Source organism: Pseudomonas sp. (assembly GCF_051660785.1).
Classification (GTDB): Bacteria; Pseudomonadota; Gammaproteobacteria; order Pseudomonadales; family Pseudomonadaceae; genus Aquipseudomonas.
Window position 1 is genome coordinate 1 of sequence record NZ_JBOFQE010000019.1, and the last position, 41,913, is coordinate 41,913.

Annotated in this window: 21 protein-coding genes and 2 rRNA genes; 10 read left to right on the top strand and 13 right to left on the bottom strand. The window is 59.9% G+C overall.

The window, feature by feature from the left end:
* Window positions 1-92 precede the first annotated feature (92 nt).
* From ACRC4F_RS04720 to ACRC4F_RS04755, 8 genes are all read right to left on the bottom strand, one after another.
* Window positions 93-1,013, bottom strand: coding sequence for a LysR family transcriptional regulator (locus ACRC4F_RS04720; RefSeq protein WP_438658300.1), 921 nt, complete (start codon window positions 1,011-1,013; stop codon window positions 93-95).
* A gap of 202 nt (window positions 1,014-1,215) precedes the next feature.
* The gene (locus ACRC4F_RS04725) at window positions 1,216-2,082 is read right to left on the bottom strand and encodes an ABC transporter permease (protein ID WP_438658301.1); all 867 of its coding nucleotides are present in this window, start codon (window positions 2,080-2,082) and stop codon (window positions 1,216-1,218) included.
* A 20-nt stretch (window positions 2,083-2,102) separates the two neighbouring features.
* Window positions 2,103-2,963 carry an ABC transporter ATP-binding protein gene (locus ACRC4F_RS04730; RefSeq protein ID WP_438658302.1) on the bottom strand — a complete coding sequence of 287 codons (861 nt, stop codon included), beginning with the start codon at window positions 2,961-2,963 and terminating at the stop codon, window positions 2,103-2,105.
* A gap of 5 nt (window positions 2,964-2,968) precedes the next feature.
* On the bottom strand, window positions 2,969-3,994 hold the full coding sequence (locus ACRC4F_RS04735) for an ABC transporter substrate-binding protein (RefSeq protein WP_438658303.1): 1,026 nt from the start codon (window positions 3,992-3,994) through the stop codon (window positions 2,969-2,971).
* A gap of 17 nt (window positions 3,995-4,011) precedes the next feature.
* Window positions 4,012-4,899, bottom strand: coding sequence for a TauD/TfdA dioxygenase family protein (locus ACRC4F_RS04740; RefSeq protein ID WP_438658304.1), 888 nt, complete (start codon window positions 4,897-4,899; stop codon window positions 4,012-4,014).
* Between the two features lie 306 nt (window positions 4,900-5,205).
* Complete coding sequence (locus ACRC4F_RS04745; RefSeq protein WP_438658305.1) at window positions 5,206-6,573, bottom strand: HlyD family type I secretion periplasmic adaptor subunit; 1,368 nt, start codon at window positions 6,571-6,573, stop codon at window positions 5,206-5,208.
* A complete protein-coding gene (locus ACRC4F_RS04750) occupies window positions 6,563-8,719 on the bottom strand; it encodes a type I secretion system permease/ATPase (RefSeq protein WP_438658306.1) in 2,157 nt (718 codons plus the stop codon). Before ACRC4F_RS04750 ends, ACRC4F_RS04745 begins: the two co-directional genes overlap by 11 nt.
* Before the next feature lie 37 nt (window positions 8,720-8,756).
* Window positions 8,757-10,109, bottom strand: a complete 1,353-nt coding sequence (locus tag ACRC4F_RS04755) for a TolC family outer membrane protein (RefSeq protein ID WP_438658307.1) — start codon at window positions 10,107-10,109, stop codon at window positions 8,757-8,759.
* Between the two features lie 358 nt (window positions 10,110-10,467).
* On the opposite strand from ACRC4F_RS04755, the gene ACRC4F_RS04760 reads away from it, so the two are divergent.
* On the top strand, window positions 10,468-24,309 hold the full coding sequence (locus ACRC4F_RS04760) for a retention module-containing protein (RefSeq protein WP_438658308.1): 13,842 nt from the start codon (window positions 10,468-10,470) through the stop codon (window positions 24,307-24,309).
* A gap of 148 nt (window positions 24,310-24,457) precedes the next feature.
* Entirely contained in the window at window positions 24,458-24,796 is a 339-nt protein-coding gene (locus tag ACRC4F_RS04765; RefSeq protein WP_438658309.1) for a tryptophan synthase subunit beta, read from the top strand.
* A 137-nt stretch (window positions 24,797-24,933) separates the two neighbouring features.
* Here the strand turns inward: ACRC4F_RS04765 and lapD are convergent, their stop codons facing one another.
* Both lapD and lapG read right to left on the bottom strand, forming a co-directional pair.
* Window positions 24,934-26,880: a cyclic di-GMP receptor LapD gene (gene lapD / locus ACRC4F_RS04770; protein ID WP_438658310.1), complete on the bottom strand. Its 1,947-nt coding sequence runs from the start codon at window positions 26,878-26,880 to the stop codon at window positions 24,934-24,936.
* Window positions 26,881-26,894: 14 nt separating this feature from the next.
* A complete protein-coding gene (gene lapG, locus ACRC4F_RS04775; protein ID WP_438658311.1) occupies window positions 26,895-27,587 on the bottom strand; it encodes a cysteine protease LapG in 693 nt (230 codons plus the stop codon).
* Window positions 27,588-27,808: 221 nt separating this feature from the next.
* Here lapG and ACRC4F_RS04780 point away from each other — a divergent pair, with 221 nt between their 5' ends.
* From ACRC4F_RS04780 to ACRC4F_RS04800, 5 genes are all read left to right on the top strand, one after another.
* The gene (locus ACRC4F_RS04780) at window positions 27,809-28,519 is read left to right on the top strand and encodes a GntR family transcriptional regulator (RefSeq protein ID WP_438658312.1); all 711 of its coding nucleotides are present in this window, start codon (window positions 27,809-27,811) and stop codon (window positions 28,517-28,519) included.
* Between the two features lie 706 nt (window positions 28,520-29,225).
* Window positions 29,226-30,002 (top strand): DUF3050 domain-containing protein, encoded by a 777-nt coding sequence (locus tag ACRC4F_RS04785; protein WP_438658313.1) that lies wholly within the window; start codon window positions 29,226-29,228, stop codon window positions 30,000-30,002.
* Window positions 29,999-30,928: a diiron oxygenase gene (locus tag ACRC4F_RS04790; RefSeq protein WP_438658314.1), complete on the top strand. Its 930-nt coding sequence runs from the start codon at window positions 29,999-30,001 to the stop codon at window positions 30,926-30,928. Before ACRC4F_RS04785 ends, ACRC4F_RS04790 begins: the two co-directional genes overlap by 4 nt.
* Before the next feature lie 13 nt (window positions 30,929-30,941).
* Window positions 30,942-34,352, top strand: a complete 3,411-nt coding sequence (locus tag ACRC4F_RS04795) for an amino acid adenylation domain-containing protein (RefSeq protein WP_438658315.1) — start codon at window positions 30,942-30,944, stop codon at window positions 34,350-34,352.
* A 22-nt stretch (window positions 34,353-34,374) separates the two neighbouring features.
* Window positions 34,375-34,842, top strand: a complete 468-nt coding sequence (locus ACRC4F_RS04800; RefSeq protein WP_438658316.1) for an SRPBCC family protein — start codon at window positions 34,375-34,377, stop codon at window positions 34,840-34,842.
* Window positions 34,843-34,968: 126 nt separating this feature from the next.
* Here ACRC4F_RS04800 and ACRC4F_RS04805 read toward each other — a convergent pair whose 3' ends face one another.
* A complete protein-coding gene (locus ACRC4F_RS04805; protein ID WP_438658317.1) occupies window positions 34,969-36,849 on the bottom strand; it encodes a methyl-accepting chemotaxis protein in 1,881 nt (626 codons plus the stop codon).
* A gap of 302 nt (window positions 36,850-37,151) precedes the next feature.
* Here ACRC4F_RS04805 and ACRC4F_RS04810 point away from each other — a divergent pair, with 302 nt between their 5' ends.
* The 3 genes from ACRC4F_RS04810 to ACRC4F_RS04820 all read left to right on the top strand — a co-directional run bounded on the left by ACRC4F_RS04810 (window position 37,152) and on the right by ACRC4F_RS04820 (window position 41,255).
* The gene (locus ACRC4F_RS04810; protein ID WP_438658318.1) at window positions 37,152-37,652 is read left to right on the top strand and encodes a sigma-70 family RNA polymerase sigma factor; all 501 of its coding nucleotides are present in this window, start codon (window positions 37,152-37,154) and stop codon (window positions 37,650-37,652) included.
* Window positions 37,652-38,665: a FecR domain-containing protein gene (locus ACRC4F_RS04815; RefSeq protein WP_438658319.1), complete on the top strand. Its 1,014-nt coding sequence runs from the start codon at window positions 37,652-37,654 to the stop codon at window positions 38,663-38,665. The genes ACRC4F_RS04810 and ACRC4F_RS04815 overlap by 1 nt, the downstream gene beginning before the upstream one ends.
* 88 nt (window positions 38,666-38,753) lie before the next feature.
* Complete coding sequence (locus ACRC4F_RS04820; RefSeq protein ID WP_438658320.1) at window positions 38,754-41,255, top strand: TonB-dependent siderophore receptor; 2,502 nt, start codon at window positions 38,754-38,756, stop codon at window positions 41,253-41,255.
* Window positions 41,256-41,542: 287 nt separating this feature from the next.
* Here the strand turns inward: ACRC4F_RS04820 and rrf (ACRC4F_RS04825) are convergent.
* Window positions 41,543-41,658, bottom strand: a 5S ribosomal RNA gene (gene rrf, locus ACRC4F_RS04825).
* A 105-nt stretch (window positions 41,659-41,763) separates the two neighbouring features.
* Window positions 41,764-41,879: ribosomal RNA gene (gene rrf / locus ACRC4F_RS04830) — 5S ribosomal RNA — on the bottom strand.
* Window positions 41,880-41,913: the final 34 nt, after the last annotated feature.

The window sequence follows — 41,913 nt, forward strand, 5'->3', positions numbered from 1 at the left end:
TGCTCGCGATTGCGGTGTGTCAGTCGGCATTGTTGTCACTGATCCACCGCAATCGCGAGCAGGCTCGCTCCCACAGGGGACAGCGTTCAATTTCAGGCGGGTTGCGCGGCCAGCCACGTTTCGTCGCAGCAGGCCTTGAGCGTTTCACGCAGCCAGCGATGCGCCGGATCCTTGTCGAAACGCGGGTGCCAGGCCTGGGTCAGCATCAAGGTGGGCAACGGAATCGGCAGGGTAAACGAGCGCAGCTTCAACCCCAGGCGTCGAACGCTCAACAGCGCTTCCTTGGGCACCGGCAAGATCAGGTTGGAATCTGGCAGCGCAAACATCGCCGCGTGGAAGCTCGGCGCAATGACCGCTACCCGCCGCTCCAGTCCGAGGGCATTGAGTGCGGTGTCGATGGGCCCGCGAGCAATGCCGCGCCGGGACATGCTGATATGGGAGAAACCGGCAAACCGCTCGGCCGTGATCTCTTCGTCGAACAGCGGATGGTCTTCGCGAACCAGGCCAACGAAATGAGTGGAGAACAGATTCTGGATCTTCACTTCCGGGGTCATTGGCCGGGTGTTGCTGACGCTCAGGTCGATCCGCCCCTCGCGCAGCGCTTCATCATCGCCATCGCCTTCGGGCACGAAGCGCAGCTCGCAATGCGGCGCCTGACGGTCCAACGTGTCAAACAGCTTGCCGCCGTAGACGCCGACGAAGAAGTCGTTGGCGCGGATGCTGAACCGACGGCGCAACGAACCCAGCTCCACCGCATCGGCCGAGCGAAACAGCAGCGCGGCCTGTTCCACTACATCGCGCACTTGCTCGCGCAGCTCCAGCGCCTTGGGCGTCGGCACCAGGCCACGGCCGGCGCGCACCAGAATCGGGTCACCGATGGCCTCGCGGATTCGTGTGAGTGTTCGGCTCATGGCCGCCGGGCTGAGGTTCATCCGCCGTGCGGCGCCCACCACACTGCCCTCGTCGAGCAAGGCGTCGAGGGCGACCAACAGGTTCATGTCCGGGAGTTGCATGCTGAGCACTCGTGTCTGGGCTGGGTTGATTCAGACGCAATGCTAGCAAACATCCCCGATTATTGTGTTGGCAGGTCTGGCCTCATCGAGAGCAGGCTCGCTCCCACAGGGGATCTTCAGTGGTTGAAAATTTTGTGTACGACAGAGAACCTATGTGGGAGCGAGCCTGCTCGCGATGAGGCCAGCTGACACACCACAAATCTTACCGCTGCATGCCCCACCGCTTAACGGTCACGCGCTCGAGGGTGTCAAACACCAGATTCTCCACCAGCAACCCAATCAAAATCACCACCGCCAACCCGGCAAACACCTTGTCGGTGTACAGCTCATTACGATTCTGAAAAATGTACCAGCCCAACCCGCCTTTACCGCTGGTGGCGCCAAACACCAGTTCAGCCGCGATCAACGTTCGCCATGCAAACGCCCAGCCGATTTTCAACCCGGCAAGGATCGATGGCAGCGCCGCTGGAATCAGGATGAACAGCACGAAACGCATGCCCTTGAGGCCGTAGTTGCGACCGGCCATGCGCAGGGTTTCCGAGACACCGAGAAACCCGGCATAGGTATTCAGCGCCAAGGCCCAGAGCACCGAATGCACAAGCACGAAAATCAGGCTGTTCTGCCCCAGGCCAAACCACAGCAGCGCCAACGGCAGCAGCGCGATCGCCGGCAGCGGATTGAACATCGAGGTCAGCGTGCTCAGCAGATCGCGTCCGAACTGCGTCGACACCGCCAACGTGGTCAGGCCAAACGCCAGGACGATGCCAATCAAATAACCCTTGAGCAGCACCACCAGCGAAATCCAGACTTTTCCCAGCAACTCGCCACTGAGTAAACCGTCATACAGCGCGCTGCCGGTTTGCAGAAAGCTTGGCAACAGCAGGTCGTTGTTCTGCACACGGGCAACCACTTCCCACAGCACTGCGAGCAAAATCAGGATCAGGCTTTTACGCAGCCAGGCCTGCTGCCACAGGCGTTGGCCGAGCGGTAACTCGCGCTCCACCGGCACGCTGGTCAATGGCTGCAAAACGGTTTCGAATTCTTCTCGCGCAGATGATAAATGGCTCATCGGGCACTCCTCTCAATGGCTCAATAAGCGATGCGAATGTCGGAAAAATCCAGCTCACGCTCGGTTTCCGGCGACTGGCCTTCATCGAACAACAACCGATGAATCCGTCGCGCCGATTCCTGAAACGCCACGCCGCCGAGGCTGTGCAAATCGTATTGATGGCTGTGGACTTCGGCCCGCACCCGCCCCGGATGCGGCGACAGCAACAGAATGCGGTTGCCCACCACCAGCGCTTCTTCGATGGAGTGCGTGACGAACAGCAGCGTGAAACGCACCTCCTCCCACAGCAGCAGCAATTCTTCCTGCATCTTGCGGCGAGTCAGCGCATCAAGGGCGGCGAAAGGTTCGTCCATCAGGAGAATTTTCGGCTGCATCGCCAACGCCCGGGCGATCGCCACACGCGCCTTCATGCCGCCGGACAATGTATGCGGATAGGCATCGGCAAACGCCGCCAGACCGACCTTGTCCAGATAGTGCAGCGCCCGTTCTTCGGCTTCTTTGCGCTTGAGGGTTTTCGAGGCGAGCAGCGGAAACATCACGTTCTGTTTGACGGTTTTCCACGGTGGCAGCTGATCGAATTCCTGGAACACCACAATCCGGTCCGGCCCCGGCGCATGAACGGTATGCCCTTGCAGCCGGATCTCGCCCTCGCACGGCTGAATGAACCCGGCGACCGCTTTGAGCAGCGTCGATTTACCGCAACCCGACGGACCCAGTAGCACAAAGCGGTCCGCCGGATCGATCTCAAAACTGACTTGGTGGGTCGCTCGAACCACACGTTGCGGCGTGCGGTATTCGAGGCTGACATTGTCGACCGACAGCAGCGTCTGGGCTGCTGCGATCGGGTTGCTGGCCGTGTGGCCTTGCAAAGGGGCGTTCATCTCGATCAGCTCCCTTGCAGCGGTTTGGCGTCCTGGAAGAAGTAATCCTTCCACGAATCCGGTTTGTTTTTTATCGCGCCGACGCGGTACAGGAATTCGGCCAATGGGTAGGTATTTTTCGGCGTGACGCTGAATTCGAACTGCGGGTTGTCGATGATTTTCAGCAACGCGGCACGGTCGATTTTCGCTTTGGTAACCCGGATGTAAGTGTCCGCTGCGGCGCCTTTATCGTTCTGGGCAAACTGCGCGGCTTCGGTCAGCGCTTCAACGAAGGCTTTGTAGGTTTTCGGGTTCTCGTTGCGGAATTTCTCGGTGGCGAACAACACTGTCGGTGAGTTGGGGCCGAGCAGGTCATAGGTGTTCAGCACGACATGGACGTTGGGGTTGCCCAGCGCCTGATCCTGGAATGGCGGGTTGGAAAAGTGTCCGCTCAACTCGGTGCCGCCGGCGATAAGTGCAGCCGTGGCGTCTGGATGCGGTACGGCAATGGTGTACTTGTCGAGGCGATTGAATTCCTTGTCACCCCACTGCTTGGCGGCCGCGTATTGCAGGAAGCGCGACTGCACCGAAACGCCGACTGCCGGTACCGCGATGCGATCCTTTTCGGTGAAGTCGGCAATGGTTTTGATCTTGGGGTTGTTGCTCACCAGGTAGTACGGGAAGTTGCCGAGGGAGGCGACGGCCTTGACGTTTTGCTTGCCGTGAGTGCGATCCCAGATGGTCAGCAGCGGACCGACGCCCGCACCGGCAATATCAATCGAGCCTGAGAGCAGCGCATCGTTGACCGCTGCACCACCGGACAGCTGGGTCCAGTCGACTTTGATGTCGATGCCTTCCTGCTTGCCGTACTTCTCGATCAGGTTCTGATCGCGCACCACGTTGAGCAACAGATAAACAATGCCGAACTGCTCGGCGATGCGGATTTCACCTTCGGCACGGGCCACGGTCGGCGCCACCAGACTGCCGGCGATCAGGCTGAATCCCAAACCGATGGCAGCGGCCAGCGGCGCGAATGGAAGACGTTTGGACATGGAAGTTCTCCGATAAATCAGAAAGGCGCGTCGCCCTGGATGGTGGTGCGATACAGCTTGCGGCGCAGATGGCTTGGGCATCCGGCGGCGAGGTGGATCAGCGAGCGGTTGTCCCAGAACACCAGGTCGTGGGCCTGCCATTGATGGCGGTAGATGTTTTGCGGCAGCACGCTGTGGGCGTAGAGCTCGTCGAGAAGTTGTTTGCTCTCGTCGTCCGGCAAACCAACGATGCGCGTGGTGAAACCTTCGCTGACGAACAATGCCTTACGGCCGTTTTCCGGATGCGTGCGGACGATCGGGTGGACCACTTCGGCCACTTGAGCCAATTGCTCCGGCGTCAAGGTCGGACGCCAGTTGCCTTCGAATTTGGTCTCGCTGTAACGCGCGGTATAGGAGTGCGCGGCCGAGCGGCCTTCGACGGCTTTGCGCAGTGCTTCGGGCAGGTTGTCCCAGGCTTTGTGCATGTCGGCGAACAACGTGTCACCGCCTTCGGACGGCAGCTCCTGGGCGTGCAGCATCGAGCCCAGGCTCGGCAGTTCTTTATAGGACAGGTCGGAGTGCCAGAACTTGCCGGCGTCACCGAGGCCAATGGATTGGCCGTTTTCGATGATGTTGGAAACGATGAGGATTTCCGGGTGGCCGGCCAGCAGGAACTGCTTGAGCACATGGATCTGCAACACGCCGAAGCGGCGGCTGAAAGCGATTTGCTGCTCGGGAGTAATGCGCTGGTCGCGGAAAACCACGACATGATGATCGAGATGCGCACGGTGGATGCGGGCGAAATCCTGATCATTGATCGGGCGGGACAGGTCCAGGCCGATGATTTCAGCACCGACCGCGCCGCTGAACGGGCGAATGTCGAAGGCTTGTGGCGCGATTGCAGGTGACGCAGAGACGGCTGACATAAAAAATCACTCCCACGCACGGCACGCTCATGGGCGCGCACGTCGATCAAGAAACTCACGGAGGTCCCGTGTTGGTTCGTGTCGTGCGGCGCGCCGATTGGTCGGCAGGTACGCAGGTGGATGACTTTATAGGTATAAGAATTGAAATTTAAATACCGTTAGCGAATAACGATATGGCTTTTGATTTTTATCGCTTTTGAGGCCGCCATCGCGAGCAGGCTCGCTCCCACAGGGGTTTTGTGATCGACACAAGTCCAATGTGGGAGTGAGCCTGCTCGCGATAGGGCCATCAGCCCTAGCCGAGATCTATCGCTCGTGCAGCGCTTCGGCGCGTGCCCGAATAATCGGCTTGAGCAGATAACTGAGAACGGTCTTCTTGCCGGTAATGATATCCACCGAAGCCACCATCCCCGGAATGATCAGCAACGGCTTCTCATCCGTCCCCAGATGACTGCGATCCGTACGCAGCTTGATGATGTAGTACGTGGTCTTCTTGTCTTCATCGGTGATGGTGTCCGCACCGATCTGTTCAAGCCTGGCCTTCAGCCCACCATAAATCGTGTAGTCGTACGCGGTGAATTTCACCGTCGCTTCCTGTCCGGGATGCAGGAATGCGATGTCTTGCGGGCGAATCTTCGCTTCCACCAGCAAGGTGTCGTCCAGCGGCACGATTTCCACCAGGTCGCTGCCCGGCTGGATCACGCCGCCAATGGTGTTCACCAACAACTTGTTGACGATACCGCGTACCGGCGAGGTGACCAGCGTCCGGCTGACCCGGTCTTCCAGCGCCTTGCCGGTGGCCTGGGCCTTGTTCAGGTCGGTGCGTGCTTCGTTGAGTTGGGTCAGGGCTTCGCTGCGGAACTTGCCGCGCGTCTCGTCGATCTTGCGCTGCACTTCCTTGATCGCCGATTCGGCGCGAGGGATCGCCAGCGTGGTGGCGTCCAGTTGCCCGCGGGTTTCAACCTCGGCACGCTTGAGTCGTAAAACTTCGACCGGCGACACCGCGCCCTGGGCCACCAGCGGCTCGGACATGGCAATTTCCTGACGCTGCAACGACAGTCCATTGCGGTACTGAGACTGTTTGGAAGTGAATTCGCGCAGCTCTTGCTGACGCTGGATCAACTGCTCCTGCAACCCACCGATCTCATCGTGCAGCTGCTGACGTCGGCTGATGTACAGCGACTCTTCGCTGGCCGCCTGGCCGGGAACAGCTTTCAGCACATCGGTAGGGAAGTTCAGCGGACGGTCATCGACCTCGGCGCTCAAGCGCTCCACACGCAGCAGCATCGACAACCGATCGGCTTCGGTCTCGCCAACGTTGGAGGCAAACCGCGTGTCGTCGAGGCGAATCAGCGGCGCACCGGCGTCGACGATCTGTCCTTCGGTGACGAACAGCTCGGAGACGATACCGCCCTCAAGATTCTGGATTTTCTGGATCTTCGACGATGGAATCGCCTTGCCGTCGCCCTTGGTGACCTCGTCGATCACCGCGTAATTGGCCCAGAGCATCAGGAACACGAAGAAACCGATGATCGCCCAGATCGTCAGCCGCACCACGCGCGGGGCGTCTTCGATAAGGGCTTTATTGACCTCGGGAAGTGGCTGGCCATGCAGCGACTCGGAGCCTTTGAAGTAACGGCGGATCGAACCCTTGAAACCCGACTTAAGCAACACTGATCTGCCCCTTTTTCAACGCTTCCATCACGGCGGCTTTCGGGCCATCGGCGAGAATTTGTCCACGGTCGATGACGATCAGGCGATCGACCAGCGACAACAACGATGCCCGGTGCGTCACCAGCACCACGGTCTTGTTTTCGACCACCGCGGCGAGGCGTTGCTTGAGACGTTCTTCGCCAGTGTTGTCCATGGCGCTGGTCGGTTCGTCGAGCAGCAGGATCGGCGGATTGAGCAGCAACGCACGGGCCAGGGCGACGTTCTGGCGCTGACCACCGGAGAGGTTCTGCCCGCGCTCACCGACTTGCAGTTCATAACCTTGCGGGTGCAGGCGGGCGAACTCGTGCACGCCGGCCAGTTCGGCGGCTTGCAGGACCATTTCGTCTTCTACATAACGCGCGCCCGAGACCAGGTTGTCGCGCAGGGTGCCGGCCAGCAGCTGGATGTCCTGCGCGACGTAGCCGATGTTGTGGCGCAATTCGCTGACGTCGATCTGACGGATGTCGACGCCGTCCACCAACAGCGCGCCGTCGTCCGGTTGATAGAGACCCACCAGCAGTTTGGCCAGAGAGCTTTTGCCCGAGCCGCTGCGACCGATGATGCCGATCTTCTCGCCCGGTTTTATCACCAGGTTGATGTTGTTCAGCGCCGCGTTCTGCTGGTTCGGGTAGGTGAAGTTCATCTGCCGGCATTCGATGGCGCCTTGCAGCACCTTGCGGCTCAATGGGCGTTCTTCGAAGTTGCGCTCTTGCGGCAGCTCCATCATCTGGTCCACCGACACCATGGTCACCCGCGCTTGCTGGTAACGGGTCAGCAGGCCGGACAACGAAGCCAGCGGGCTGAGCGCGCGGCCACTGAGCATGTAGCAGGCAATCAGACCGCCCATGCTCAGGTTGCCGGCGATGATCTGGTACACACCGAAGACAATCATGATCACCCCGGCCAGTTGCTGGATCAGCAAGGTGATGTTCATCGCCAGCCCGGAGAGCATTTTCACCCGCAGTTCAAGGCGGCTGAGGGTGCCGATGGTCTGCTCCCACTGATACTGGCGTTCGCTTTCGGCGTTGTTGACCTTCACCGCATCGAGGCCGGCGAGGGTTTCGATCAGGCTCGACTGACGCTCGGCGCCCAAAGCCATGGTTCGTTCCATGGTTGCCACCAGCGGTTTCTGCAGCGCATAGCCGATCAGCAGGGCAATCGGGAACGCCAGCACCGGAATCCACACCAGGTGCCCGCCCAGAATGGCGATGACCATGAAGATCAGCAGCGTAAACGGCAGGTCGATCAGGCTGGTGAGGGTCAGAGAAGCCAGGAAATCGCGCAGGCTCTGAAACTCATGGATGTTCTGCGCGAAGCTGCCGACCCGGGCCGGGCGGTACTTCATGGCCATGCCGACGATGCGTTCGAACAGCGTCGCCGAGATGATCAGGTCGGTTTTCTTCCCGGCCAGGTCCAGGCACAAGCTGCGTAGGCTCTTGAGGATCAGGTCGAACAGGTAAGCTCCGGTGATGCCGATCGCCAACACCCACAGCGTCGATTCCGCCTGGTTCGGCACCACGCGGTCGTAGACGTTCATCACGAACAGCGGCGCGGCCATGGCGATGATGTTGATCAGGAAACTGGCGGCGATGGCGTCGGCGTACAGCCAGCGCGAACGCTTGAGGGTGTCGCGGAACCACGAGCGCGCACGCGGGATCAGCGTCCCGTGATTGACGTCGAATTTGTGCTGGGGTTGAGCGAAGAACACTTTGCCGATGTAGTCGTCGGCCAGCAGCTCTCGACTGACAAGGCTTTCGCCACCGTCGCTTTCGCTGATCAACAGGCGGGCCTGGTCTTCACCGTGCCAGCCGAGCAGGACGGCGCTGCGACCGTCCTTGAGCAGCAACAGCGCCGGCATCGCAATGGCCGGAATCTGTTCCAGCTTGCGCACCAGCACCCGTCCTTGCAGGCCGGCGCGAGCGGCGGCGCGGGGCAGCAGTTCAACACTCAGGCGCTGCTTGGGCAACGGCAGGCCGGTGGTCAGCATCGCGGCGCTGGCCGGTTTCTGATGCAGGGTGCACAGGGCTAGCAGACCATCCAGTAACGGATCGTCGTGCAGCGCGCGTGGATCATGAATGAGTTGAACTCGACTGACTTCTGATTCCACGCTCGGCACTCTTGGCTAACAGTAAAAAAGGGAAGACTCAATTCATCCCGGGTAGCTGGACCCTGGGCTTCACGTCGTTCTGCACAACGGATGCCAACGGTGCGACCACTCCCTGGCTTTTGAGCAACTCGCCCATGGTCGCCTTGATTCGGTATTGAGTAAATAACTGAATGTTCTTGATCTCCGCCAGGCGACGGGAAGCGCTGAACAGTTCATTTTCACTGTCGAGCAGGTCGAGCAAGGTGCGCTCGCCCAGGCTGAACTGCTTCTGGTACGCGGTGCGTACGCTGGTGCTGTGATCGACATATTGCTGGGCGATCGGCACCTGGGCGTTGGCGTTGTTCAGTGCATTCCAGGCCAGGCCCAGTTCTTCGTTCAACACGCGCAGCGCGTTGTTGCGGATATCCAGAGCCTGATTCGACAGGTAGGACTTGGATTCCAGATCAGCTTTGTTACTGCCGCCGGCATACAGATTGAAGCGCATGCGCAGCATGGCCTGCCATTCGTTGCTGTGACCGTTCTGACCGTCGAGATCGTTGTCGGCGGAGCGACCGAGTTCAGCATCGAAGCGCGGATAGAAGGAGGATTTGGCCGCGTCATACTGTTTCTCGGCCGCAGCGATGTCGGACTCGGCGGAACGCAGGATCGGGCTGTTTTCCAGCATCTGCGCGCGGGCTTCATTCAAGTTGGCCGGCAACAACGCGAGGAAATCCGCAGGACGCTCCAGTTGATCGGGCATCTGGCCCACGGCGCTGAGGAAGTTGGTCTCGGCGTCCGCCAGGTTGGTCTGTTCGGTAATCAGGTTGTTGCGGGCCTGGGCCATACGCGCTTCGGCCTGATCGAGGTCGGCACCACTGCCGACGCCGCGCTGGGTGCGCAATTTGATCTGGTCAAAGATCCTTTCGTGGCTTCTCAGGTTGTCTGTGGCCAGGCGCACGAATTCGCGGCGGGTCAGTACATCCAGATAAACCTGAGCCACGGTCAGTGCAGTGCGTTCGGACGTGCCCAACAAAGAATAGGCACGGGAATTAACGGTGGCTTGTTGACGCCCCACTTCACTGGACGTCGCAAAACCGTCAAAGACCATTTGCGACAGACGCAAACTTGACTCGCTGCGGTTGAGGGTTTCCCAGTGATTGTTGTTACCGGCAGCACGCGTGGTGACGTTATCAGTGCCTTCGCGACCATAACCGCCCAGCAGATCGACCCGTGGAAGGTATCCACCTTTTGCCGCCTTTAACTGATAATCCGCGGCCAATCGACTATTGACGCCTGCCTGGATCTCCGGATGGACATCCAACGCCTGTTGCATGGCCTCCGGAAGTGTCTGGGCCTGAATGAAACTGGCGGCAAGGGCGAAGGGTAAAGCCTTGAACAGGTGCAAAAGCATGGTTGGAGTTTCCCGGAATTACTTGTCTTGAATCACTGCAGAACGAGCCGCGGCATCGAATGATGACAGCGGAATGACCGTGTGTCGGAAAGTTTGAATTTGTAGATGGGTCAGCCTCTGCGGGCGCAGGAAGCACTTAAATATCAATGTGACATTACTGGGACGAGTGTTTAGGATGACAACACTAAGGTCAATAGTTTGGCATATAGTTTATAGCGAAAAAGTATAGCCAATTTGTTGACGACTAACCGCGTCAAAGTTGTGCCTCTTATATCTTGAAAGTACGTCCAGACTGATTTGGCTAACACGCCATCAGGTTCATGGAAGTCAACTGAACGTGACACCCGGAGAGTCTTCAATGAGCAGTGTTGTTGCCATCGTCAAAAGCATTGTTGGTCAGGTTTTCGCGGTGTCCCCAGAGGGCATTCGCCGCGTGCTCGTTGAAGGCGACCGGTTATTTGTCGGCGATCAGATAGACACTGGCGCGGCGGGCGCCGTTACGCTGGAACTGGCTGACGGCCGGACTCTGGACCTGGGCCGCGACACTCAATGGAGCGCCGCTGACCCGGACTCCAGTGCTGCGCTGTCAGAAGCCACTGCACAAGCCGCGCCATCGGTTGAAGAATTGCAGCAAGCCATCGCTGCCGGCGCCGACCCGACCACTGAACTCGAAGCCACCGCCGCTGGCCCGACTGCTGCGGGCACGGGCGGTGCGGCAGGTGGCGGTCACAGCTTCGTGATGCTGGATGCCACCGCTGGCCGGGTCGACCCGATCATTGGTTTCCCGACTGCGGGCCTCAACTCTGCGGCTCAGGCTGCACAACTCACCACCGGTGGCCAGACGGCTGACACCAGCGCCAATGTGCAGCGCGAATCGAACCTGAGCCTCAGCGCCACGCCGACCATTACCGAGGCCGGTGGCGTACTGGTTTACACCGCGACCCTGACCCAGGCACCGCTGACCGACCTGACCATCACTCTGTCCAATGGCTCGGTGATTGTCATTCAGGCTGGCCAGCTGACCGGCACCGTCAACGTGCCGCTCGCGCCGAACGACACTGTTTATAACGACGCGACCCAGATCAACGTGAGCGTCACCGGCACCACGGGTGGCAACGGCATCATCGTCACTTCGCCGACGACCCCGGCCGTAACCCAGATCACCGACACCGTCGACACCACCACCGTCACCTTGACGGCCGGCGCCAACGTCACCGAAGGCGGGCAGATCACTTACACCGCCACCCTGACCAACCCGGCGCAGACACCGGTCACCATCACCCTGTCCAACGGGTCGACCATCACCATCGACGCGGGCAAAACCACTGGCTCCGTGAACGTCGACACACCGGCCAACGACGTCTATCAGAATGGCAGCACCGTTAGCATCACGATCACTGGCGCCACCGGTGGCAACTTCGAGAACCTGGTCCCGAGCACCACGCCAGCCGTCACTACCATCACCGACTCGGTCGACAACACCGGCTTGAGCCTGTCCGCGTCCACTACCGTGGCCGAGGGCGGTCAGATTCTGTACACCGCGACCCTGACCAATCCGGCTGGCACACCTGTGACCGTCACCCTTTCGAACGGCGCGGTGATCAGCATTGCGGCTGGCGCGACTACTGGCAGCGTGAGCGTCCCGGCTCCAGCTGATGACGTCTATAAAGACGCCGGCAAGGTCGAAGCGACTATCAAGGATGCTACTGGCGGCAACTTCGAGAACCTGGTGCCGAGCACTGTTCCGGCAATCACCGACATTACCGATACCGTGGACACGTCGACTGTCAGCCTGACCGCGACTTCGTCTGTGGCTGAAGGTGGGACCGTTGTTTACACCGCGTCCGTCACCGCTCCGGTGACCGGTTCGCCAGTGGTTGTGAGCCTTTCGAATGGCCAGACCATCACCATTCCGGTCGGCGCCAGTTCGGGTAGCGTGAATTTTGTTGCACCGAACGACGCCCTCGCGGGCGGTGGTTCCTTGAGCGTCAAGATTGATGATGCCAAGGGCGGTAATTACGAGAAGCTGGACGTCGACGCCAAGTCGGCTGACACCTCAGTGACTGATTCTGCTGACACCACCACTCTTAGCCTGACAGCAACCGATTCCGTGGCCGAAGGCGGTTCGATCGTCTACACCGCAACGCTGACCAACGCTGCCGGCACTCCGGTCACCGTCACCTTGAGCAACGGCGCGGTGATCACCATCGCGGCCGGCGCCACCAGCGGTTCCGTGACCGTCAAGGCTCCAGCCGATGACGTCTACAAAGACGCCGGCAAAGTTGAAACGACCATCAAGGACGCGACTGGCGGCAACTTCGAAAACCTGGTCAAAGACCCGGCAGCCGCCGTGACTGACGTGACCGACACCGTGGACACGTCGACCGTCAGCCTGACCGCGACTTCGTCAGTGGCCGAAGGCGGAACCGTGGTTTACACCGCGTCCGTGACCGCACCAGTCACCGGTTCGCCTGTTGTGGTGAACTTGTCCAACGGACAGACCATCACCATCCCGGTCGGCTCGAGCAGCGCCAGCGTCAACTACGTTGCACCGAACGATGCCCAGGCCGGCGGCGGTTCGCTGAGCGTCAAAATCGACGACGCCAAGGGCGGTAATTACGAGAAGCTGGACGTTGACGGCAAGTCGGCGGACACCTCAGTGATTGACTCTGCTGACACCACCACTCTTAGCCTGACAGCAACCGATTCTGTGGCTGAAGGCGGTTCAATCGTCTACACCGCCAACCTGACCAACGCCGCCGGCACGCCGGTCACCGTGAACCTGTCGAACGGCGCCGTGATCACCATCGCGGCTGGCGCCACCACCGGTTCCGTAACCGTCAAAGCGCCAGCCGATGACGTCTACAAAGACGCCGGCAAAGTCGAAACGACCATCAAGGACGCGACTGGCGGCAACTTCGAGAACCTGGTCAAAGATCCGGCGGCGGCCGTGACTGATGTGACCGACACGGTCGACACCTCAACGGTCAGCCTGACGGCAACGTCCACCGTGGCCGAAGGCGGCACTGTGGTGTACACCGCGTCCGTCACCGCACCTGTGACCGGCTCGCCTGTTGTGGTGAGCTTGTCCAACGGCCAGACCATCACCATCCCGGTCGGCTCGAGCAGCGCCAGCGTGAACTACGTTGCACCGAACGACGCCCAGGCCGGCGGTGGTTCCCTGAGCGTCAAGATCGACGACGCCAAGGGCGGTAACTACGAGAAGCTGGACGTTGACAGCAAGTCGGCTGACACCTCGGTTACCGACTCGGCGGATACCACGACTATTAGCCTGAATGCTACAAACTCCGTAGCTGAAGGCGGCTCGATCGTCTACACCGCCAACCTGACCAACGCCGCCGGCACGCCAGTAACCGTGACCCTGAGCAACGGCGCCGTGATCACCATTGCCGCTGGCGCCACCAGCGGTTCCGTCACCGTCAAGGCTCCAGCCGACGACGTTTACAAAGACGCCGGCAAAGTCGAAGCGACCATCAAGGACGCGACTGGCGGCAATTTCGAGAACCTGGTCAAAAACCCGGCAGCCGCCGTGACCAGCGTCACCGACACCCTCGACACCTCGACCGTCACGCTGACGGCCACCAGCACCGTGGCTGAAGGTGGCACCGTGGTTTACACCGCCTCGGTCGGCGCACCTGTGACCGGTTCGCCTGTGATCGTGACGCTGGCCAACGGTCAGACGATCACCATTGCGGTCGGTGCCAGCAGCGGTACCGTCAACGCCGTGGTCTCCAACGATGTGCTGAGCGGCCACGCGCCTGTGAGTAATTCGATCACCAACGTCAGCGGCGGCAACTACGAAAACCTGGTTGCCGATAAGACTCCGGTCAGCACCAGCGTGACCGACACCGTCGACACCACCACCCTGTCGCTGACCGCCACTGGAAACGTCAACGAGGGCGGCTCGATCGTTTACACCGCGACCCTGACCCACCCGGCTGGCACGCCAGTGGTCGTGACCCTGAGCAACGGCGCGACCATCACCATCGATGCTGGCAAAACCACCGGCACCGTCAAAGTCGACGCGCCGAAGGACGACGCCTACAAAGACGCTGGCAAATTAGAAGTCACCATCAAAGACACTACTGGCGGTAACTTCGAGAACCTGGTGAAAAACCCGGCGCCGGCCGTGACCAACGTGGCCGATACCAAAGACACCACCCACCTGACCCTCACCGCTGAAAAATCGGTACTCGAAGGCTCGCACATCACCTACACCGCGACCTTGACCAACGCCGCGCAAACGCCGGTGACCGTCAAGTTGAGCAACGGCGAGACCATTACCATTGCCGCCGGACAGACCAGCGGTTCGGTGACCATCGCCGCACCAGGCGACGACGTCTACAAGGACGGCGGCAAGCTCACCGTGAAAATAAACGACGCCAGCGGTGGCAATTTCGAGAATCTCGACGTCAGCAAGACGTCGGTGACCACGACCGTCAAGGACACCATCGACACCACGTCCCTGTCCCTGTCGGCCAGCAACACGGTGAGCGAAGGTGGCCAGATCACCTATACCGCCACCCTGAGCAACCCGACCGACACGGCGATGACCGTGAAGTTGAGCAACGGCGCAGTGATCAACATCGCCGCCGGCACTACCACCGGTTCGGTCAACTTCGCTGCACCGGCCAACACGCCGTACATTGACGGCGGCAAAGTCCAGGCGACGATCGCCAGCCAAAGCGGCGGCAACTTCGAAAAAGTCGTCACTGACCATTCGCCGGCGGTCACCACCGTCACCGATTCGGCCGACACCACCGGCCTGAGCCTGAGCGCCACCGGTTCGGTCGCAGAGGGTGGTTCGATCGTCTACACGGCGACCCTGACCCATGCCGCCGGTACCGCCATGACCGTGACGCTGAGTAACGGCGCGGTGATCAACATTGCCAAGGGCGCCACCACCGGTTCCGTGAACTTCGCGGCACCCAAGGATGACGTCTACAAAGACGCCGGCAAAGTCGACGCCAGCATCACCAAGACAACCGGCGGCAACTTCGAAAACCTGGTGGCCGACAAGACGCCAGCGGTTACCGATGTCACCGACACCATCAACAACAGCACCGTGTCCCTGACCGCCACGGCGAGCACAGTTGAAGGCGGCACGGTGGTTTACACCGCTTCAGTCAATGCGCCAGTGACCGGTTCACCGGTGGTGGTGGCGTTGTCCAACGGCCAGTTCATCACCATCCCGGTTGGCGCCAGTTCTGCCAGCGTGAATTTCGTTGCACCGAACGATGCACTGGCGGGCGGCGGTTCGTTGAGCGTGAAAATCGACGGTACCACCGGCGGCAATTACGAAAATCTGGTGACAAATCAAACCCCGGCGGTCACTTCGGTGACCGACGTCAAAGACACCACCACTCTGAGTCTGAGCGCAACGGATTCCGTGGCTGAAGGCGGCTCGATTGTCTACACCGCGACCCTGACTAATGCTGCCGGCACGCCGGTCACCGTGAATCTGTCGAACGGCGCCGTGATCACCATCGCGGCTGGCGCGACAGTCGGCTCCGTGACCGTCAAGGCACCTGCTGATGACGTTTACAAAGATGCCGGCAAAGTCGAAGCGACCATCAAGGACGCCAGCGGCGGCAACTTCGAAAACCTGGTCAAAGACCCGGCAGCAGCGGTAACCAGTGTTACCGACACCGTCGACACCTCGACGGTCAGCCTGACCGCGACTGCCTCTGTCACCGAAGGCGGCACCGTGGTGTACACCGCTTCTGTGACCGCTCCAGTGACCGGTTCGCCGGTGGTTGTGAGCTTGTCCAACGGCCAGACCATCACCATTCCGGTTGGCGCCAGCAGCGCCAGCGTGAACTTCACTGCGCCAAACGATGCCTTGGCGGGCGGTGGTTCGCTGAGCGTGAAAATCGATGACGCGCAGGGCGGCAACTACGAGAAGCTGGGTGTCGACGGCAAGTCGGCTGACACCTCGGTGACTGATTCTGCGGACACCACCACTCTGAGCCTGACAGCAACCGATTCGGTCGCTGAAGGCGGTTCCATCGTCTACACCGCGACGCTGACCAACGCTGCCGGTACGCCGGTCACCGTGAACCTGTCGAACGGCGCCGTGATTACCATCGCCGCTGGCGCGACTGTCGGCTCCGTAACCGTCAAGGCTCCGGCCGATGACGTGTACAAAGACGCCGGCAAAGTTGAAGCGACCATCAAGGACGCCACTGGCGGCAACTTCGAAAACCTGGTGACCAACCCGGCAGCAGCCATCACCGACGTGACAGATACGATCAATACATCGACGGTCAGCCTGACGGCAACGTCTGCCACTGCCGAAGGCGGCAACGTGGTGTATACCGCTTCCGTCAACGCGCCGGTCACTGGCAAGGACGTGGTCGTCACGTTGGCCAATGGTGAAAAGATCACCATCGCGGTCGGCGAAAGCACCGCCTCGATCACCGTTAAAGCGCCGAACGATGCAGTGGTCGGCCACGAACCACTGACCAATGCCATCAAGGAAGTCACGGGCGGCAACTACGAGAATCTGGTCGCCGACAAAACCCCGACCTCGACCGCCATCAGCGACACCCTGGACACCACCAAAGTGACCATGACCGCCAGCAACTATGTGGTCGAGGGCGGCACCATCACTTACACCGTCAACCTCAGCAATGCCGCCGGCACTGACATGACGGTCAAACTGAGCAACGGCGAGAGCGTGGTGATCAAGGCCGGCGACAAGTCAGGTTTCATCACCGTCCCGGCGCCGGCCGATGACGTCTACAAGGACGGCAGCAAAATCACCGTCGGCATCACCAGCACCGACGGCGGCAATTTCGAAAAGCTCGATGTCAGCAAAACCACGCACACCACCACCGTCAACGACACCGTCGACACCACCACGCTGAAACTCAGTGCCGATGTGAGCAGCGTCGGCGAAGGTGGCCAGATCACCTACACCGCCACGCTGAGCCATCCGGCCGACACGGCCATGACCGTGACCCTGAACAACGGCCTGGTGATCAACATCAAGGCCGGCGAGTCCAGCGGTTCGGCGCCGTACACTGTGCCGAATGACGTCTACACCGGCGCCTCGCCCGTCAGGGCAGCGATCGCAGACAGCACGGGCGGCAACTTCGAGAAACTGGACACCGACCGCTCGGCCGTCGTCACCAAAGTGACTGACAGCGCAGATACCACGACGCTGAGCTTGAGCGCGACTGATTCGGTGGCTGAAGGCGGTTCGATCGTCTACACCGCCAACCTGACCAACGCCGCCGGCACACCGGTGACCGTGAACCTGTCGAACGGCGCGGTGATCACCATCGCGGCCGGTGCCACCAGCGGCTCCGTGACGGTCAAAGCGCCTGCCGATGACGTTTACAAAGATGCCGGCAAAGTCGAAGCGACCATCAAGGACGCCAGCGGCGGCAACTTCGAAAACCTGGCCAAAGACCCGGCTGCGGCGGTGACTGACGTGACCGACACCGAGGACTCGTCGACCGTCAGCCTGACGGCAACGTCCACCGTGGCCGAAGGCGGCACTGTGGTGTACACCGCGTCCGTCACCGCTCCGGTGACCGGTGCGCCGGTCGTCGTGAGCTTGTCCAACGGCCAGACCATCGCCATTCCGGTCGGTTCGAGCAGCGCCAGCGTGAACTACGTTGCGCCAAACGATGCTCTCGCTGGCGGTGGTTCGCTAAGCGTGAAGATTGATGACGCCAAGGGCGGTAACTACGAGAAGCTGGATGTCGACGGCAAGTCGGCGGATACCTCGGTTACCGATACGGTTGACACTACGACTCTTAGCCTGACAGCAACCAATTCGGTCGCTGAAGGCGGTTCGATCGTCTACACCGCCAGCCTGACCAACGCTGCCGGCACACCGGTCACCGTGAACCTGTCGAACGGCGCGGTGATCACCATCGCGGCCGGCGCCACCAGCGGTTCCGTCACCGTCAAGGCTCCAGCCGACGACGTCTACAAAGACGCCGGCAAAGTCGAAACGACCATCAAGGACGCGACTGGCGGCAACTTTGAAAACCTGGTGAAAGATCCGTCAGCCGCCGTGACTGACGTGACCGACACCGTGGACACGTCGACCGTCAGCCTGACCGCGACTGCCTCTGTCACCGAAGGCGGCACCGTGGTGTACACCGCTTCTGTGACCGCTCCAGTGACCGGTTCGCCGGTGGTTGTGAGCTTGTCCAACGGCCAAACCATCACCATCCCGGTCGGTTCGAGCAGCGCCAGCGTGAACTACGTTGCACCGAACGACGCCCTCGCCGGCGGCGGTTCGCTGAGCGTCAAAATCGACGACGCCAAGGGTGGCAATTACGAGAAGCTGGACGTTGACGGCAAGTCGGCGGACACCTCAGTGACTGACTCTGCTGACACCACCACTCTTAGCCTGACAGCAACCGATTCTGTGGCTGAAGGCGGTTCGATCGTCTACACCGCAACGCTGACCAACGCTGCCGGCACACCGGTCACCGTGAACCTGTCGAACGGCGCGGTGATCAACATCGCGGCCGGTACCACCAGCGGCTCCGTGACCGTCAAGGCTCCAGCCGACGACGTTTACAAAGACGCCGGCAAAGTCGAAGCGACCATTAAGGACGCGACTGGCGGCAATTTCGAAAACCTGGTGAAAGACCCGGCTGCGGCGGTGACTGACGTGACCGACACCGTGGACACGTCGACCGTCAGCCTGACCGCGACTTCGTCTGTGGCTGAAGGCGGCACCGTGGTGTACACCGCGTCCGTCACCGCACCTGTGACCGGTTCGCCAGTGGTTGTGAGCTTGTCCAACGGCCAAACCATCTCCATCCCGGTCGGCTCGAGCAGCGCCAGCGTGAACTACGTTGCACCGAACGATGCCCAGGCTGGCGGCGGCTCCTTGAGCGTCAAAATTGATGACGCCAAGGGCGGCAATTACGAGAAGCTGGATGTCGATAGCAAGTCGGCGGACACCTCGGTCACTGACTCGGCAGACACCACCACTCTTAGCCTGACAGCAACCGATTCTGTGGCTGAAGGCGGTTCAATCGTCTACACCGCCAACCTGACCAACGCCGCCGGCACGCCGGTCACCGTGAACCTGTCGAACGGCGCGGTGATCACCATCGCGGCCGGCGCCACCAGCGGTTCCGTCACCGTCAAGGCTCCAGCCGACGACGTCTACAAAGACGCCGGCAAAGTCGAAACGACCATCAAGGACACGAGTGGCGGCAATTTCGAAAACCTGGTGAAAGACCCGGCTGCCGCCGTGACTGACGTGACCGACACCGTGGACACGTCGACCGTCAGCCTGACCGCGACTTCGTCTGTGGCTGAAGGTGGGACCGTGGTGTACACCGCGTCCGTCACGGCCCCAGTGACCGGTTCGCCGGTCGTCGTGAGCTTGTCCAACGGACAGACCATCACCATTCCGGTCGGCGCCAGTTCTGCCAGCGTGAACTACGTTGCACCGAACGATGCCCAGGCCGGCGGCGGTTCCCTGAGCGTCAAGATCGACGACGCCAAGGGCGGTAATTACGAGAAGCTGGACGTCGACGGCAAGTCGGCCGACACCTCAGTGACTGATTCTGCGGACACCACAACCCTCAGCCTGACAGCAACCGATTCGGTCGCTGAAGGTGGCTCCATTGTTTACACCGCCAACCTGACCAACGCTGCCGGCACGCCAGTAACCGTGACCCTGAGCAACGGCGCCGTGATCACCATTGCCGCTGGCGCCACCAGCGGTTCCGTGACCGTCAAGGCTCCAGCCGACGACGTTTACAAAGACGCCGGCAAAGTCGAAGCGACCATCAAGGACGCTACCGGCGGCAATTTCGAAAACCTGGTTAAAAACCCGACCGCAGCCGTCACCAACGTCACCGACACCCTCGACACCTCGACGGTCAAACTCACCGCTACCGGCACGGCGGCTGAAGGTGGCACCGTCACTTACACCGCCACTGTCGGTGCGCCAGTTACCGGTTCGCCCGTGACCGTGTCGTTGGCCAACGGCCAGACGATCACCATCGACATCGGCAAAACCACCGGTTTCGTCACCACCCTCGCGCCAAACGATGCGCTGACCGGTCATACACCACTGACCAACTCGATCACCAACGTCAGCGGCGGCAACTACGAAAATCTGGTTGCCGATAAAACCCCGGTCAGCACCACCGTGACCGACACCACCGATACGACCACCCTGTCGCTGACTGCGAGCAATTCGGTGGCCGAAGGTGGCCAGATCATCTACACCGCCAGCCTGACCAACGCCGCCGGCACACCGGTGACCGTGACCCTGAGCAACGGCGCAGTGATCACCATCGACGCCGGCAAAACCACAGGCACCGTGAGCGTTGATGCGCCAAAAGACGACGTTTACAAAGACGCGGGCACGGTCCAGGCGACCATCAGCAACGCCACCGGTGGCAACTTCGAGAACCTGGTCAAAAGCCCGACGGCAGCCGTCACCAGCGTCACCGACACCCTCGACAGGACCGAAGTCAGCATCACTGGCAGCACCTCGGTGACCGAAGGCCAGACCGCCAGTTACACCGTCAGCCTGACAAATCCGGCGCAGTCCGAAGTCACCCTGAAGATCACCTACAGCGGCACCGCCGCCGACGGTTCGGACTTCACCGGCGTGTACACCGTGAAAATTCCGGCGGGTGGCAGCACGGCGAATTTCAACGTCGCGACCCTGGACGACAGGATCACCGAAGGCACCGAAAACTTCGTGGTCAAGATCGACTCGGCCACCGGCGGCAACTTCGAGAACCTGGCGATCAGCGCGTCCAACGGCAGCGTCAGCACCTCGATCGTCGACAACGATGCACCGCCCGTGCTCGACCTGGACGCCAACAACTCCAGCGGCGCCAGCGGTGCCAATTACAACGTGACCTTCACCGAAGGCACCACGGGCCAGGGCGTTTCGATCGGCGACACCGACCTGAAAATCACCGACCCGGACAGCACTCTGCTGACCGGCGCGACCATCGTGCTGACCAACCGTCAGCCGGGCGACGCGCTGAACCTGGGCAACAGCGTCAACGGCATCAGCATCAATGCCAACAGCAAGGACGGCACTGTCACGCTGACGCTGTCCGGCAACGCGACGCTGGCCGACTACATGCAGCAGATCAAGAACATCAGCTTCACCAACAGCAGTGAAGACCCGAGCACCGTGCCGCGGATCATCACCGTGACGGTGACCGATGGCAGCAACTACTCCAACACCGCGACCACCACCGTCAACGTCGTGGCAGTGAACGATGCTCCGACCGCCGCGCCGGTTAACGTTACCGGCGCCGAAGACACCCCGCTGATCCTCGGCTGGTCGACCTTCGGTGTCAGCGACGTCGACAGCGCTGCCGCCAGCCTCGGTGTGAAAATCACCGGCCTGCCGGGCGAAGGCAAATTGCAGTACCTGAACGGTTCGACCTGGACCGACGTGACAACCAACCAGACCCTGTCCAAGACTGACATCGACGCGGGCAAAGTGCGCTTCCTGCCGGATGCCAACGAATCCGGCGTCAATGGCTACGGCGGCAGCGGCGTGGGCAACAATCTGGCGGACTACGCACAGATCAAGTTCCAGCCAACCGACGGTGCGCTGCTGGGCAACACCGGCACGATCAAAATCGACATCACGCCGGTTGCCGATGCACCGTCCCTGAGCGTCGCGGACAACAGTGTCAAATCCACCGGGCTGATCAAGGAAATCTGGACCGGCCTGACGGGCCTCGGCACCGATGGCAGCGGCGCCGCTTCGGGCACGCTGAAAAGCGTCATCGATGGCGCGGGAAAACCGAACACCAGCGGCACCGTAACCAATGTGCAGTCCGACGGCAGTGTCGCGGCCGGCACAGCATCAAAAACGTCCGGCCTGATCTACCTCGAAGCGGGCAAGACCTACACCTTCAGCGGCACCGGCGATGACAGCCTGCTGGTGACCATCGGCGGTAAAAACGTGGCCAGCGCGCTTTGGGGTGCGGGTGGCAGTCTGAGCGGTTCGTTCACCCCGACCGCCAGCGGTTACTACACGCTGGACATCTACCACCACAACCAGAGCGGTCCGGGCAGCTATGACGTCAACCTGTCGGTCAACGGCGGCGCAGCGGTCGACCTGAGCAGCGCCGGCGTGCCGCTGTACACCGGCATTGCAGACCTGGCCGCCTCCGGCGTGACCGTCTCCGATTTGCACGGCACCAACGGCGAAGGCTATTACGACGGCTACAAGCTCAACGAAGCGGCCGAAGGCACCAGCGTTCACCTGTCTGCGATCAAGACTGCGCTCACGGACACCGACGGTTCCGAAAGCCTGGTCGTGAAGATCAGCGGCATCCCGGCGGGCTCCGTGCTCACCGATGGCGCCGGCCACACTTTCACCGCCAGCACCTCGTCGGGTGAGGCCAACGTCACCGGCTGGAACCTCGGCACCCTGACCGTGACCCCGCCGCCGTACTACAACGGCCAGTTCAACCTGACCGTGACCTCGACCTCCACCGAGGTTCTCGGCGGCTCGGCGGCAAGCACCGCGACGATCCCGGTCACCGTTTACCCGGCGGTCTACAACGCCATCACCGCCACGGCGGCCAATGACACCATCACTGGCACTGACGGCAACGACATCATGGTCGCCGACATCGGCGGGCTGACCGTGGTGCCGGGCACCAACTACAACATCGCGTTCATGGTCGACAGTTCGGGCAGCATGAGCGCGTCGTCGATCAACGCCGCCAAGGACTCGCTGACCGCGGTGTTCAACACCCTCAAGCAAAGCATGGGTGGCAATTCGGGAACGGTGAAGATTTTCCTGGTGGACTTCGATACCCAGGTCAACAAATCGGTATCGGTCAACCTGAATGATCCGAATGCCCTGACCTTGCTTAAATCGGTGCTGGACTCGATGTCGTCCGGCGGCGGGACCAACTACGAGGACGTGTTCAAGACCACGGCCAACTGGTTCCAGAGTGCCGACGCCATCGCCAACACCGGGGCGAAGAATCTCACGTACTTCATCACCGATGGCAAGCCGACCTATTACCAGAGCGGTGAGCAGACCAACCCGACCCTGTTCGGCAACGTGAAGCTCGATGACGTTATCACCACCACCAATTACAAGTTGGGCCAGACCTACTCCGGTTACCTGGACAGCACTCACTACCTGACCATCGATAACTCCGGCACCGTCACGCTGCAGACATACAAGAGCTCGTGGGGCGGTTACTGGAGCAGTTCCGAACTGGGCACTCTTCGTGCCGAGGGCAACGGGACGTACGAGCTGTCCTATCGCGACGGTAACGGCAGCAGCACCGGCTCCAACGCCATCGACAACTCCACCGACAGCTTCGCGCTGCTCGGCAATGTTTCGACGGTAGAAGCCATCGGCCTGAACAAAGACGTCACCCTCTCCGACCTGAAACCGTACGACTCGGACAAGACGCCACAAACCAACATCGACCCCAAAGACCTGGCCAACTCGATCATCGGCCACACCGAAGCGACAATGCCGGGTTCCGACACGGTCAATGGCGGCGACGGCAACGACATTCTGTTCGGCGATCTGGTGAGCTTCAACGGCATCGCCGGCGAGGGCTATCAGGCGATGCAGGCTTTCGTCGCCAAAGAGACCGGCGTGGACGTCAGCAAAGTCACCACCAGCAACGTGCACCAGTTCATCACCGAGCACTACAGCGCATTCGATGTGTCGGGCGCCCATGACGGCAACGACACGCTGTTGGGCGGTGCGGGCAACGACATTCTCTTCGGCTCGGGGGGCAATGACTTGCTCGACGGCGGCAAAGGCAATGACATCCTGCTCGGCGGCTCGGGTAACGACTCGCTGATGGGCGGCCAGGGCAACGACATCCTGATAGGCGGTTCGGGCGCCGACACCTTCGTCTGGAAGGCTGGCGACACCGGCAGCGACGTGATCAAGGACTTCAAGGCCAGCGAAGGTGATCGCATCGACCTGCGCGATCTGCTGCAAGGTGAAACCGGCAGCACCATCGACAACTTCCTGAAGATCAGCACCGTGGATGGCGTGTCATCGTTGCAAGTCAGTTCCGGCGGCAAGTTCAACTCGGGTGATGCGGCCGCCGCAACGCCGGATGTGACGATCAAACTGGAAGGCAACAACTGGTCCAGCGCCAACATTCACACGTTGATTGCCGGCAGTGACCCGACCATCAAAGTCGACCACAACAACAGCTGATCCAACGAAAAACGGCCGCCCTCATGGGGCGGCCGTCACGTTTGTGTCTATCACGCCGGTGACGATTTCGTCGCCGCACCGCATACTCTCGTCCAGTTGGCCTATGCTGCTGACAGCATGACGCTGGTTCATTTCTGAGGGATGCTCAATGTTCTACGTGCAACGCGATGCGCAAGGTCAGTTAGTGCGCGTGGAAGCCGCGGCCTACGCCGAGGCCACGGAAACGCTGCCGGCCGACAACCATGAAATCCAGGATTGGTACGCCAACCAGGCTGTGGAAAACAGCCTCAAGCAGCTCAAGCAGAGCGACCTGGAGATGATCCGGGTGCTCGACGACTTGATTCAGGTGCTGACCAGCAAAGGCGTGATCCGCGTCACCGACCTGCCGGCCGCCGCCCAGGCCAAACTGATGGACCGGACCCAGGCCCGTGAGGCGTTGGGCGGGTTGAGTCATTTGATTGATGATGATGAGCCTGGGTTGATCTGAAGTCCCGTCATTGTTGTTGTCTGTACTGACGCTATCGCGAGCAGGCTCGCTCCCACAGGGTTTGGGGTCGGCCCGGACTTAGTGTTCGACACAGATCCACTGTGGGAGCGAGCCTGCTCGCGATGGCGGCATCAGCCTCACTGCCATGGCTTCGGTTCACCAAACAACTGCCCCTGAACCCCATACAACCCCATCTCCCGAATCACCAGCAACTCCCCTTGAGTCTCGACCCTCTCGGCAATCAACGGCAGATCGATGCTATGCGCGGCCCGCTGGATCGCCTCAATAAACAGGCGCTTGTCGCTTTCCTGATCAATCGCGCGGATGTAACTGCCGTCAATCTTCAGATACGCCAACCCCAGCCGCGCCAGGTTGCCGATCATGCTGAAGCGTCCGCCAAACCGTTGCAGACTCAGGGAGAACCCAAGCTCACGCAAACGCCGCGTCAGTTCTTCCAGCATCGCTTGCTCGGGCAGCTGCTCTTCGCCGATTTCCAGGGTCAGCCGTGGTCCGAGATCGGAATGAATACGCAAAATCTCGAAGACTTTATTCAGCGCCTGCGCATCGGCCAACGTCGCCGAAGACAGGTTCAGCGCCAGCGATTGTTCATGCTCGGCCATCTGTTCAAGGACCAGCTCCAACATCAGTCGATCCAGGCGTGCGGTCCAGCCAAAGCGCTCGAGCCACGGCAGAAAGCGCCCGGCGGGAATGGTCTGGCCCTCGGCGTCGATCAACCGCGACAGCACCTTGTAATGCAGCACCAGTTGCGTGTCCTGGCTGGCCACCACCGGTTGGAAATACAGCTGGAACCGCTGCTGATTCAACGCTTCATCCAGCAAGTTATGCCAGGCGTGATGGTCATCGCCGACGCTGGCCGATGCGCTGTGATCGAGGCACGCCCAGCTCTGTTCGCCCTGCCCTTCAGCTTGAGCCAGTGCCTGGTCGCCAAGCCCTAAAACAGCCTGCGGTGAGTCGCCATGAACAAACGGTGCCAGCCCGATCGACGCGACCGAGGCCACATCAGTGGCGCCGGTCGCATGCAGGCTCGCCAAGGCACTGTCGAGGTTCTGCGCCAGTTGCAGCGCTTCTTCGCGCACCAGCCCCGGCGCCAGCACGGCAAACTCACCGCCACGGATCCGCGTGACGAGGTTCTGCGTTTCCGGGTACTTGGCGCACTCGCGGGACAGCTGCTCGCCCACGGCTTGCAACAATTGGTCGGTGCGTTGGCCGCCCAGACGCTGGTTCAAACCGGCCAGGTCCTTGACCCGCAACAACAGCAAATAGCCCGAACTGGCTTGCTCGGGATTACTCACCCGGGCGTTCAATTGCATCTCGAAATAGCGACGGTTGGCCAGGCCCGTCAAGTTGTCCTGATAGGACTCGATCCGCAGTTTTTCACTGCGCTCGGCCTGCTCATGGAACAGCGCCTTGAGCTTCTCGACCATCTGATTCATGGCCTGCACCACACGGCGCAGTTCCGGTGTGCGCGGCAGTTCCGGCAGGCTGAGGAATTCGCGGCGAGCGATGGCGTGGGATTGCTTGACCATGTAGTCCAGCGGTTTCAGTTGTCGACGCAGCAACAATGCGCCCAGCACCGCGCTCACGGCGCCGCAGATCAGCAACCAGCCGAGGCTGCCCAACGCGCTCTGCCACAGCTTGGCCAATGCGAACATCGGATGGCTGACTACCTCGACCCGCGCCGCCTGTTCCCAGCCACGGCTGACCAGCGCATCGCCGCCGGCCGGCTCCAGGCCGATCATTTTGACGAACCAGTCCGGCACGTTGTTCACCGCCGGAATGCCGCTGCGCTCAACGATGGTCTGGTCAGTCTTGAGATCGACCACGCGGATGCTCGCGTAATAACCGCTGTCGAAGATTGAACTGACCAGCAGCTCGACCATCGCCGGGTCGTCGATGTTCGGCGTCAGGGACAGCGCCAATGCCGTCGCGGCGTCCTGGGCGTGGGAGCGCAACTGGTTGACGTACTGGGTGCGCGAGCTTTCCAGGCTGACCATGAAGCTGCCGGTGAAGGCGACCACCAGGAACAGACAGATAGCGATCAACAGCTGTTTGAACAAAGACATCTGAGCGCGTGCTCCTAGTTAGTCGTCTCGACCGGGAAACCTTCGGCCTGCATTTTCTTCAACACGTCCTGCCAGCGAGACAGACGCTTGGTATCACCGACCTTCTTGTTGCCCTTGGCGCCCGGCAACCACAACCCTTCGGCATTAAAAGAGTAGACCGGCAGCAAATCGGTTCGTTGGCTGGCCGGTTTTATTGCATCGATCAGGCTGTCGAGCACCAGCGGCATCGCCTCGGGGCTCGAATAGTAAGTCAACACCATGTGCGCCCGATTCAGCCGCAAAGCCTTGACGTAGGTGATGCGCAGCTTGTCACTGGAGACGCCGAGATGGCGCAGGCTGAAGTACTTGGCGATGGCGTAGTCTTCGCAGTCGCCGGCACCCTTCCACAGGGCTTCGATGGGTGTTTCCCAATAATCGACCTCGTGCCACAGGTCAATGTCCTCGACGTAACGCATCTGTTTGTTGAAAAACTGATTGACCACGTTGAGCTGTTCCAGCTCGTTGACCTGTTTTTGCGTGGCCAGCAAACGCTGCCAGGCGTCGATGCGCGCCTGACCTTCGCCCAACGGTCCGTACAAGGCCTGCGCCTTGCGGCTGATCAGCGAGAAATCCCAATCGGCATGCAACCCGCCCAGCATGACGCCGGCCAGCAGCAACGCGCAGCACAGCCAGCGCAAAGTCCGAGGAATCGCGAAACGTACCGCCAATGCGAGGCATCCAGGTCAGGCAGGGGGAATTCGGTTGATGGTGCAGGTTAGCCCGCTAAAAGACAATGGCACGATGCAATCACTGGCGACGCGCTAGACTTTGAATGGTGGATGACATGAAAAAGTCGCGGGCAGCGATCTTCTGTCCGTTTGACAAGCTGCATGGCAGTCACTAGTGTCCATTTGGATCCAAATATTTCAGCCAGACAGGGTGCGTAGTAGTGACACAGAAGCCCAACCCCCTCAGCAGTATCAAGGTCAACGGGCCGATTCCCGCTCACCTGGCACGTTCGGTGATCGAAGAAACCCTGCGTTCGGCCATTCTCGACGGACGCATTCCCTGCGGCACCGCGTTGCGCCAGCAGGATTTGGCCGATCTGTTCGGTGTCAGCCGCATGCCGGTGCGTGAAGCCCTGCGCCAACTTGAAGCACAGGCCTTGCTCAACGTTATCGCCCACAAAGGCGCAGTGGTTGCGCCGCTGGTTCAGGGCGATGCCGTCGAAACCTATGCGTTACGGATTCTGCTGGAATCCGAAGCACTGCGCCTGTCGATTCCCTTGTTGGAGAAGGAAGACTTCGAACAGGCAGCCAAGCATATCGACGACCTGGAAACGGAGCACGATTACAGCGAGATCGGCCGCCTCAATCGTCTCTTTCACATGGCGCTCTATGGCAAAGCGCCTAACCGCCGGCTGTTGCGGCTGGTCGAGGAAGGACTGAACGAAGAAGAGCGCTTCCTGCGCTTCAACCTGGAAGCCATGGGCCTGGGCAAGTTATCCCAGGAAGACCACCGGGCGCTGTTGCTGGCCGTCGAAGACCGCGACATCGAGCGCTCGGTGCAGCTGCTCGAAAATCACCTCAATCGCGGCGTCGAGGTGATCACGCGTTACCTCAACAGCCCTGAAGCGCTGAACAAGAAAACCTCCAGGTAAACCCTACGCCAAACCTCGGTGCGCAGTTCGAACTGCGCGCCGCGTTTGCCGTGAATAATCTGCCAACACATCCCCTCCGCTAATAGCGAATCATCGCGCAACCGCCCGTCCCTTCCCCCAAAGCCTCGTTAATCGATCTTGCGCCCTCAAAACGCCGGCAAAGATGACGTCCGGGCGATAGCGGCGGCCGTGATTTACGCTCACTCTTGGGTTGCCAACGAATAATGAACGGGCGACGCACCGCACTGGCGGCGCAGTCCTCGCACCAAGAACCTACGGAAGGAGTCTTGTCACGGGAAAGGAAGCACCGGCGTCAATCCCAGCCAACTTCCACCCCTTGAAGCATTCAACGGAACAACTTTGAAAGTTGCTTTGAGTGAGGCATTCACTCTTTATTCGAATTTTGACGATACTTCGTCGAAAGGAGCAACTACGCCCAAATAAAACTGAAACTTAAAGTTTTATCGGAACTTATCGCGCGCAAGAAAACACAACTTGCAAATAATATAAAAATAACTTGCCCGGCACTTTACTCGTGTATTAGTTTTTCTCCGCCGCCAGCAAACATGGCACCAAACCGAGTTTATCGCACTTGATGACATCATTTTAATTGAGGCATCCGCTCGCCAATAAAAAACGTTAAACGACCGTCACTTATTGATCACAACACCCTTAACGGCAATTCAGATCACTTATAGGCTCGCTCATGAAAACGAATAAAGACCGCCTCAACCAGAAGAAAGCAGAACTTAGTGCGCACCCGATCTTCTCTGAAATACATTCACTCTCGGTACTTCAACGTTTCATGGAAACCCATGTCTTTGCGGTGTGGGATTTCATGTCGCTGACCAAGCGTCTGCAACAGGAACTGACCTGCGTTCAACTACCCTGGCTGCCGCCGAGAGATCCGCAGGCCGCGCGTCTTATCAATGAGATTGTGCTGGGTGAAGAGTCCGATGATCGTCCGGCCCAGGGTCATTACAGTCATTTTGAGTTGTACCTGGATGCGATGCGCGAAGTCGGTGCCAGCACCGTCGCTGTTGAACGCTTCGTGGCGTTGCAGCAAGAAGGCGTAAGTTACGACGTGGCGTTGCAAAGCGTTGATGTCGATCCGGCGGCCGCGCAGTTCGTGCGGCACACCTTGCACACTGCGCTGCATGCGCCAGGACACAGCGTTGCCGCTGCGTTCTTGCATGGTCGTGAGAGTGTTATTCCGCAGATGTTCCAGCGGATTCTCGACGATTGGGGCATCGGCATCGAGCAAGCGCCGACCTTTCGCTACTACCTGGAGCGGCACATTGAAGTCGACTCCGAAGACCACGGCCCGGCGGCAGAAAAACTCCTCGCACGCCTGGTCGATGGCGATTCGCAACGCGAAGAAGACGTCTACGCGAGCGCCATCGCCGCCGTGGAAAGCCGCATTGCTTTGTGGGACGGCTTGCGACTGAGCATGAGCGAACCGGTTGCCGAGGTGAACGCATGAACGCCGCCGACTACCAATCCTTCGCCGACGCCTGGGAAAACCGCGCCACCATCCGCACGCGGCCCCGGCGGGTGCTGGAGAACGATGACAAGCTGATCTATCCGTTGAGCCGCCAGCCACTGGTGCTGAGTGAAACCTTCCTGCGCGAATGCCCGGAACAACGGGACTTCGCCCTGGTGCAGACGCTGTACAAATTCATCAACGACGTGGTGATTTTCGAAACCGAGATCGTCGACAAGACCGCCCGCAGCATCGCCAAGAATCGCTTCGCCGTGGCCTTCCCGTTCGCCTGTCGCTATGACGCCATGACTGTGGTGGTGGACGAGGATTACCACGCGCTGGTGGCCATGGACTTCATGCAGCAGACCGTTGCCATGACCGGTATCACGCCGATCCAGCTGCCGGATGAAATCGAGCTGAGTCGGGCGATTCCGGCGTCCGTAGCCCTTGCACCGGAACACCTGCGCAGCGCCGTGGAACTGATCTGCGTGGCCATCGCCGAGAACACCGTGACCGGCGATGTGGCGGCGTTCGCCAAGGACGACACGGTCAAGCAATCGATCAAGGGCCTGATGGCCGACCACTTGCTCGATGAGGGCCGCCACTCAGGGTTCTGGTCGCGGATGGTGCGCATCTACTGGCACACCGCGAGCGAAGACGACCGCCAGCAGATTGCGCAGATTCTGCCGGTATTCATCGGCCATTACCTGACCAACGACATCCAGAAATCCTTCGACTTCCGCTTGATCGAAGCCTTGCAGATCAACGACGCGGCACGACAGGCACTCAAGAACGAAATCTCGGGGCTGGCCTTCCCGATCAATCGTCATCACCCGCTGGTCGCCAACATCGTGCGGTTTTTCCGCAGCAGTTCGCTGCTCGATTCGCCGTGCGTGCAAGACGCCCTCAGCGACTACCTGGTTTAACGAGGAGAACATCATGAGACGTCTCGACATTCTGCTCATTGGGCAAAGCCAGGCCTTGACCGACCTGGCGGTGGAACTTGAACAACAAGGTCATTCGCCGGCGCGGCTCGAAGCGTTCGACAAGCCGCCGTCGTTTGATCTGCTGATCGACGACGCGAGCCAGGCGTTTACAGTCTTGAGTGATGCACCGAAACTGACACTGCAACTTGGCCTCGGCGCGCCAGGCGTCACTGGGCTGCCGTCCATGGACCTGCTGTGCATGCTTGGATCTAAGCTGTTCACGCGCGTGCCGATTGCCGATGACGCGTCTGGAAACGGCCAGGCGCTGCGCCTGCGAGTGGTGGCGGAACTGGTGGACCATGTCTCGCTGCTGGTCAGCCGATTTTCTCGCGACGCCGAGTATTTTTTACACGCTGGACCGGCTGCTCACGCTCACTTTGAGCGTGTGGAAAACCTGCTGTTTTTAGAGCGCCTGGCCTTCACTCATCAACTCAACAACACGGCTCAATCGTGGCTGCTTCAGCTTGCCAGGATCCCGATGATCGAGCGCCTCGAACAACGCTTCATTGAGTCCGCTGAACGCCCCGCGCTGAACATCGACGGCACATCACTGAGCTATCGGCAATTGCACGCCCACAGCCGCGCAATTCAGCAGCGCTTGCTGCCGTTGCTCGCTCGGCATCAAGGACCGTTGGTGATCGGGATTTGCCTGCCGAAATGCAGTTCGCTGTATGCGGGGATTCTCGCGATTCTGGGCAGCGGTGCGGTGTATTTGCCGCTGGAACCGAGCCATCCGCTGCAACGTCAGCAGTACATCCTTTCGAATGCCGGGGCGGTGTTGTTGCTGCATGACGGCCAGCATCCACTCGCCGACGAAATGCCGGCGCTGAACATCAGTTGCATCGACGTAGATGACGTAGACCTCGGCCAACCCTTGATGCGCCAGCGCCCCGATCTCGACGCGCCGTGCATGGCGCTCTACACCTCGGGTACCACCGGACATCCCAAAGGCGTGTTGCTCAGCCAGGCCAACCTCGCGCACTTCACCGCGTGGTACGCCGACTATGTGCAGCTGACCGAACACAGTCGGGCCTTGCAGTTTTCGTCGTTGAGTTTCGACTCGTCGCTGATCGATATTTTCCCGACCCTGCTGCAGGGCGCCGAGTTGATCGTGCCCAGCGACGATCAGCGCCGCGATCCGTTGCAACTGGTCGAGCTGATCCGCCATCAACAACTGAGCCATGCTTTTTTGCCGCCGGCGTTGTTGAGCATCCTTCCGCTGGATCAATTGCAATGCCTCGATCACGTGATGACCGGGGGTGATGTCTGCGAACCCTACGTCATCGAGCAACTGACCCGTCAGGGCAACCTCTACAACCTCTATGGCCCGACCGAAGCGACTGTGTTGATTACCGCGCGCCAGCTGCGCACCGGTGACAACAACCGCACCCTCGGGGCGCCGATTGCCAACAGCCATGTGTTGATTCTCGACGAGGCGTTTCAACCGGTGGCCGAGCAGACTGTCGGTGAGTTGTTCATCGTCGGCCCGGGGGTGTGCCTGGGTTATCTGAACAACCCGCAGCAGACCGCCGAACGTTACCTGGACTTGAATCTGCCGGATGGCCAGCGCCTGCGCGCCTACCGGACCGGCGACATGGCGAAGTGGACCCGCGACGGTATCGAGCTGTGCGGGCGGCGGGACAATCAGGTGAAGATCCGCGGTTTTCGCGTTGAGCCGGAAGAGATCGAACGCTGCCTGCGCGACAGTCAGTTGTACCGTCAGGTAGCGGTGGTCATCGACAGTCAGCGGCGGATTCTGGCCTTCCTCGCGCAACCTCAGGAGGAACAACCGGGTGTCGCTCGCGAAGCCTTGAAGGCGCATGCGCTGCAGTTTTTGCCGGACTACATGCAACCGATTGCCTGGACCGAACTGCCGAGCATGCCGTTCGCCAGCAACGGCAAGGTCGATCGCAAAGCCTTGCTGGCGATGCCAGTGAATGTGGCCGAAAACACCGCGCGGCGCTTGCCCGCCAGCGCCGATGAAGCGCTGTTGCTGGAGATCTGGGCGGAACTGCTGGAGCTGCCGGCCAGTGATATTTCAACCGACGAAAGTTTCTTCAATCTGGGCGGCCATTCGATTCTGTTGTCACGAATGCTCCTGCGATTGCGTGAGGAATTCGGTCGCAGCATCTCGATCAACCGCTTCATTGAATTGCCGACTATTGCGAAGCTGGCGACGCTGGTGCGTGGCTCCGGCACCGAGGAAGTCCTGAGTGCGCAGGCGCTGGCGGATGCCTTCCGCGAGCTGGATATTCAGCCGTTGCCGATCAGCCGCATGGGCGATGTGCACAAGGTGATCGTCACCGGCGCCAACAGCTTTGTCGGAGTGCACATCGTCGAGGCGTTGCTGGCGTGGGGTGTCAGTGAAGTCGCCTGCCTGGTGCGCGATGGCGGCGGGCAATCGGCGGCGGAGCGCTTCGCTCACGCGTTGCGGGAAAACCGTCTGGAGCATCTGGACCTGAGTCGGGTGCAGGTTTACGCGGCAGACATTACGCGCCCGGCATTGGGACTCGATGCGCACGTTTACGAACGCCTCGATCGAGAGTTCGGCGCGTTGGTGCACAACGCTGCCAACGTCAATCACGTGCTCGATTACGAGTCGCTGGCGCGGGACAACGTCGAGCCGATTTTCGAATGCCTTCGGCTGTGCGAAGGGCGCAGCAAGAAGATCTTCAATTTCGTCTCCACGCTGTCAGCGTCCAGCACCATTGCCGACGATGGCCGGGTATTGGAATTGCCCGCCGCGCAGACCCCGCCGATCTACATCAAGAACGGCTACAACCTGTCCAAATGGGTCGGCGAACGGATCCTCGAACGGGCGCGAGAGCGTGGGGTTCGGGTCAATCTTTTTCGCCCCGGCAACATCAGTTTCAACAGCCTGACCGGTGTCTGTCAGCCGCATAAAAATCGCTTGATGCTGATGCTCAAGGGGTCGATCCAGCTCGGTCAGGTGCCGGAGTTCGCGCTGAACTTTGACCTGATGCCGGTGGACTTTCTCGCCCGCTTTATCGCCTTCCATGCCAGCCGTTATTCGCCTGAAAAAGCCGTGTTCAACCTGCACAACCCCGAACCTTTGAGCTGGGACGATTACGTCGCGTCGTTCCGTGAGGCTGGCCGAGAGTTTTCCATGGTCAGCGTCGCCGACTGGCAGCAGCAACTGGGCCGGGTCGACAGCAACAACGCGCTGTTCGGCGTACTCGGTTTCTACCTCAACGGCTTCGAGGAAGACATCGGCGACATTTCGATGATCGGCCACGCCAACGCCCAGGCCGGCGTGCGCCAGATGGGCGCACATTACCCGGAAAAATCCCCGGCGCTGCTGCGTCGTGGCTGCGACTACCTCAAAGAAATCAATTTCATCTGATTCACTCAACCGGAGCAAAACCATGAAAACCCTGCAACCCGATACCCTGATCAAAAACCCGCAAGGCTGCCACGTCGTGTCTTCGGTGGAAGTGCCGGCTGACGCTGCGAAGGTCTGGACGGTGGTCGGCAACTTTGCCGGCTTCGACAAATTCATCCCGGCGCTGTCGCACATCGAAATGACGGGCGAAGGCGTGTCGTCGCTGCGCAAGAAATTCTTCAAGGACGGTAACCTGGTGGTCGAGCAACTCAACTCGCGGGATGACCAGGCGTTGAACATGACGTGGACCACGATTTACAACACGCTGGGTGTGGCCAGTTTGTGGGCGGCGATGAGTGTCGAGCCGCTGGGTGCGGGCCAGTCGCGGGCGACCTGGACCATCATTGCCGAACCGGCGCAGGGGGGTGATGAGGCGTTGCCGGGGTTCAAGGATTTTGTGCAGGGGTTTGCGGATGATGCGATGGGGAATGTGTTGAAGCTGTTTGTGTAGGGCTTCTGTTCAGCGGTGATTAATCCACCGCTATCGCGAGCAGGCTCGCTCCCACAGGGTTTAGCGTGAACCTGTGGGAGCGAGCCTGCTCGCGATTGAACGATAACGCAGTAGAACTGACCCGAATCAGATCTTGAAGCTATCCACCAACTGCTTCAACCGGTTCGCCTGCAACGACAACGCATCACAATCCTTCAACGTTTCATTGAGGTTGGCCACGCTCTGCTGGTTCAGCAAGTTGATCTGGTTAACGTCGACGTTGAGGGTTTCCACCACCGCCGTCTGCTCTTCCGTCGCCGCGGCCACCGACTGGTTCATGCCGTCGATTTCGCCGATGCGCTGGGTCACGCTGACCAATCGCAGACCCGCCTGGTTCGCTACTTCGACAGTCTCTTCGCTGGAGACCTGACTGGCGTTCATGGTCGTCACCGCTTCACGAGAACCGATCTGCAGCGATGTGATCATCTTGTGAATCTCCTCCGCCGACTCCTGAGTGCGATGCGCCAGGTTGCGCACTTCGTCCGCCACGACCGCAAAACCACGGCCGGCTTCACCGGCACGCGCGGCTTCGATGGCAGCGTTGAGGGCGAGCAAGTTGGTCTGCTGGGAGATGCCTTTGATCACATCGAGAATATGCCCGATGTTGTCAGTGCTGGCGTTCAGGGTTTCGATCTGGGTGCAGGACAAGCTGATTTTCTGCGACAGCTCGGTCATGGCCAGGATGGTTTTCTCCACCACCTGACGACCGTCGTCCGCCTGCTCGCTTGCGCCGCTGGCGTGCTGCGAGGCATCGGCGGCATTGCGGGCGATTTCCTGGGTGGCGGCGCCCAGTTGGTTGATCGCCGCCGCCACGCTGTTGGTGCGCGCGCTTTGTTCGTCGGAGCCAATGATCGAGGCGTTGGACGATGCCATCACACGCTGCGACAAATCGTGGACCTGACGGGTCGCCGAAGACACTTCGGAAATCGAGGCGTGAATCCGCTCCACGAACTGGTTGAACGAACCGCCCAACTCGCCGAACTCGTCTTTGCTTTCCACGGCCAGACGACGGGTCAGATCACCTTCGCCCTGGGCGATGTCCTGCATCGCACGGCCCATGGTGGTCAGCGGACGCATCAGCACGTTGATCAGCAGGCTCAGCAGCACTGCAATAACGCTGACGGCGATGAACATTGCGATCAGCGCCGAAGTACGGAATTGACTCAGTGGCGCGTAGGCCTTGTCCTTGTCGATCGACAGACCGATGTACCACTCGGCATTCGGCAAGCCGCTCACCGGGGTGAACGAGAGGATGCGGTCCTGCTTGTTCAGGGTGACGTCCTGATTGCCCTTCTCGATGCGTACGCCAGAGTTCGGATAAATGTCTTTCAGGTTTTTCATCACCTGATCTTTGTCCGGGCTGACGATCACCTGACCGTCGGCGCTGACCAGGAACGCGTGGCCGATGCCACCGAAGTCCACCGAGTTGATGATCTTCACCAGGGTTTCCAGGCTCAGGTCACCGCCGACCACACCGAGCAATTCGCCGTTCTTTTTCACCGGCATGGCGATGGTCACCACCAAGCCACCGACCGCTGCCATATACGGCGGCGTCAGCATGGTCTTGTCGGCAGCCACGGCTTGTTTGTACCAGGGACGCTGACGCGGATCGTAACCGTCCGGCATCTTCGCGTCGGGGCGTTGAGTGAACACGCCATTGGCCTGGCCAACGTAGGTGAACTGGAAGTTCGAGGTGAAGGCAGGCTGATCAACCAGGCCTGGCAGGTCCGCGCTGGCGCCTTGATGAGCGACGTTCTGTGCGAGGTTTTCCAGGACCAGCACACGGCCGCTCATCCAGTTCTGCACGCTGCTGGCGGTCAGATCGCCGGCTTGCTGAACGGAAGATTCAAGGTTTTGCCGGATGGTGTTTCGCTGCAGATAGTCGTTGTACAAAGTGAACAACGCGAAAGCCAGCACCACGACGCCAGAGGCGGCCAGAAGGATTTTATGGCTGAACTTGAGATTCATTTCATGGGACTTCTTGTGCAAAAAGTGGGGATGCATTCCAGGTGCAACATTCCATGTAACGGCGCAGGCGGCATTCTTCGCCGCTCTACTTTGGTGCACGCATGTCTCCCCAGTCTGTCGGCACCAGTCAGGGAAATCTTAGGGGTTTGTACGAAATGCCCGGCATTCCCGCCGAACGGCATGCTAGAGCGGTTGAATAGAGTTTTTGTGATGACGGTTGCATCAACCGGCAGTTGCAAATTCCCCGACCCTTGATGACAATGCGACTAATTATCATTTGTGACGTTCGGGCTGTCGCGTTCATGTCCTCACCTCAGTTTGCAGTACAGACGCTTTACAGTTGCCATCACGGTTGGCTCAATGCGTGGCTGCGCGCTCGGCTTGGCAATGCAGCCGATGCAGCAGACGTGGCGCACGACACGTTCGTGCGCCTGCTGCAGAGAACCGAACGCCTGGAACTGAAGGCACCCCGCGCCTTTTTGCGAACCATCGCCCGCGGGCTGGTCATCGACCATTGGCGCCGTGAAGAAATCGAGCGCGCCTACCTGGAAATCCTTGCCCAGTTGCCCGAAGCGCAAACTCCGAGTGCCGAAGCGCGGGCGCTGGTGCTCGAATTGCTGGAAAGCATTGCCCGCATGCTTGAAGGACTTAAGCCGAAAGTGCGTCAGGCCTTTCTGTTGGCGCAGTGCGAAGGACTTACCCACAAGCAGATTGCCGAGCAGATGGGTTTGTCTCTGCGCTCGGTAGAGCGTTACGTCGCTGATGCGCTATATCACTGCTATGTCTTGCGGTATGAAGCGTGATGCCTGTGGATAACTCGTCACTTCAACGGCGCGATGAACCTCATCAGCAAGTGGTCAAACAGGCCATCAATTGGCTGCTGCGACTGCGCAACAACGCGACCAATCCGAGGCTGCGCCAGCAATGCGACGTGTGGCGCGCGGAGCATTTCGAACACGAGTTGGCCTGGCAGCGGGTGCAGTCCCTGCAAGCCGAGTTGAGCAGCAATCTACGCGGGGTGCCCGGTGCTCAAGTGGCGTTCAATACGCTGGAAAACAGCGCTCAGGGATTGGGACGACGCCAGGCGCTCAAGTTGCTATCAGGCGTTTTGCTGATGGGGTCCGCTGCATGGCTAGCCAAGGATACGGCGAGTTGGCAACAGTGGACCGCCGACTTCGCCACTGCCACGGGCGAGCGACGGGGTTTCCAGTTACCCGACGGCACCCGCCTGGAACTCAACACCGCCAGCGCGGTGGATCTCGATTACACCGCGCAGCAACGGTTGATCAGACTGACACGCGGCGAAATCATCGTGACCTGCGGCGGGATCGATGAAGCGTCTTCTTTTGATCGACCGTTGCGAGTGCAAAGTCGTCACGGCGTGTATGAAGGCGTGGGGGCGCGGTTCATCCTGCGTCAGGACGATGACTGCACACGGCTCAATGTCACCAGCGGGATGGTGGCGATTCATTCGCCCCGGGCTGCCGACGGTGAGCCGATTCGGGTACAGGCCGGGCAGAGTTATTTGATCGATCATAACCAGGCGAAGCTGGTGCCGCCGCTGGAGATGGATGCTGGCGCGTGGGTCGATGGCCTGATCGTCACTCGCAACATGCGCCTGGGGGATTTTCTCAATGAAGTCGCACGGTACCGGCACGGTTATCTGACGTGCTCAGCGGACATTGCTGACTTGCGATTGTCCGGAGTCTTCCGTCTGGAGAACACCGATAAGCTGCTGGCCATCCTTCCGCAAACCCTGCCCGTGCAGTTGCGTTACCGCACTCGCTGGTGGGTGTCGCTGGAGCGGCACGTCTGAATTATTTTTGGCGGGTTTTCCGTGCAAGCCCGGCTTAGTCAGTAAGCACTTCAACTCTGACTTCAGCGACTTCCTACGGAAACCTACAATGACTGTGTGCGCCATCGGTAAGAATCTTCCCTGTTTTACTGCGGATACCTGCATTTTGCGCCACGCCGTTCGCGCAGCGCTGTTCTCTACTGCGCTGGGCGTTAGCTTGCTGCCAACATGGGCTGTTGCGGCGAAGGGCAGCGCAGTCAGTAGCCCTCGCTATAACATCGGCGTAGGTCCACTAAGCGAGGTGCTCAATCTGTTTGCGCGTCAGGCCGGCATCACGCTGTCGACCACACCAGGGCAAACCAGCGGGCGTCAGTCACCGGGTGTGCAGGGCGACTATACGGTCGATCAGGCGCTGAATCATTTGCTCAGTGGTTCGGGCCTGGAGGCCGTGAGCCAGGATGGCAGCAGCTATGTGCTGCGGCCCGCCGCTGAAACTGGAACGCTCGCGCTGCCCACCACCGACATCAAAGGCTTTGCCCTCGGTAACGCACTGGGCAGCATGGATGGCTACAACGCGACGCACAGCCAGATCGCCACCAAAACCAGTACCTCGCTGTTGGAAATGTCACAAACCGTGTCGGTGGTCACCCGTGAGCAAATGGACGATCAGGGCTCGCAAACCGTCTCCCAGGCGATGCGCTACACCCCGGGCGTGTTGACCAATCCTTATGGCGCGACCCACCGTTACGACTACGTGGCGATGCGCGGCTTCAACGACGGCTCGGTGGATAACATCTACCTCGACGGCCTCAAATCCATGGGCGACAGCGGCACCTACAGCACCATGCAGGTGGACCCGTACTTCCTGGAGCGCGTGGACATTCTCAAAGGGCCGTCATCGGTACTTTACGGTCGCAGTTCGCCGGGTGGACTGGTGGCATTGACCAGCAAGAAACCGCTGTATGAGCCTTACCATCAGGTCCAGGCCACTGTGGGCAGCCAGGGCCAGCACGGCATGGGTTTCGACTTCAGCGGCCCGGTGGATGACGACAAGCGCATTGCCTATCGTCTGACAGGGTTGGCGGATCAGTCCGACACACAGTTCGATCACAACAAGGAAAAGCGTTTCGCCCTGGCGCCTACGGTGAGCATCGACTTCACCGAAGATACCTCGCTGACCTTGCAAGCCTATCTGCAACACGATCCCGATGGCGGCTATCACGGTGGCGTGCCGGCCGACGGCACAATCCATCAACGCAATGGCAATCGCATTTCCCCACACTTCTTTGAGGGCGAGCCTGGGATAGATGGTTTTGAGCGTGATCAGCAATCCTTGGGTTATCAATTCGAGCATCGTTTCAATGACGCCTTCACTGCACGGCAGAACTTCCGTTACCTCGATTCCACGGTAAAGATCGATCAGGTCTACGCCTATGGCTGGACCACACCGAGCAGTAATGAGTTGAATCGTTATTACACCGGTGGCGACGAGAAACTTCATGCATTCATCGTCGATAACATGCTGCAAGCGGAGTTCTTCGCCGGCGCAACCAAACACACGGCACTGATGGGCGCGGACTACCAGCGGCGCAAGACTGTGGTCGCCTGGACCAGCGGCGCGCTTGCACCGATTGATGCGTTCAACCCGATGTACGGCAACTCGGACATCGAGTTCTATGGAACAACCAGCTACCTGCGTCGTCTGGAACAAACCGGCATTTACCTGCAAGACATGATCGAGATGGACAAGTGGCGCTTCTCCCTGGGGCTACGGCAGGACTGGGTCGATACCTCCGATGAGAACCGACTGGCTGAAGTGGAACGCCCGGTGGGCACCGAAATCAGTGACAAACGCACCAAGCTGACCGGCCGTGCCGGCGCGTTGTACCTGTTCGATAACGGCATTGCGCCTTACATCAGCTACTCCGAGTCTTTCAACCCGAATTCCTATTCGGACAGTGCCGGTAATCCTCTGGCACCGACTGACGGGAAGCAATGGGAAGTGGGGTTTAAGTATCAACCACCGGGCACCGACAACTTGTTCACCGCGTCGCTGTTTCGCATCGATCAGGAAAACCTCGCGACCAAACTGCCGCAGGAAAACTTCTACCGCGCGGTAGGTGCCGTCCGCTCCCAAGGCCTGGAACTGGAAGCGCACATGCAACTGACCGAGACTTTGAAAGTGCTCGGCAGCTACACCTTCACCGACATCGAATACTCGAAATCGATGGTCAGTACCCTGAGCACAGCCACCGACATCATCGAGAACAAGGGCAACTCGCCGACCCAAGCCCCGCGGCACATGGCGTCGGTCTGGGCAGACTACAAATTCGACAGCGCGGCACTCGATGGTCTGCGTATGGGCGGTGGTGTGCGGTATGTCGGCTACAGCTGGGCCGATGCAGAGAACACTATCAAGGTGCCGTCCTACACGTTGTTTGACGCCTCTGTCGGCTACGACTTGGGCAAGGTTGGCTTGAAGGGTGTGGACGTACGCCTGAATGCGAACAACCTGACAAACGAGTCTTACGTGGCGTCCTGCGCCAGCCTGAACTTCTGCTATCTGGGTGAAGAACGCAATGTCGCCGCCACGGTGAGCTACCAGTTCTAATTATTCGTGATTCCTACAAAGCCAGCGCCTGATTCCAGGGGCTGGCTTTGTCGTTTCTGCGGGAATATTCCATGCGCGTACTTCTGGTTTTACTTCTTCGCTAGCTCGGTTTGGCTACAGCGTTGTGATTGCCGTGCTGTCGGTGACCGGGATCTATAACTGACGGCGCAAGTGGTTGGCTCGCAAAAGCAGTCAGGCGCGTAAAGAGTCGCCCTGAGGGAAGTTTTCAGGACTCCAGAAAGACAAAACCCCTGTCTGCGTTAGCAGACAGGGGTTTTGGAATTCAATCTTGACGATGACCTACTCTCACATGGGGAAACCCCACACTACCATCGGCGATGCATCGTTTCACTGCTGAGTTCGGGATGGGATCAGGTGGTTCCAATGCTCTATGGTCGTCAAGAAATTCTGTGACCAGCCCGTTACGGTCGTAACGTACCAGCAAAATTGGTGACTTCTACTAAAACAAAACCCCAACTGCTTTCGCAATTGGGGTTTCGGAATTTAATCTTGACGATGACCTACTCTCACATGGGGAAACCCCACACTACCATCGGCGATGCATCGTTTCACTGCTGAGTTCGGGATGGGATCAGGTGGTTCCAATGCTCTATGGTCGTCAAGAAATTCGGTAGCCAGGTCGTGGGCCTTTACAGGT

Coding starts and splice junctions, on each gene's coding strand:
- ACRC4F_RS04720 (WP_438658300.1), bottom strand. CDS start 1,013: ATGCAACTCCCGGACATGAACCTGTTGGTCGCCCTCGACGCCTTGCTC.
- ACRC4F_RS04725 (WP_438658301.1), bottom strand. CDS start 2,082: ATGAGCCATTTATCATCTGCGCGAGAAGAATTCGAAACCGTTTTGCAG.
- ACRC4F_RS04730 (WP_438658302.1), bottom strand. CDS start 2,963: ATGAACGCCCCTTTGCAAGGCCACACGGCCAGCAACCCGATCGCAGCA.
- ACRC4F_RS04735 (WP_438658303.1), bottom strand. CDS start 3,994: ATGTCCAAACGTCTTCCATTCGCGCCGCTGGCCGCTGCCATCGGTTTG.
- ACRC4F_RS04740 (WP_438658304.1), bottom strand. CDS start 4,899: ATGTCAGCCGTCTCTGCGTCACCTGCAATCGCGCCACAAGCCTTCGAC.
- ACRC4F_RS04755 (WP_438658307.1), bottom strand. CDS start 10,109: ATGCTTTTGCACCTGTTCAAGGCTTTACCCTTCGCCCTTGCCGCCAGT.
- ACRC4F_RS04760 (WP_438658308.1), top strand. CDS start 10,468: ATGAGCAGTGTTGTTGCCATCGTCAAAAGCATTGTTGGTCAGGTTTTC.
- ACRC4F_RS04765 (WP_438658309.1), top strand. CDS start 24,458: ATGTTCTACGTGCAACGCGATGCGCAAGGTCAGTTAGTGCGCGTGGAA.
- lapD (WP_438658310.1), bottom strand. CDS start 26,880: ATGTCTTTGTTCAAACAGCTGTTGATCGCTATCTGTCTGTTCCTGGTG.
- ACRC4F_RS04785 (WP_438658313.1), top strand. CDS start 29,226: ATGAAAACGAATAAAGACCGCCTCAACCAGAAGAAAGCAGAACTTAGT.
- ACRC4F_RS04790 (WP_438658314.1), top strand. CDS start 29,999: ATGAACGCCGCCGACTACCAATCCTTCGCCGACGCCTGGGAAAACCGC.
- ACRC4F_RS04795 (WP_438658315.1), top strand. CDS start 30,942: ATGAGACGTCTCGACATTCTGCTCATTGGGCAAAGCCAGGCCTTGACC.
- ACRC4F_RS04800 (WP_438658316.1), top strand. CDS start 34,375: ATGAAAACCCTGCAACCCGATACCCTGATCAAAAACCCGCAAGGCTGC.
- ACRC4F_RS04805 (WP_438658317.1), bottom strand. CDS start 36,849: ATGAATCTCAAGTTCAGCCATAAAATCCTTCTGGCCGCCTCTGGCGTC.
- ACRC4F_RS04810 (WP_438658318.1), top strand. CDS start 37,152: ATGTCCTCACCTCAGTTTGCAGTACAGACGCTTTACAGTTGCCATCAC.
- ACRC4F_RS04815 (WP_438658319.1), top strand. CDS start 37,652: ATGCCTGTGGATAACTCGTCACTTCAACGGCGCGATGAACCTCATCAG.
- ACRC4F_RS04820 (WP_438658320.1), top strand. CDS start 38,754: ATGACTGTGTGCGCCATCGGTAAGAATCTTCCCTGTTTTACTGCGGAT.